The following is a 57,384-nucleotide window of genomic DNA, read 5'->3' as shown; positions in this document are numbered from 1 at the left end:
CCACTGGACCTCGGCCAAAACCTTCGCCGAGCGTTACCCGGCCATCAAGCTCAAGGCCGATACCCCTATCGTCGACGACGGCGACCTGATCACCACCGCCGGGTTGATGGCCTGGTCCGAGTTGGGATTGCGCCTGGTCGACCGCCTGCTCGGCCCGAGCATTGCCACCGGCACCGCGCGTTTTCTGGTGGTGGAACACAGCGACAGCGCGAGTGAGTGTGGCAGCAATTTTTCACCGATTCTCAGCCACGGCGATGCGGCGATTCTCAAGGTTCAGCACTGGCTGCAAAGCACCGGAGCCACCGATGTATCGCTGACGGCGATGGCCGAGCGGGCGGGGCTGGAAGAGCGCACGTTCCTGCGCCGTTTCCGCGCAGCGACCGGGTTGAAACCCACCGAGTACTGCCAGCATCTGCGGGTCGGCAAGGCTCGGGAAATGCTTGAATTCACCAACGGCACCATCGATCACATTGCGTGGACCGTGGGTTATCAAGACCCCAGTGCGTTTCGCGCGACCTTCAAGAAAATCACCGGGCTGGCGCCAAGTGATTACCGGGCGCGGTTTGGCGTGACGCCGGGTGCAGCTGTCGCGCGGTAGCCAGATCACCGCCAAGCCAAATGTGGGAGCGAGCCTGCTCGCGAAGGCGCAATGTCAGTGACTTAGATGCAGGCTGACCCACGCCGAATTCTCGAGCAGGCTCTCTCCCGCATTGGCTCAGTGCAAGGCTTGGTCGTGCAAAATGCAGGGGTAGAAAAACCCTTCGTGCAGAATAAAACAGGCTCAGTGCCATCACCTTCGCAGCAACTGCCTGATTAGAAACCCGTTTCTATCCAACCCTCAATGGCTTGATCTCTGCACCCCTTCAACTACATTCATCAAAAGCCGATTGAAGGGGGACGCATGACCCCAACAAACCGCAAGAAACTGGTAGTCGCCCACTCAGTCCGCCCCGAGGCGCCCCAGCACGAAGTCGACACCAATCACGCGCTGGCCCGTTGGCTGGCGCACATCCTGGGGCTCAAGTTCGGTGGCAGCTACGACCCCGGACTTCACAACGGTCGAGATCTTTATCTCTTGCCGACCCAGACCCTGGTCGGCGTCGCTGCCGCCCGGGCATTGGGCGTCACCGGGCCGGAGGATCTGTGGGGCGGTTATGTCGACCACGATTTCATCTGCACCAAAGCCATCAGCCACGGGTTGCGCAATAAACATGCGCACGCCCCGCAAGGCTGGTCTCCGTTGTTTTCTGAACGTGTGCGCAACGTCGTGCTCGATGGCCTCAGCGTGTTCTCGCTCGACGATGCGCGGCCGGCCGCAGAGCATTTGCTTTACACCGGCCCGATCCGCATCAAGCCGATTCATGCCTGCGCCGGACGTGGACAGGAAGTGATCAAAAGCCTCGACCAGTTCGACGAAGTTCTGGCTCGCCCTGATGCCAGGGCACTGTTCAGCGAAGGCGTGGTGCTTGAACAGGATCTCGACAACGTCGTCACCCACAGTGTTGGCCAGAGTTTTATCGGCGATAAGGTGCTGAGTTATTGCGGTGATCAATACTTGACCGAAGACGGTCAGGGCGAGCAGGTTTATGGAGGTTCCAATCTGCTGGTGGTGCAGGGGTATTACGAAGACCTGCTGAAACTGGACCTGCCTGACGATGTGCAACTGGCGATCCGGCAAGCGCAAGTGTTCGACAGCGCCGCGGACGAGGCCTATCCCGGTTTTTACGCCTCGCGCCGCAACTATGACATCGCCCAAGGCCTGGACAGCAGTGGCAAACAGCGCAGCGGCGTGCTCGAACAGTCCTGGCGCATGGGCGGTGCCAGCAGCGCCGAAGTGGCCGCGTTGCAGAGCTTCGTCAACAACCCGGGGATGCGCGCGATTCGCGTGTCTTCAGTCGAAACCTACATCGACCAACCGCTGCCGCCGGACGCCATTGAGGTGTATCGCGGGCCCGCGGAAAACAGTGACTTTCTTCTCAAGTACGTGACGGTCAAATCCTATGACGGCTAGAAGCGAAACCATTCAGATCGACATCGACGATGAACAGATGAGCGGGACCTTTCTGAGCCCCAAATCGAAAGTCCCCGGCGTGTTGTTTGTGCACGGTTGGGGCGGCAGCCAGGAGCGGGACCTGGAGCGGGCCAAAGGCATCGCCGGTCTGGGATGCGTGTGCCTGACGTTCGACTTGCGCGGGCACACCGGCGGCACCGGCATCCCGCTTACTCGCGTAACGCGCGAAGACAACCTGCGCGACCTGCTGGCGGCATACGACCGCTTGCTCGCCCACCCGGCGCTCGACACCTCCGCCATTGCGGTGGTCGGCACCAGTTATGGCGGTTATCTGGCCTCGATACTGACTTCATTGCGCCCGGTGCGCTGGCTGGCGCTGCGGGTGCCGGCGCTGTATCGCGACGATCAATGGCATACGCCCAAGCGTGAACTGGACAAGGCTGATTTGCGCGATTACCGCAACACGCTGGTACGCGCCGACGGCAATCGTGCGCTGCATGCGTGCTCGCAATTCACCGGGGATGTGCTGCTCGTGGAGTCCGAGACCGACGACTATGTGCCTCACGCGACGATCATGAGCTACCGCGCTGCGTGCCAGCAGACGCATTCGCTGACACACCGGATCATTGACGGCGCCGACCACGCGTTGAGCGAGCCGGTGTCGCAACAGGCCTACACCTCGATCCTGGTGGACTGGATTACCGAGATGGTCGTGGGTGAGCGGTTGAGCATTATTCAGTCGAAATGAGTGGTGGGTTTGCGGACGCTTTCGAAGGCTTGCCCGCGAAAGCGTCATCCGCCTCCCCAACAATCTCAGGAAGGTTTCTTGGCAATCCGCAGCGACTTCGCTTTGGCCTCCACCACCAGATACATCACCACCGTAATCAGCAACGGCAAGATGAAATAGATCGCCCGATAAGCCAGTAACCCCGCCACCAGGCTCCCCCGCGACGCTTCATGTTGCAGCAGTGCCACAAACACCGCCTCCAACACACCCAACCCGGCCGGAATGTGCGTGATCACCCCGGCAATCGCACTGATCAGCAACACGCCCAGCACCAATGGGTAATCCAGCTTGCTCGGCAGCAACGTGAAGATCACCGCCGCCATCAGCGACCAGTTCAGCGCTCCGAGGGCCAGTTGCAGCATCGCCATGCGCAAGGACGGCAGGTTGATTTCCACCCCGCGTATCGCCCATTCCCGACGTTTGGAGAACTGGCACGCCGCCAGATATCCCGCGCTCACCAGGAGTAACAACACGCCCACAACTTGCAAGGCACCGCTGCTCAACTTCCAGCCCGGCGGCATACTGACCAGTCCGCTGCTGAACACGGCGCCCGCAATCACCATGTAGCCGAACCAGTTGGTCGCCAGGCTCAGCCCGAGGATTTTCGCGATGTTGCTTTTGCTCACCCCTAGCCGCGAATACAGGCGATAACGCATGGCAACCCCGCCGACCCACGCGCTCAGGTTCAGGTTGAAGGCATAGCTGATGATCCCCACCGGCAGGATCTGCTTCCAGGTCAGATCCTGGCGGATGTAGGTGCGGCCGATCAGATCAAAACAGGCATACACCAGAAAACTCACCAGCGTCAGGCCGGACGCAATGATCAGCGTGCGCACCTTGAAATTGGCCAGGGTGTGGAATACTTCGTCCCATTCGATGCGCTGGGCAAGCATCGTCAACAGCACGATCAGCGCCAGGAAAAACAGCATCGTCAGCGGTTTTTTCCAGCGGCTCCAGCGCGTCTTCTTTTCCGGGACAGGTGTTGTGCTGCCGTCTTGAGGTGCCGAGTGCGCTTCAACGCGGTTCATGGTGGTCACTCCCGGCCGGATGGGTGAAGGGTTTCAGGCGTGGTTTATGCGCAGGCAGCCAACCGGCCCATGCCGGGAAGTGACGCAGGAAGTGAAACACCAGAAAGCCGACGGTCATGTGCCAGATCCTTCCGCGCGGCGACGTGTCCGCTGACATGGCTTTGCAGTGGTTATTGCTCAGCACCTCAAGCCGTTCGAACAGATCTTGGTTGAAGGCTCGGTCGCGGATCAACACGTTGGCTTCCAGGTTCATCGACAGGCTTAACGGGTCGAGATTGCTTGAGCCGACGGTGCTCCAGTCCTCATCCACCAGCGCGACTTTGCCGTGCAGCGGGCGTTCGCAATATTCGAAGATCTGCACGCCCGACTTGAGCAAATAGTCGTAGGTCATGCGCGCAGCCAGTTTGGCCACCATCATGTCCGGTTGCCCCTGCAGAATCAGGCGCACGTCGACGCCCCGGCGCGCAGCGTTGCGGATTTCGCGCAGCAAGCGATAGCCCGGAAAGAAATAGGCGTTGGCGATCACGACCCGGCGCTGGGCGCTTCGCAGCACCTGAAGGTAAACCTCTTCGATATCCGTCCGGTGGTCACCGTTGTCGCGGTACACCAGGCGAACCTGGCCGTCGTGGTCGCTGAAGGCCAGTTCCGAGCGTCGCTGCCGGCGGCGTTGCCACCAGTATTTGGCGCGGGCCGGGCGGCCACATTGCAGCAGCGCGAAGTGATGGATATCGGCCACCGCCGGGCCTTGCACTTCAACCGAGTAATCCTGCTTGGCCTCGGGGCCGAAATCGGCCAGATGGTCGGCGGAAAAGTTGATCCCGCCGATGAACGCGATCGTGCCGTCCACCACCACGATCTTGCGGTGCAGACGTCGGAACCAGTTGGTGCGGATCCCCAGAAGCTTGGGCGCCGGATCGAATATTTGCAGGCGAACGCCGGCCTCGCTCAACGTTGCGAGATAGCCGTTGCTCAACTCGCCACAGCCAAACCCGTCGAGGCTGACGGTGACCCGTACACCGCGTTGCGCGGCTTCGACCAGCACTTGCTGCAGCTCGTTGCCGACCTTGTCCTCGAACACAATGAAGGTTTCCAGGAGTATTTCAGTCTTGGCCTGGCGCATGGCCTCAAACACACGCGGGAAATAGGCTTCGCCGTTTTCCAGCATTTCCACGAGGTTGTTGCCCTGCCAGCCGTATTCGACGTCGACCACGCCGGGCTCACGCACCGGCGGGGTAGTCGGCACGTGTTCAACGGTGGCTTTTTCCATCGGGGCGCTGCTCATAGCTCGATCTCCACCGACAGCGGTGCGTGGTCGGAAAGGTGTGACCAGGGACGTGCCGCCAGCACTTGCGGACGGCTGGCCTTGAGGTTGCGCACATAGATGCGGTCCAGGCGTAGCGCTGGGAGTCGCGCTGGAAAACTGCGCGCCGGTTTACCGAGATGCTCGGCAAATACCTCGCGCAGGCCGCAGGGCTTGAGCAACGCATCGGCACGCTGGCGCCAATCGTTGAAGTCGCCGGCGACAATCACCGGGGCGTCGACCGGAAGGTCTTCGAGGCGTCGCGCCAGTAACTTCAGTTGTTCCGTGCGGTGGCTCTCACGCAGCCCCAGATGCACGCAGATGGCGTGCACTTCCCGGCCATCGCCCGGCAGGCGCAGCACGCAATGCAGGATACCGCGGTTCTCATGGCCGCTGATCGAGACGTCGAGGTTGTCATGGCGAATGATCTGGAACTTCGACAGCAGTGCATTACCGTGATCACCCGCCGGGTAGACCGCGTTGCGGCCATAGGCAAATTGTGGCCACAGGGTGTCGGCGAGGAATTCGTACTGCGGCATCGTCGGCCAGTTGTCGTACCGCTGCGGATGGTCCTCGTGGGTGCCGTGGACTTCCTGCAAAAACACCACATCGGCAGACACACTGCGCACCGCTTCGCGCAATTCCGGCAGGATGAAACGCCGATTGAGCGCGGTGAACCCCTTGTGGGTGTTGACCGTCAGTACGGTGAAACGGCGCACGGCGGTGATGACGGGTTGCTGTTCGTCGGTACTGCCGACCGGTTCGGAAATACTCATGACAGCACTCCTTCGGCGACCGGTTCACCGGGACGGGTGGCGAGGTCTTTGTCGAGGTGGAAGTGCTCAAGCAAACGCCGCGCATCGAAAGGCGCGCGGACTTTGATGTCGTTGTCGAAATAGCAGAACACTTCCCGGGACTTGCGTGCTTTCGGCTTTTGCCCAGGTGCAATCAGCTGCGGATCGGCCGGTTGCTGGCCATGGTTCCAGGCGTCGATCCGTTCGCCCCAGCGTTCCAGCGCCTCAGGGGTGTAGCCGCTGGCATAGAGTTCTTCGGCACCGTGCAGGCGCAGATAGACGAAATCACTGGTGACGTCTTCGCGGTACGGCCATTTCCCAGCGGTATCGGCGATAACCAAGGCCACGTTGTAGCGCTTGAGCAGGCGCACGAACGCTGGATCAATGAAACTCTCGTTCCTGATTTCAACGGCGTGGCGCAGGGGCTTTTTTTTGTACGCCTTCATGCTGGCGGGGCCGTGCAGGTGCGAATCGTGCTGGCGGGCAAGGGCGGCTGCTTGCTGGGTGTCGTGGGGTAATTGCTTAAGGAAGCTTTCGAACAACTCGACATCGAATTTGAAGTTGGGCGGAAACTGCCAGAGGATCGGGCCGAGTTTCTCTTTCAGCTCCAGGATCCCGGAGGCAAAGAAATTCGCCAGCGGTGTATGAATGTCCCGCAGACGCTTGATGTGGGTGATGAAACGTGGGGCTTTGACGCTGAACACGAAGTCCGCCGGGGTTTCGGCGTACCACTGGGCATAACGCTCAGGCCGTTGCAGGGCGTAAAACGATCCATTGATTTCGATGCTGTTGACCGCCCGGGACGCAAATTGCAATTCACGCTTCTGGGTCAGCCCCTTCGGGTAGAAACCTCCCCGCCAGGGTGTGTAGCGCCAGCCTGAAATGCCAATGTGAATCGCCGCCATATCGCCTCCCGTCTAATGGTCCTCGGTTGCCTCTGTCTTTTGATGACCGTGGGGCAACCGAGAAAGTTTCGACGGGGCTACGGACGGTGTGCGTTCCGGAAAACCATACCGACCTTTTGTGGGGTTAGTGTCCGGCGACGATGCGGGTCGTGCTTTCGGCGTAGACCGGGCCGAGTCGGTCAAGACGTCCACTCCACGCTGTCAGCGCCAAGGCCGCCAACACCACCAGCCCGCCAATCCAGGCGGTATGGATCAGGCCCATGTGAGCCACGATCAAGCCGCCACCCCACGCGCCACCGGCAATGCCAAGGTTGAAGGCCGCGATGTTCAGCCCCGACGCCACGTCCACCGCATGCGGGGTGTGATGTTCGGCTTGACGCACCACATAGACTTGCAGCCCCGGCACGTTACCGAACGCGACTGCGCCCCAGACCAGCACGGTAGCCAGCGCCAGCCATGGGTTGCCAGCGGTAAAGGTCAACACGAACAGCACCGCCGCGAGCAAGGCGAAGATGATTTTCAGGGCGCTGATCGGGCCTCGCTTGTCCGCCAGTTTGCCGCCCCAGATGTTGCCGACCGCCACCGAGATACCGTAGACCAGCAACACCAGGCTGACCGTGCTGGCGCTGAAGCCGGAGATGTCCTGGAGAATCGGCGCCAGGAAGGTAAAAGCGATGAACGAGCCGCCGTAACCGACCGCGGTCATGGCGTACACCAGCAGCAGACGTGGCTGCTTGAGCACCTGCAATTGCTGCAACAGCGAAGCCGGTTTGCTGTGGGCGATGTTTTTCGGCACGTAGAGCAGGCTGCCGATAAAGGCGATCACGCCCAAGGCGGACACGGCGAGGAAGGTTTCACGCCAGCCGAAATGCTGACCGATGAAGGTTCCCAGCGGTACGCCGGTGACCAGCGCCACGGTCAGGCCGGTGAACATGATAGCGATCGCACTGGCGGCTTTTTCCTTTGGCACCAGGCTGGTGGCGATGGTCGAGCCAATCGAGAAAAACACCCCGTGGGCGAGGCCGGTGACGATCCGCGCCAGGATCAGCGATTCGTAGCTGGGGGCTTTCCAGGCCAGCAGGTTGCCAAGGGTGAACAGCACCATCAGCGACAACAGCAGCAATTTGCGCGGGACTTTGCCGGTGAGGGCGGTCAGCACCGGGGCGCCAATGGCGACGCCCAGGGCGTAGAGACTGACCAGCAGGCCGGCGGACGGCAGGCTGACGCCGAGGTCGGCGCCGATGGTGGGTAACAGGCCAACGATGACGAACTCGGTCGTCCCGATGGCGAAGGCGCTGAGGGTCAGCGCGAGCAAGGCAATGGGCATGACTGCAACTCCGGTGGGTTTGATTGATGGAGCGCAGTGTCGGGGTTTGGGTTGTGCGGAAAAATAGAGGGGTGGGCATTTGATATTTGCGTGCAGGTCAAATATCTCGCGGGCAAATGAAACCCTGTGGCGAGGGAGCTTGCTCCCGCTCGGCTGCGCAGCAGTCGCAAATGCCATATCGCACGCTGTATCTGAGGAGCCAGGTTTGCAGGTTTTTGGGGGGCGCTTCGCACCCCAGCGGGAGCAAGCTCCCTCGCCACAGGGGAACTTGCTGGCTGTTATCTCGCGGGCAAAACCGAACTTGCCCGCCATTTCCCGATCGGTTCCTTACAGACCCTTCCCAAGGAGCTTCCCGTTTTGCTCAAGTTCAAGACCGCGATACTGCTGGGGGCGTTGCTGTTTCTGGGCAGCAACGAGTTGGAAGCCGTCACGCTGCCGGGTGTTCCCGCCGCCGCCGAGGAGCCTGCTACGCCTGAACCGTTGGTCCAGGGCGGCCTGCTCGGGGCCATCAGCTCCAGCATCGACGACGTTCAGGACAAGCTCGACCTCAACGAAGACCTGGTTGATGCCTGGCGCCTGCGGGCGGACCGGGCGGCGAATGAGGTGGATAAACTGGTCAATCGACCTTCTAACCGTTCCGGCTGGAGCGTGATTGGCGACTTCCTGATGTTGTCCGGCGTCTGGCTCGGCAGCTTTGCCTTGCTCACCGTGCTCGGCGGGATACTCGCCAAACGCTTGAGTCAGGGCCGCTTTCTGCGAACCCGCCAGCGCAGTCAGGACCTGCTCAATTATGTGTTGCCTTACACGCTACCGGCCCTGATCTGCCTGCCTTTGACCCTTTACGTCAGCCATTTCCTGCCTGCCTCGGTGGGCCGTGCGCTGGCGCTGTGTTTCGCCTACGCCACCAGCAGCGGCATTTTTTCGACCTCGATGCTGCTCTGCGTGATTGTCATGTTCAACACCGGCCACAAGCGCACGGCAGTGCAGATCATCCGCGATTTCTGCCCACGACCGCTGTTCCTGATCGGTTTCCTTGCCGCGCTCAGCGATGCGCTGACCAGCCCGCAGATCGCCCGGCAACTGGGCGGCAACATCACCAGCAGCGCTGCCGTGCTCACCGGTTTTTTCGTCTCGATCATCTTCGGCTTATTGGTGATTCGATTGAGGCGCCCGGTGGCGCATCTGATCCGTAACCGGCCCTTGGCCCAGCGCCTCAAACAGCCGTCGCTGCAAGAATCCCTGCGGATCTTTTCCGGGCTCTGGTACTGGCCGATCCTGCTGATGGTGATGGTCTCGGCGATCAACCTGCTCGGCGTCGGCGATGACAATCAGAAGGCGCTGCGCTGTGCGTTGTTCACCACTATCCTGCTGATCGCCACGGTGTTTCTCAGCACGATTTTCCAGCACATGTTCAAGTCGCGCCAGGTTGAAGCGATCCAGCGCAGCAGCGCTTACAAGGAGCGTTTTCTCAGTCTGCTGCATGCGCTGCTACGAATCATCATGGCCGTGGCTTTCATCGAAATCCTTGGGCGGATCTGGGGCGTGTCGCTGTTCGAATTCGCCGAGCAAAACAAGGTAGGGCGGGCGGTCAGTGATTCGCTGAGCAGCATGGGGCTGATCTTTCTGGTGACTTGGTTGCTGTGGGTGGTGCTCGATACGGCGATCCAGGAAGCGCTGAAACCGCCGGTCAACAAACGCACGACGCAGCCGAGTACGCGGGTCAAAACCATTCTGCCGCTGCTGCGCAACGCGATCAAAATCATCCTGGTGGTGATCTGCGCAATTACCACCATGGCCAACCTTGGGATCAACGTTGCGCCGTTGCTGGCGGGTGCCGGGGTGGTCGGCCTGGCCATCGGTTTTGGTTCGCAGCAATTGGTGCAGGACGTGATCACCGGGTTGTTCATCATCATCGAAGACACACTGTCGATCGGCGACTGGGTGGTGCTCGACTCCGGCCATGCCGGGACGGTCGAAGGCCTGACCATCCGCACCTTGCGCCTGCGGGACGGCAAGGGTTTCGTGCACTCGGTGCCGTTCGGGCAGATCAAGGCCGTGACCAACCAATCGCGGCAGTTTGCCTATGCGTTTTTCTCGGTGCAGTTCACCTACGACACCGATGTCGACAAAGCGATCGAACTGATCCGTGAGGCGGGGGATTCGATCCGAGAGGACGCGTTTCTCAAGTACAACCTGCAAGGGCCGCTGGATGTGTTTGGCGTCGACAAAATGGACCTCAACGGCGTGGTGCTGACCGCGCAGTTCCGCACGGTGTCGGGTGGGCAATATGCGGTGAGCCGGGCATTTAACCAACGGTTGAAGAAGCTTGTGGATAACAGCCCGTGCGTGCATTTCGCGCAGACTTATCCACAGCAGGTTTTGATGCCGAGGCAGGCGATGGCCGGGCAGGAAGACGACGGGCCGGCGCCGGAGAATTCGCCGGTGTTGTTACCGGATCAGCCGCGTACTCAATAACACCGCAAACCTTGTAGGAGTGAGGCTTGCCCGCGAAGGGCGTACCGCGGTGTATCAGTAGAACCGTGTCTTCGTTCTTCGCGGGCAAGCCTCGCTCCTACAGGGGATTGTGGCGGATCAGCTTGCTGTGTAATTCAGCAGCCGATTGCTGATCCAGCTCGACCCAGAAAACCTGCTTGCCAGCAATCTCGGCCGCCGCCGGCAACCCATCTCGATACACCAGCCGATTACTCGCCAACGCCGGCACCTTCGCTCCGGGCAGTAACGTCCCGGCAAGGTTCAGCGGATCAACCCCGCACACCGCGATCAAACTCCCGTCATGCGGCCGGCGCCGGACTTCGCGCAGCAATGGAATGGCCTCAGGCAACGCAAATTGCTCGCCAGCCAAACCGCTGACAAACCGCCCACCGCGAATCTCCCCCCTAGCCTCCAGCCGATGGAACGTGCGCAGCAATTCCCGCCAACTCGGCAACCAATCCGCTTCCCGTTCCAGCAAGCGCCAGAACACCACGCCGTAGCGTCTCAGCAACGTCATGGCGATGTGTTCCAGGGTGTCGCTCGGCGTCGGCGTCGGGCGTTTGTTATCCACCACCGGCACGGCGGGACCGCGTCGCAGCAAGGCCCAGCGCCCGGCATCGTCCATCCCGCCGACAAACGCTCCACGCCCACGTCGGCTGCTGCGGTTCTGTCGCTTGCTGGCCGGGGTGATCAGCGCTCGCAGGCCGGCGAAACTGTCGGCGTTCACCAGTCCGGCGCCGACCAGTTCCTGCAAGGCGATTTCCAGCTCGGTGCGCAGCAGGTGCGCCTCGTGAATCAGCTCATCGAAAAACAACGCGCCATGTTGGCTGAGTGCTTCGTAGACCTTTTGCGTCTTGGGCGACAGTTCGCTGACCGGGGTCTGCTCGGTCAGGCTGCTCCACAACCCGACCTGGCTGCGCGGTAGCAGCAGAATCGGTGTACTGCGCAACGCCGTACCGGCCGTCTTGTTGCGCGCGGTCAGGCGGGTCCAGACCAGCTTGCCGCTGCGGCACAGGTCGTCCAGCCAACTTGCCGAATAGCCTTTGATCCGCATCGGCAGAATGTCGCTGTCCCAGGCTGAAGCGGCAGCGGGATAGCCTTCGAACTGCGCGACGATGGCCGGCAGCACCGCGTTGCCCTGGCCTTGCGTCGCGGCGGACAAGTGCTGCCAGTCGAACAGAAAGCGCATGAAATCCTGCAACGCCACCGGCTCGATTTCCCGCCGCAGACGCTTGACCGTGTAGCGGTGAATCCGCGCCAGCAGGTGCCGCTCACACCATTCGTCCTCAGTGGCGCCAGGGGTGAATTGACCACGCAGCACATAACCTTCGCGCTCCAGTTGCGCCAGCGCTTGGGTGACTTCAATGGCCGGCAATCCCAAAGGTTCGGCAATCGCTTGCAACGGCAGTGGGCCAAACGCACTGAGCCGCGCGCGAATCACTTCCAGCACGGCTTCGTCCGTTTCCCAGGCCTCATCGAATCCCGGTAGCGCCTCCAGCGGAGGCAGCAAATCTGCCTGTGGATAAATCGCCCGCAGGCAGGTCAGACGCTCCAACGCCAACCACAGCGATTGCCCGGCATTGAGCTGCAAACGGCTGGTGCGACCGCTTGCAGCGAGGACGTTGAGCCAGTCGAGCCAATGCGCATTGGCCTGTGCCTCGGCATCGGTGATGCACGCCAGGCTCATCAAGGCTTCGTGCATTTCATCGACGCCCGTCGGGGCTGGCCAGGCTTCGTCGCGCACCGCTTGAATCGCTTCGGCATCCAGCGCACCGAGGTCGTCGGTGGACTGCGGGTCGGTCCAGCGCCGGTTGAGCACCGCTTGGGTGCGGCGTTCTTCCAGCGGCGCATCGTCGAGAAAGGTATAGGGGCGGGCGCTGAGGATTTCTGCTGCCAGCGGCGAGGGCGCCGGCAAATCGCGGCTGATCAGTCGGACGTCGCCGCTTTCCATACGCCGCAAGAGTGCCAGCCAGCCTTCGCTGTCCATGGCCTCGTGCAGGCAATCGTCGAGGGTTTGCTCCACCAGCGGATGCTCGGGCACTTCGCGTTCACCGGCGAGGTTTTCCACGCAGGCAATCTGATCGGGAAACACGCTGGCGATCAGGTCTTCGCTTTTCATGCGCTGGATCTGCGGCGCGACTTTGCGCCCTCCGGTGTAACGCGGCAACGCCAGGGCAACCCCGGCGTTCCAGCGCCAGCGCACGCCGAACAGCGGCGCATCGAGTATCGCCTGGATCAGCAGGTGCTCGGCGGTGTTGCTGTGAACGTAGCGCCAAACGTCGTCGAGTTCGAAGCTGTGGCTGGTGGACAGCGACAGCACGATTGCGTCTTCGCTGGCGGCGGCCTGCAATTCGAAGTTGAAGGTGCGGCAGAACCGCTTGCGCAAGGCCAGGCCCCAGGCGCGGTTGATGCGACTGCCGAACGGCGAGTGGATGATCAATTGTGTGCCGCCGGATTCGTCGAAAAACCGTTCCATCAGCAGCGTGTCTTGTGAGGGCAGGGCGCCCAATGTCAGGCGTGCGCGGGCCAGGTAATCCACCAGTTGCTCGGCGCTGGCGAGGTTCAGGCCGAGGGTGTCGGTCAGCCAGTCGATGGCCGGTTGCAAGTCGCCCGGTGTGGCGCCGAGCAGGTCATCGAGCTGCGCTTGCAGGCGCGCGACGGCGAATGACAATTCAGCGCTGCGTCCCGGTGCTTCCCCAAGCCAGAACGGAATGGTCGGCGGCTGGCCCTGAGCATCTTCGACCCGGACCTTGCCGGTTTCGACGCGCAGGATCCGGTACGACGTATTGCCCAACTGGAAGATATCCCCGGCGATGCTTTCCACGGCAAAGTCTTCGTTGACGCTGCCGATGTTCAGCCCCTGAGGCTCCAGCAGCACGCCGTAATCGGCGTTGTCCGGAATCGTTCCGCCGCTGGTCACCGCCGTCAGTTTGCTGCCCCGACGACCGCGCAACGTGCGGGTCACGGCGTCGCGGTGCAGGTAGGCGCTGCGAATCCCCTGGCGACCGTTGTAGCCCTCGGCGAGCATATTCAGCAGCGCCTGGTAATGCTTTTCGTCGAGGTCGGCGTAGGGCGAGGCTTTGCGGAACATCTCCAGTAAGGCCTGCTCCTGCCATTCCTGGCAGCTGACTTCGGCGATGATCTGCTGCGCCAAGACATCCAGCGGCGCCTTGGGAATCTGCAGGGTGTCGAGTTCGCCACGGCGCACGCAGTCGAGCAGGGCGGCGCATTCGATCAAGTCATCGCGGGTGGTGGCGAACAAACGGCCCTTGGGCGTGCCGCCGACCTGGTGCCCGGAGCGGCCGACCCGTTGCAGAAAACCGGCAATCGAGCGCGGCGAGGCGATCTGGCACACCAGGTCGACGTCGCCTATGTCGATCCCCAGTTCCAGCGAGGCCGTGGCGATCAGCACTTGCAGCTCGCCGCGCTTGAGCCGCTGTTCCGCGTCGAGGCGAAACTCCTTGGCCAGGCTGCCATGGTGCGCGGCGACGGCCTCCTTGCCGAGGCGTTCGCTCAAGTGCCGGCTCAGGCGCTCGGCCAGGCGTCGGGTGTTGACGAAAATCAGCGTGGTGCGGTGTTCGCGGGCAAGGGCGGCGAGGCGGTCGTAGACCCGTTCCCAGACATCGTTGGCCATCACTGCCGAGAGCGGCACTGGCGGCACTTCGATGTCCAGATCCCGTGGGCGGGCGTGGCCGATGTCGATGATTTCGCACTCGCGGTCACGGCCCACAAGGAAGCGCGAGACCGCTTCGATGGGTTTTTGCGTGGCAGACAGGCCTATCCGCATCAGCGGGACCGCGCACAGCGCCTGCAGTCGTTCGAGGCTCAAGGCCAGATGGCTGCCGCGTTTGCTGGCGGCGATGGCGTGGATTTCGTCGACGATCACCGTGCGCGTGGTGCCGAGCATCTGCCGGCCGGAATCGGAACCAAGCAGCACGTAGAGGGACTCCGGGGTGGTCACCAGAATGTGCGGTGCCGTTCGGCGCATGGCCGAGCGGTCTTTTTGCGGCGTATCGCCGGTGCGCACGGCGGTGTTGATCTGCAATTCGGGCAGACCCATGACGCGCAATTGCTCGGTGATGCCGGCCAGCGGGTTTTGCAGGTTGATCTGGATGTCGTTGGACAGGGCTTTGAGCGGTGAGACGTAGACCACCAGGGTTTCGTCGGGCAACCCGCCTTCATTTTCCAGGCCGCGATGGACCAGGTCGTCGATGACCGCGAGGAAGGCCGTGAGGGTTTTGCCGGACCCGGTGGGCGCGGCGATCAGGGTCGAGCGGTGCTGGCGGATCAACGGCCACGCCCGGGCCTGGGCGGCGGTGACCGTCGGGAAGGTATTGCTGAACCAGGCGCTGACGGCGGGGTGGAAGCCTGCCAGGGCCGCGTCCGTGGGGATGGGCAGATTCATTGGGTAATTTATGCGGGTGGGGGACTGAAGATGCAAGTACCGCTCAAGACCTTCATTGTTTCCAATGGCCTCATCGCGAGCAGGCTCGCTCCCACATTGGATTTGTGTGCGCCGCAGCCCCCTGTGGGAGCGAGCCTGCTCGCGATGGGGTCGGGACAGGCACCACAAATCCCGGGGATCTACACTTTACGGATGACGGTTGCGCACTAAACCCGCAAAATGCAACGATTCCGGCAACTATCAACGACATCGCCCACGGGCGCTGTCGATAAAGCCATCGTTCCAATCAGACTGGGCCTGCTGACTCTATGCGAATGCGCCTTATGTTACTGGGCGGCGGAAATGCCCTTGGGCAGGCGCTGATTCGCCTCGGTGCGGAGGAAGACATCGGTTTCCTCGCCCCCCGCCCACCGCAAGACGGCTGGGATGCCGCGAGCCTGACGCAACTGCTCGACGACACCCGCCCGGACGCGTTGATCAATCTCGCCTACTACTTCGACTGGTTTCAGGCGGAGACGGTTAGCGAACAGCGCCTGGCTGGGCAGGAGCGGGCGATCGAGCGTCTGGCCGAACTGTGCCAGCACCACAACATCGTGCTGCTGCAACCGTCGAGCTATCGCGTGTTCGATGGCTCCCGGGCGACCGCCTACAGCGAAAAAGACGAACCGGTGCCATTGGGCTTGCGCGGTCAGGCCTTGTGGCGGATCGAACAAAGCGTGCGCGCTACCTGCCCGCAACACGTGCTGTTGCGTTTCGGCTGGCTGCTCGATGACAGCCCCGACGGCACTCTCGGGCGCTTCCTCGGTCGCGCCGAACAGCCTGAAGAATTGCTGATGGCCGACGACCGCCGGGGCAACCCGACTCCGGTCGACGACGCGGCGCGGGTGATCATTTCGGTACTCAAGCAGCTCGATTGTGCAGCGCCGCTGTGGGGCACCTATCATTACGCCGGGCATGAGGCGACCACGCCGCTGGCGCTGGGGCAGGCGATCCTGACCGAAGCCCGCAGCCTGCATCCGCTGGCCATCGAAGCGCCGACCGCCCAGGCTCACGCCGCGCGCCCGGACGCCGCCGAAGAGCCGCAACACGCGGTGCTGGCCTGCAAGAAAATACTGCACACTTTCGGAATCAAGCCCCGCGCCTGGCGCGCGGCACTCCCGGGCTTACTGGATAGGTTCTATCGCCATGGCTGACGGCCCTGTTTTAATCACCGGCGGCGCCGGTTTCATCGGCTCGCACCTGACCGATGCCTTGCTTGCCAAAGGCCATTCGGTGCGAATTCTTGATGACTTGTCCACCGGCAAACGCAGCAACCTGCCGCTGGACAATCCCAAGGTCGAACTCGTTGTGGGTGACGTCGCCGATGCTGCGCTGGTGGCCCAGGCCATGCTCGGTTGCAGCGCCGTGGCGCATCTGGCCGCGGTGGCGTCAGTGCAGGCCTCGGTGGACGATCCGGTGAAGACTCACCGCAGCAATTTCATCGGCTCGCTGAATGTCTGCGAAGCCATGCGTCAGGCTGGCGTCAAGCGAGTGCTGTACGCCTCCAGCGCGGCGGTCTACGGCAACAATGGCGAAGGCGAGTCGATCGATGAAGACACGCCCAAGGCGCCATTGACACCGTATGCGTCGGACAAACTGGCCAGCGAGTATTACTTCGATTTCTACCGTCGCCAGCATGGTCTGGAGCCGGTGATTTTCCGCTTCTTCAACATTTTCGGCCCGCGTCAGGATCCATCCTCGCCGTATTCCGGCGTGATCAGTATTTTCAGCGAGCGCGCGCAGAAAGGCCTGCCGATCACCGTGTTTGGCGATGGCGAGCAGACACGCGATTTCGTCTACGTTGAAGATTTGGTGGATTTGTTGGTGCAAGCCATCGAGCAACCGCAGGTCGAAGTCGGCGCGGTCAATGTTGGCTGGAACCAGGCAACTTCTCTCAAGCAAATGCTTGAGGCGCTGGAGGTGGTGGTCGGTCAATTGCCCCCGGTGAGTTACGGCCCGGCACGTTCCGGTGACATCCGCCACTCGCGAGCGAACAATCGGCGGTTGCTGGAGCGGTTTACCTACCCTGAGCAGACGCCGATGAATGTTGGCTTGGCGCGGTTGTTGGGACGATAGATCGTTCCCATCACGGAGCGTGGGAACGATCATGAAAAAGGCGCCTTTCGAGGCGCCTTTTTTGTGTGTGTGGGTTTAGAACTTATAACCCAGGCCAACCATGTAAATGAACGGGTCGACGTCCACATCGACCTTGGCACGAGTACCCGGCGCCACGGCGTTGTTTTCCACGGTCGCCGTGGTGTCGATGTCGATGTAGCGCACCTGGGCGTTGAGCATGATGTTGTCGGTGATCATGTAGTCAGCACCAACCTGAAACGCCATGCCCCAAGAGTTATCCGCCTTGAAATTGCTGAAGCCGTTGGCTTGTGCTTCGCTGCCGACGTGCTCGTCGTAGATCCAGGTGTAGTTGATGCCGGCGCCGACATATGGCTGGAATACAGACTTCGCGTCCAGCGGGTAGTACACAACGCTCAGGGTTGGCGGCAGGTGTTTCAGGGTGCCGAGTTTGCCGTTGGCTGCGCCCAGGGCGGTGCCTTTGATCTTCACGTCATGCTCGAATGGCGAGGCGGCGAGCAGTTCGATCCCCCAGTGGCTGTCGATCATGTAAGCGAAGTTCAGACCCAGTTGCGTGTCGCTGCTCATGGTCGCCTTGCCACCCAGGTCGGCGCCGGCCAGAGGGCCTTGATCGACCTTGACGCTGGAGCTGTCTGCTTTCGGGTTGACGGTGATTGCACCGGCACGAACCAGGATGTCACCGGCTTCGTGGGCGTAAGCGAGCGGGGCTGCGAGCGCGACGGCAAACAGCGAAGCGCTGAGCAAGGACTTGTGCATAGGAGCTCCAAAGGACGTTAAAAATATTCGATGTCCAATGGTACGGAGGCGTCTGATACGGTCTTTTGACTCAGCTCAATGAAACAGTGATGGCCTTGTTTTTGTGGTGCGGCAGATGGCCTCATCGCGAGCAGGCTCGCTCCCACAGAGATTTGGTGATCCCCTGTGGTAGCAAGCCTGCTCGCGATAGCTATCGATCAAGCAATACAGAATCGCCGGATTCACTCCGGCAATTCATACACGTAAATCTTGTCCGCCTCCATCTGATACCCCGCGTCCGCCAACTCGCTGGTTGACGCTTTGACCTGCAACGCGCCCTCGATCCAGTACGGCTGATACAGCTCATCCAGCTTCACGCCCACTTCGCTTTTCACGTGCACGATCTGGTTCGACGGCGGTGGCGGCACATGGATGCAGGCGCCGAAATACGGCACCAGCAAAAACTCCGTGGTGCGACCCTCCTCGCTCACTTCCAGCGGCACGATGTAACCCGGCAAGCGAATGTTCTGCCCGTCGAGGTTTTTCACCACAGGTGCATTGGGCATGTCTTGTCTGGCGGCGGGCGCCGATTCCAGCGCGCTGCTCATCTGCGACAGGTCGTGCAGCGGTGTCATGTTCGGCACTTCCGGTGCGGCGTCCGGCGGGATCATTTCCGACCAGGTCAGCTCTTTCGGCTCGGCCGCCCACAGCGGCAGGGCGACCAGCATCAACAGCGCAAGCAGAGCGCGGGGCATCATTAACGTCCTCATAGTCGGATCGACAGGCCATCGGCCAGGGATTGGCGATACGCGCGCCACGCCGGCACGCTGCCCATCAGCAACGCGGCGATCAGGATGCCACCGAGCAGCGTCCATTCATACTCGCTGGGCCAGGCGAGTGGCAGGTACAAACCGTAATTGGCTTGCACATAGCCTTGGGCGAGGGCGATGCCCACATACAAAAGACCCAGCCCGGCCATTACGCCGGCCAGCGCCAAGGCAAACGCCTCCAGCACCAGCAACGTCGCAATGTGCCAGGGCCGGGCGCCGACCGAGCGCAGAATCGCCATCTCGCGCCGTCGTTCGTTGAGGCTGGTGAGAATCGCTGTGAGCATGCCGATCAAACCGGTCAGCACCACAAACAGCGACACCACGAACAAGGCTTTTTCCGCCGTACTCATCAAACTCCACAGCTCTTGCAGCGCCACACCGGGCAGGATCGCCAACATCGGCTCGCCACGGAATTCGTTGATCTCGCGCTGCACGGCGAACGTCGAAATCTTGCTGTTGAGGCCGAGCATGAAGGCGGTGATCGCTTGTGGCGTCAGGTCCATGTTGCGTGCCTGATCGGCGCTGATCCGGCCTTTGCCCTGGGCCGGCACGCCGTTGTGCCAGTCGACGTGAATCGCTTCCATGCCGCCGAGGCTGATGTGCAGCGTGCGGTCCACCGGGGTGCCGGTGCGTTTGAGAATGCCGACTACGGTGAACGGTTTGTCGTCGTGCTTGACCAGGCTGATCACTGCCACGCCGTGGGCCAGAACCAGTTTGTCGCCGAGTTTGTAATGCAGCGCATCGGCCACTTCGGCGCCGAGCACCACTTCGAACGGATCGCTGGCGAAGGCGCGGCCATCGGCCACTTCGAGGTGCTGTTGATGGCCGTATTGGTAGTGCTCGAAGTACGCCTCGGTGGTGCCCATCACGCGATAACCGCGATGGGAATCGCCGAGGGACATCGGGATCGCCCACTTCACTTTCGGGTTGTTGGCGAAGTGTTCGAAGCTGTCCCAACGAATGTTGTTGGTGGCGTTGCCGATGCGGAACACCGAGTACAGCAACAGGTTCACCGAACCGGAACGCGCGCCGACGATCAGGTCGGTGCCGCTGATGGTGCTGGCGAAACTGGCCTTGGCTTCGGTGCGCACCCGTTCCACGGCCAACAGCAGGCAGACCGACAGGGCAATGGCGAACGCGGTGAGGATCGCGGTAAAGCGGCGGTTAGCCAGGCTGGCCAGGGCTAGACGAAACAAATACATCTCAGACCTCGAACGGGGTGGCGGCGCGATTGAGTTCGGCCAGCGACAGATGGCGATCGAACAGCGGCGCGAGGCTTTGATCGTGGCTGACAAACAACAGGCTCGAGCCGGCTTCACGGCATTCGGCGAACAGCAGGCGAATGAAGTTTTCGCGAGCGTCGTAATCCAGGGCCGAGGTCGGTTCGTCGGCGATCACCAGCTCCGGCTGACCAATCAACGCGCGCGCGGCAGCGACCCGTTGCTGCTGGCCGATGGACAGCGAATCGGCGCGGCGGCTGAGGAGGCTTTCATCCTTCAGGCCCAAGTGAGCCAGCAAAGTGGCGGCGGCCTGGTCGACGCTGCCGTGGCGCTGTTTCGCCCGCTCGGCGCGCAGTTTGGAAAAGTGGCAGGGCAACTCGACGTTCTCGCGCACCGAGAGAAACGGCAGCAGGTTGAACTGCTGGAAGATATAGCCGGTGTGATCGACGCGAAAGCGGTCACGCGCGCCGGCGCCGAGTTCGGTCAGCTCCTGGCCCAGCAGGCGGATGCTGCCGCGATCGGGTTTCTGAACGCCCCCAAGCAGGCCAAGCAGGGTGGTCTTGCCACTACCGCTGGGGCCTTTGAGGAACAGGGTTTCGCCGGGCTCCAGGCGAAACGCCGGGATGTCCAGCAGCGGCGGGTGACCGGGCCAGCTGAAGCCCAGGTCGGACAGTTCGATGAGTGCTTGGGTCATAGCGCCGATTTCATGGGTTTTGGGTACTTGTCTCAATGTCACATCCAACACCGATCCCTGTAGGCGCGAGGCTTGCCCGCGAAGAGGCCATCTCATTCAACAGAGATGTTGACTATTAGGATGCCTTCGCGGGCAAGCCTCGCTCCTACAGGGGCGGTGGTGAATTCAGAACTTGAGAGCGGCAGCCTTGGCCGTCACTTCAACCCCTTGCTGCCCGCTCGGGCTGATCAGCTGTACCTGAATCTTCTGAGTGGCTGGGAAAGTGTTGAAGATACTGGCCAGGTCCAGGGTTTTCAGCGCGCCCGGGGCTGAGCAGGTGAATTGGTAATGGGCGTGGATTTCGCTGTGGTCGTGATGATGTTCGTCTTTGGCATCGTGATCGTCATCAGCATCCGGCTTGTCACCGAACAACGGGCTTTCCAGTTCCTGGGTCGCCACTACGCAACCGGCGGCTTTCGGCAGGTTGAACAGTGCCAACGGTTTCTCAAGCTGCGCATGAGCGGCGGCCACTTTGGCCTTGTCGGCGTCAGTGGTGGCAGCGTGTTCGAAGCCCACCAGGTTCATCGCCGGGCTTTCCAGCTCCAGCTCCAGGGTCTGACCGTCCAGCGCTGCATTCAGGCGAGCGACGCCATGTTCGTGGGCGCTGAGGCTGCCGTGTTCATGGTCATGATCATGTTCTTCAGCCGCGTGGGCGACGGTCAGTGGCAACAGGGCGAACGGCAGAGCGAGCAGCAGACGGCGCATGGCGGGTCTCCGAAAGTAAAATGAAGAGTTTGTTATGTAATCTTATAACGAAAGTGCGGGGAGTTTGACCGTCTGCTTGGCGTTGCGCAAGTCACATGGGAGCATGCTCGTCAGAAATGTGCAGGAGCAGACTTATGTTGCGTATACGCGGAAGCATCGGCGACTGGCCGGTGGATTTGACGCTGGAGATGGACGACGGCGATTGGGCGCGGCTTGGTGCGCAGTTGCAGGTGGTCAAGCCTGAGGCCAGTGACGCCCCGGCCAAGCCGGTGAATCAGGATGATGCGCTGTGGCAAATCGCCAAGGATTTGCTGCGCAAGGCCGGGCAATTGAGCGGGCCGGATCTGTTGGATCAGTTGGAAGGACTGACCGGCAGCGCGGCGTCGGGCAAGCGCTTGCTGGTGCGTTTGCGTCATTGCACGGATGTGAAGGTGTCGAGCGGCGGGGATACGCCGCTCTATAGCTGGATCAACGCAGGTTAATAAAGCGCAGCAAACAACTTGCGGCGGTAGGTGGTCACCAACGGGTGATCATTGCCCAGCAATTCGAACACCTGCAGCAAGGTCTTGTGCGGCAAGCCTTCGCTGTAGCTGCGATTGCGGACGAACAGCTTCAGCAGCGCATCCAGCGCGGCGTCGTACTGCTGGCGGGCCAGTTGCTGGATTGCCAGTTGATACACCGCTTCATCGTCCTGCGGGTTTTTCGCCAGGCGCGCTTTCAGGTCTGCGGCATCCGGCAAATCCTTGGCTTGGCCAAGGAACTGGATTTGCGCCTTGGCGCCGGCCAGTGCCGCTTTGTGCTCGTCGCTTTTCACTGCGTCGAGCACGGTTTGCGCTTCGCCCAGTTCGCCCCGTTCCGTCAGGCAACGGGCATAGAGGATCAAGGCGGCAGCGTTGGTGTTGTCTTCGCCCAGCAGCACTTTGAGCGCGGCTTCGGCATCGGCGAAACGGCTGTCGTCGAACAGGGCCTGGGCGTGTTCGAATGGATCGGCCGCTGCGGGTGGCGGCATTTGCACATGAGGCTCAAGCATCGCCCGCACGGCGGACTCAGGCTGCGCACCGGCAAAACCGTCCACTGGCTGACCGTCCTTGAACAACACCACGGTCGGCAGGCTGCGAATGCCGAAGCGGGCGACGATGTCCTGTTCGAGATCGCAGTTGACCTTGGCCAGCAGCAATTCGCCCTGGTAGCTCTCGGCGATGGTTTGCAGCAGCGGCATCAGCGATTTGCACGGCGCACACCATTCGGCCCAGAAATCCACCAGCACCGGTTTGTGGAAAGAGTTCTCGATCACCGACTGGTCGAAATCGGCGGTCGTGGCGTCGAAGATGTACGGCGTTTCCTGACTCATGGGGGATCTCGTAAAAGCGTGAATGGGGCAACTATAAGGCTTGGCAGGGTATCGCTGAAAGTGTGGGCGGTCTGACAGGGCGCTTTCGCGGGCAAGTCGGATCGTCGCACCGCTCGTTCCTGCAGGCCCACGCCGATTTGAAGACCGACGCCGAACCTGTAGGAGCGAAGCTTGCTCGCGAAGCTTTTAGCCGCGCCGCGCGTGGTACAGGCTCACATGCCGAAACTCTTCAGGCTCGGCCAGATCCGGCAGGGTCATCGCTTCCAGCATTTCGATACGTTGATAGAGCGGATGCCTGAAATCCCTTACCCGCGAATCCGCCACCAACGCTTCCTGGCCCCGGCTCAAAAACTCATCAAGCAACGGCAGGTTCGCCCGGTCATACAAAACGTCGGCCACCAGAATCAGATCAAACCGATCCGCTTCGGCGAAAAAATCCGTCGAGTAGTTGAGGTGTACGCCATTGAGTTCGGCATTCGCCTGACACGCGGCAATCGCCAGCGGGTCGAGGTCACAGGCCACCACTTCCAGCGCGCCGGCCTTTACTGCCGCAATCCCCGCCACCCCGGAGCCAGCACCGAAATCCAGCACCCGCTTGCCTTCGACCCATTCAGGGAATGCGGCGAGATAGCGGGCAACCGCCAGGCCGCTGGCCCAGCAGAAACTCCAGTAGGGCGGTTCATGCAGAATCCGCCGGGTTTCTTCCGGGCTGAACGCGCGGTCCATGTTATCGCCGTCGATCAGCCAGAGTTTCAGCTCGGTATCGGGCAACGCAACAGGCACAAGCTGCGCATCACCGAGCAATTCACCCAACGCCCGTTGCAGGTCGAGCGGTGCAATCATGGGGCTTTGACGAATTGCAGCTGACCCAAGGCCTGTGTCGTCGGCTGGGTAATGACCTGCGAAGGCAGGTGCAAAATCAACTGGCCGGACTGGCTGGCGCGACCGCGCAATTCAACGCGAACGCCGGCAGGGAACGATTCCGGGTTGAAGCGCAGGTGAAACGGCAGAAGCTGATTGGTGCCGATCAGACTCGAACTGGCGAGCAATTGTTGCGGGCGGTCCTGGGCATCGATCACCAGCAGCGCCAGTTCAACTTCGGCGCCGGCCGGTATGCCTTGCAGGGTGCCGCTCAGTTCACGCTGATAGGCGGGCAACGGGCCGAGGTTGGCGGACTCCTTGGCTTTTTTCTGCGCGGCCTGTGGGGCGGGCCCTGGTGTTGGCGGCTGGGGCTTGGGCGCATCGCTGCTGCAGGCCACCAGCAGGCTGAAAACACTGAGCAATACGAGTGGTCTTAGGGACATTTGCGGCTCCAGCAAGGTGAAATCCATGGATCAAGCTCTATAGGCAGTCTGTATACCGTAAACCCTATGTCTTGTCTTGCCACGGGGATGCGCTACCATGGCCCTCCCTTTTTTTGTTGCCTGCCACCATGCACTGTCCCTTCTGCGGTGCCAACGACACCAAGGTCATCGACTCGCGTCTGGTCGCCGAGGGCGAACAGGTGCGCCGCCGGCGTGAATGCCTGGCCTGCGGCGAGCGTTTCACGACGTTCGAGACCGCCGAACTGGTGTTGCCGCGCCTGATCAAAACCGACGGTAGCCGTCAGCCCTTCGATGAAGAAAAACTTCGCGCGGGCATGCAGCGTGCGCTGGAGAAGCGCCCGGTGAGTGTCGAGCGCCTCGAATCGTCGCTGGTGCATATCAAACACAAACTGCGCGCCACCGGCGAGCGCGAGGTCAAATCCCTCGTGGTCGGTGAACTGGTGATGGCCGAGCTGCAAAAGCTCGACGAAGTCGCCTACATTCGTTTCGCCTCCGTGTATCGGCGCTTCCAGGACCTCAACGAGTTCCGGGAAGAGATCGATCGCCTGGCCCGTGAGCCGGTGAAAGAATGACCACGTCCCCCGAACAAGCCATCCTCGACGCCCATTACATGGCCCGCGCCCTGGAACTGGCGCGCAAAGGCCATTACACGACACACCCCAACCCTCGCGTTGGTTGCGTGATCGTGCGTGACGGGCAGATTGTCGGCGAAGGCTGGCATGTGCGCACTGGCGAGCCCCACGCTGAAGTCCACGCCCTGCGTGCCGCAGGCGACAAGGCCCGAGGTGCCACCGCTTACGTGACCCTCGAACCGTGCAGCCACCACGGCCATACGCCGCCTTGCGCCGATGCGCTGGTGAATGCCGGCCTTGCGCGGGTCGTCGCAGCGATGCAGGACCCGAACCCGTCGGTGGCCGGTCGCGGCCTGCAGCGCCTGGCCCAGGCCGGCATCGCCATCGAAAGTGGCGTGCTGGAAGGCGAGGCGCGCAAGCTTAATCAAGGCTTCCTCAAACGCATGGAACACGGCTTGCCGTTCGTGCGGGTCAAGTTGGCCATGAGCCTGGACGGTCGCACGGCAATGGAAAGCGGCGAGAGCCAATGGATCACCGGCCCGGCCGCACGTTCGGCGGTGCAACGCCTGCGGGCGCAGGCCAGCGTGGTGCTGACCGGCGCCGACACGGTGCTGGCGGACAACGCCCGCTTGACCGTGCGTGCCGATGAGCTGGGCCTGGACGCCGAACAAACGGCCCAGGCCATGAGCCGTCCGCCGCTGCGCGTGCTGATCGACGGCCGTCTGCGAGTGCCGCTGGATGCACCGTTTTTCAAGGCCGGGCCGGCATTGGTCGCCACCTGTATGGCGATTGAAGAGCAGTACGCGAACGGCCCGGAATGCCTGATCGTGGCGGGCGACGATGGTTTGGTCGACCTGCGAAAGTTGCTGGTCGAACTCGCTGCACGCGGGGTCAACGAAGTGTTGGTTGAGGCAGGCCCGCGTCTGGCCGGGGCTTTTGCCCAGCAAGGTCTGGTGGACGAATTCCAGATTTTCATCGCCGGCAAGTTCCTCGGCTCCTCGGCTCGGCCGCTGCTGGACTGGCCGATCGCGCAAATGAAGGATGCGCCTGAGCTCAAAATCACCGAAATTCGCGCGGTTGGCGATGACTGGCGAGTCATCGCCATTCCTGCGCCAGCGGCGAGCGTATAATTCCCGGCCTGCGCCACGCGACGGCCCTGTTCTCGAGGAGAACTCCATGTTTACCGGCATCATCGAATCCATCGGCAGTATTCGTGCATTGACCCCAAAAGGCGGTGATGTGCGGGTCCACGTAGAAACCGGCAAGCTCGATTTGAGCGACGTCAAACTGGGCGACAGCATCGCGGTCAACGGCGTGTGCCTGACGGCGGTTGAGCTGCCGGGTAACGGCTTTGCGGCGGACGTCAGTCGCGAAACCCTCGACTGCACCGCCATGAACGACCTGAAAAGCGGCAGCCCGGTGAACCTGGAAAAGGCCCTGACCCCGACCACTCGCCTCGGCGGGCACTTGGTCAGCGGACACGTCGATGGCGTGGGTGAAGTGGTTTCCCGTACCGAGAATGCGCGCGCCGTGGAATTCCGCATCCGTGCGCCGAAGGACCTGGCCAAGTACATTGCCCATAAAGGTTCGATCACCGTCGACGGCACCAGCCTGACCGTGAACGCGGTCGATGGCGCCGAGTTCATGCTGACTATCATTCCGCACACCCTGAGCGAAACCATCATGGCGTCATACCAGCCAGGTCGCCGGGTAAACCTTGAAGTTGACTTGCTGGCACGTTATCTGGAGCGCCTGTTGCTGGGCGACAAGGCCGCAGAGCCAACCTCCGGAAACATCACCGAAAGCTTTCTGGCCGCCAACGGCTACCTCAAATCCTGACTCAAGGGGGTGCCTTGTGGCGCTCAATAGCATCGAAGAACTGGTTGAAGACATCCGCCAAGGCAAGATGGTCATCCTCATGGATGACGAAGACCGCGAGAACGAAGGCGACCTGATCATGGCCGCCGAGTGCTGCAAGGCCGAACACATCAACTTCATGGCCAAGCACGCCCGTGGCCTGATCTGCATGCCGATGAGCCGCGAGCGTTGCGAGCTGCTCAAGCTGCCCTTGATGGCGCCGCGCAACGGTTCCGGCTTCGGCACCAAGTTCACCGTGTCCATCGAAGCGGCCGAAGGCGTGACCACCGGTATTTCCGCTGCCGACCGCGCACGCACCGTGCAAGCGGCTGCGGCGAAAGACGCCAAGGCTGAAGACATCGTCAGCCCCGGCCACATTTTCCCGCTGATGGCCCAGGCCGGCGGTACCCTGGCCCGCGCTGGCCACACCGAAGCGGCGTGCGACCTGGCGCGCATGGCCGGTTTCGAGCCAAGCGGCGTGATCTGCGAAGTGATGAACGACGACGGCACCATGTCCCGTCGCACCGAGCTCGAAGCCTTCGCGGCCGAACACAACATCAAGATCGGCACCATTGCCGACCTGATTCACTACCGGATGATCCACGAACGTACCGTTCAGCGGATTGCCGAGCAGCCTTTGGACAGCGAACTGGGCCAGTTCAACCTGGTGACCTATCGTGATTCCGTGGAAGGTGACGTGCACATGGCCCTGACCCTGGGCACCGTGTGCGCCGAAGAACCGACCTTGGTTCGCGTGCACAACATGGACCCGCTGCGCGACCTGTTGATGGTCAAGCAACCGGGCCGCTGGAGCCTGCGCGCCGCCATGGCCGCGGTGGCCGAGGCCGGCAGCGGCGTGGTGCTGTTGCTCGGTCACCCGCTCGATGGTGACGTATTGCTGGCGCACATCCGTGAAACTGCGGATCAGGCCATCGTGAAAAAACCGACCACCTACAGCATCGTCGGTGCCGGTTCGCAGATCCTCCGGGACCTGGGCGTGCGCAAAATGCGCTTGATGTCTGCGCCAATGAAATTTAATGCGATATCCGGTTTCGATCTGGAAGTTGTAGAATACGTGCCCTCCGAATAATGACCGGTTGTTTCCAGTCCTTGATTCGCGGCTAACACATCACCGAGGGATGCGTAGAAAACGCGTCCCGGCTCTTTAAGAGATCTAACGAATGACCCTGAAGACCATCGAAGGTACCTTCATCGCCCCTAAAGGCCGCTACGCTCTGGTAGTGGGCCGCTTCAACAGCTTCGTCGTTGAAAGCCTGGTCAGCGGTGCAGTTGATGCCCTGGTTCGCCACGGCGTGAGCGAAAGCGACATCACCATCATCCGCGCGCCTGGCGCCTTCGAAATCCCGCTGGTTGCGCAGAAAGTCGCTCAGAAGGGCGAGTACGCGGCAATCATCGCCCTGGGCGCGGTCATTCGTGGCGGTACTCCGCACTTCGAATACGTGGCTGGCGAATGCACCAAGGGCCTGGCCCAGGTGTCCATGGAGTTCGGCGTTCCGGTCGCATTTGGCGTGCTGACCGTTGATTCCATCGAGCAAGCCATCGAACGTTCCGGCACCAAGGCCGGTAACAAAGGCGCCGAAGCTGCCCTGTCCGCTCTGGAAATGGTCAGCCTGCTGGCGCAGTTGGAGGCCAAGTGATTAGCGACGACAGCGATCAGTTCAACCCGCGCGATCCAAAGCCTGCGGATGCCGGCAAGCCATCGAAAAGCGTCAAGCGTCGCGAAGCCCGTCAGCTCGCGACCCAAGCGCTGTACCAATGGCACATGGCCAAGCAGTCGCTGAACGAGATCGAAGCGCAGTTTCGGGTCGATAACGATTTCAGCGATGTCGATGCCGCATACTTCCACGACATCCTGCACGGCGTTCCGGCCAACAAGCCTGAAATCGACGCTGCACTGACGCCGTGCCTGGACATCACCATCGAAGAGCTGGACCCGGTTGAACTGGCTGTTCTGCGCCTGTCGACCTGGGAACTGCTCAAGCGCGTCGACGTGCCGTACCGCGTTGTGATCAACGAAGGTATCGAGCTGGCGAAAGTCTTCGGTTCCACCGATGGCCACAAATTCGTCAACGGCGTACTCGACAAGCTGGCCCCGCGTCTGCGTGAAGCTGAAGTGAAGGCGTTCAAGCGCTAATCGGCGCTTGATAGCTGCCACATGGGCGAGTTTGAGCTGATCCGCAATTTCTTCGCCGCCGCGCCTTGTGCGCAAGGCGGCGAAGGCGTTGCCCTCGGGATCGGTGATGACTGCGCCTTGCTCGCTTTTCCCCCCGGGGAGCAGTTGGCCATTTCCACCGACACGCTGGTTACCGGCGTGCATTTCGCAGAGCCTTGCGACCCTTTTCTGCTCGGTCAGCGTTCGCTGGCTGTGGCCGTCAGTGATCTGGCCGCCATGGGCGCCACCCCCGTTGCCTTTACCCTTGCCCTGACCTTGCCGACGGTGACCGCCGATTGGCTGGACGCCTACGCCCGTGGTTTGAACGTCATGGCGCAGCACTGTGGCGTGGCGCTGGTGGGCGGTGATACCACGCGCGGGCCGCTGAGCCTGACCATGACCGTGTTTGGTCGTGTGCCGGCCGGCAAGGCGTTGACCCGCAGCGGTGCGCAGCCCGGCGATTTGCTCTGCGTGGGCGGTGAGTTGGGCAATGCAGCGGGTGCCTTGCCGCTGGTGCTGGGGCAGCGGACGGCTGACGCCGCCATCGCTGATCCATTGCTGGCCCATTACTGGTCGCCGCGGCCGCAGCTGGCGTTGGGCCAGGCACTACGCGGCAAAGCCACGTCGGCGCTGGATATCTCCGACGGCCTGCTCGCTGACTGCGGGCATATTGCCCTGGCGTCGAAGGTCGGCATTCAAGTTGAACGGGACCGATTGCCGCTGTCGAACGCTTTAGTGGCCTTCCTCGGCCAATCGGGCGCCCAAGCGGCAGCGTTGAGCGGCGGGGACGATTACGTGCTGGCCTTCACCCTACCGTCCGTCGAGTTGCCCGCGTTGCTGGCCGCCGGCTGGCCGATCCATGTGATCGGCAGGGTAGAGGCCGGGCAGGGCGTGGTACTGCTGGACGCCGATGGACAGGACATCACCCCGCAAACCCGGGGCTATCAACATTTTCGGGAGACACCGTGACAGATCATCCCAAACAGGTCCCGGCGGAATTCGTACCGCCTTCGGTCTGGCGCAATCCCTGGCATTTCCTGGCGTTCGGCTTCGGCTCGGGCACCTTGCCAAAGGCACCGGGCACCTGGGGTTCGTTAGTTGCGCTACCCTTTATCCCGTTGTGGCAGATGCTGCCCGACTGGGGTTACTGGCTGATGCTCGGCATCACCATGCTGTTCGGCTTCTGGCTGTGCGGCAAGGTCGCCGACGATTTGCGGGTACACGATCACGAAGGCATCGTCTGGGACGAAATGGTCGGGATGTGGATCACCCTGTGGCTGGTACCGGAAGGCTGGTACTGGTTGCTGGCGGGGTTCCTGGTGTTCCGCTTCTTCGACATTCTCAAGCCCTGGCCGATTCACTGGATCGACCGGCATGTGCACGGTGGCGTCGGGATCATGCTCGATGACGTATTGGCAGGCGTGTTTGCGTGGTTGGCCATGCAAGGGCTGGTGTGGATTTTCGCCTGACGGGCGAGACAGGGGACTAGGGATGGCTCGGCGCTGGTGGGTTGTGATGGTGTTCGCCATGTTTTGCTCGATCGTCCGAGCGGGCGATGCCACGACGACGCCGTCCGTGATTCATCTGGCCAGCGAAGACTGGGAAGACTACACCGCCGCTGACGGTCATGGCCTGGGTTGGGACGTGCTGCGGGAAGTGTTCGAGCCGGCCGGTGTCAAACTGGACATCCGCACCGAGCCTTACACCCGCTCCGTAGGCCTGGCCCAACTCCGCGAAGTGGATGCCTGTGTCGGCTCCTACCGCGACGAAAACAGCGATCTGCTTTATCCGCGCTGGAACTTCGATACCGATCACATCTACGCCCTGGGCCTGGCGAGCAATCCGGCACCGACCCTGGAGACGCTGGGCAACTATCGACTGGCCTGGGTCCGCGGCTACGACTACCAGGATTACCTGCCCAACGTGCAGCGCTATAACGAAGTCATCCGGCGCACCGGGATTCTGTCGATGCTGACCCACAACCGCGCCGACTACTACATCGATGCGCTGACCGAAGTCGACTATGTCCTCAAGTGGGCCAAGGATCCTTCGCAGTTTCGTCGCACCCACATCGCGGAATTGCCGCTGTACCTGTGCTTCGCCGATACGCCCAAAGCTCGGACGTTGATGGCGCTGTTCGATGAGCGCATGGAGTTGCTGGTGAAAAGCGGCCGGTTGAAACCGATCTTCGAACGCTGGAAACAACCCTATCCGTTCGATTCGAAATGAACACAAGTCCCTGTGGCACTGATGATTTCCTGTGGGCGTGAGCCTGCTCGCGATGGCGACTATCTGTTAAAGATCGGTGTTCCGACACACTGCTATCGCGAGCAGACTCACTCCCACAGGGTGCTTGGGCGGACCTGAGATCTAACTTTTTGATCGTTATGCCCCATAATTCAGCCTAAGCGTCTGTAGGAACCTGCTGTTACAATGCCGCCTCTGCGAAACTCCAGTACTCATTGATCAGGAGCACACCGGTGCCTGTCGTTTTTGTCGCCGCTTCCAAGCTGCCAACGCCTTTTGCGCAATTCACCATGCACGGCTTTCTCGATGAAGAGAACGGACGCGAGCACGTGGTGCTGAGCCTGGGTGAGTTCGCCGACGGTGCCCCGGTACTGGGTCGGTTGCACTCCGAATGCCTGACCGGCGACGCCTTGTTCAGCCAGCGTTGCGACTGCGGCTCGCAGCTTGAGGCCGCCTTGCAGGCCATCGCCCGTGAAGGTCGTGGCGTGTTGCTTTACCTGCGCCAGGAAGGCCGTGGCATCGGCTTGCTGAACAAGATCCGCGCCTATGAGTTGCAGGATGGCGGTGCCGACACCGTTGAAGCCAACGAGCGTCTGGGCTTCGCCGCCGACCAGCGTGACTACGCCATGTGCCTGCCGATGCTGGAACACCTGGGCGTGAAATCCCTGCGCTTGATGACCAACAATCCGCGCAAGGTCAAAGCCTTGACCGACATGGGCATCGTGGTCGCCGAGCGTGTGCCGCTGCACACCGGTCACAACCCGCACAACAAACTCTACCTGGCCACCAAGGCCAGCAAGCTCGACCACATGATGGGCAACGAGCATCAGGGCGAGGCAGACCGGGCGTGACGCGCGGTCAAGTACGGCGGCGATTGTCCTTCAACTGGTGGCAATACCTGGCTCTGGCCCTGCTGCCCCTGTTCGTGATCAATGGTGTGTTCGGCCAGGGCGAGGCGCTCCTGCCGGTGCTGGCGATGCCGTTTTTCATCGCTGGTGTCGCCTCGATGTTTGTCAGCCTGAAGTTTTTTGGTGGCTACAAGCACGCATTGATCGCCACCCAGAAAGCCCTCGACACCCCGGAAGAACCCGCCGCCTGGATTACCCTGGCCGCCAAGCGCCGCACGGCGTTGCTGGTTGCGAGCCTGCCGGCCTGGATCGGCGCGTTGGCGGTGTTCGTCGGCCTTGAAGCGGTGCCGTTGGTGCTGCTGGCGCTGTCGACCACCGTGCTGTTCTACCTCTACCGTATCCCGCGTCAACTCGGCTGATGTATCGCTTCTGGCTGGCGCTGATGCTGCTGGCCGGCAGCGGCATGGCCTGCGCTGTTGAGCGCGTTGTCAGCCTCGCGCCGTCTCTGTCTGAAATCGTTGTCGAACTGGGCTCCGCGGACCTTCTGGTCGGCGTGCTGGATGCCGGTGAACGTCCTGCCGAACTCAACGGGCTTCCATCGGTTGGCCGCTATGGCCAGTTGGATATGGAGCAGTTGCTCAGCCTGAAACCCGATTTACTTCTGCTCTGGCCCGGCAGCGTTGGCCCGGCCCAGCGTGAACAACTCAAGCGCCTGAACATCCCTACGTATGTCGCCGAACCCCACAACCTCGAACAACTGACTGCGCAGATCGAAGCGATTGCCACGCAACTCGGTCGGCCTGAGCGTGGCGTTTCATTGGCCGCGCAATTACGCCAGCGCCTGGATCTGCTGCGCCAGCGATATCGCCGGGATCAACCGTTGCGGGTGTTTTATCAGGTGTGGGATCGGCCGCTGTACACCGTTGGCGGCGGGCAGATCATCAGTGATGCGCTGGAGGTGTGCGGGGCGCGCAATGTATTCGCCGACCTGACATTGCCGGCGCCGCAGGTCAGCGTCGAGGCGGTGTTGCAGCGTAATCCCGACGTGATTCTGGCCAGTGATCAGGCGCAGCTGGAGGCGTGGAAAGCCTGGCCGCAGGTGGCGGCGGTGGCGCAGGGGCGGTTGCTGTTGGTGACGGACAAGGGGCTGGAGCGGCCGAGTGGGCAGATGATCGAGGCGACGTCCAAACTTTGCCAGGTCATCGCGCCCGACCGCTAAGACCAAGGTGCGTCCTTCGCGGGCAAGCCTCGCTCCTACAGGTCCGGGGTGATCCTTGTAGGAGCGAGGCTTGCCCGCGAAGAGGCCCGCCCGAACACCGCACATTCAGAGTCCAGGCGTCCAGGTCACCCCAAACATCCACGCCCGACCTTCCTCGCGATACCCATACTGACTGCCATCATGGGTGTACAGCGCCCGGCTATAGCCCTTGTCCAGCAGGTTATCGACTTTCAGCTCAAGCTTGACCTCGCGATTCAATTCCCAGCTGCTGCGCAACCCCAGCAGGGCATAGCCACCCAACGGCTGTTGATTGTTCAAGTCGTCATAGCTGCTGCTCACCGCTTGCCAGCTGGCGCCGAGGCCGAACCGGTCGAACTGACGATCCAGGTCCAGGCTCAAGGTGCGCCGCGCACGACGGGCCAGGGTATGGCCGCTGTCGCGATCCCTTGGGTCGATGATCGCCACGCCGAGGTTGCTCTGCCAGCCGAACAGTTCTTGTTTCAGAGCCGCTTCGAACCCGTTGATCCGAGCCGAAGCCACGTTCTGTGGCCGTGAGTTGCTGCCAAAAATAATCGCGTCTTCAAGGTCCGTGCGATAAAGCGAAGTTTCGAGACGACTGGTCTCGGTCAACTGACTGCGCCATTGCAGCTCGTAGCTTTTCGAGGTTTCAGGCTTGAGGTCCGGGTTGCTGAAGTCCGGGTAGTACAAGTCATTGAAGGTCGGTGCGCGGAAACCTTCGCTGTAGGTCAGCAATACGTCGTTGTCCGGGTTCAGCGGCAGGGTGAAGGTGCCGCTCCAGCTGTTCTGGCCGCCAAACTGCTGGTTCTGGTCCCGGCGCAGACCCAGTTCCGTGGAGAAACTGTCCGCCTGGTAGCGATGCTGGATAAACGCTGCGCGGTTCCAACGGCTGTCCTCGTCGAACGGGGTGCTGCTGTTGATCCGGTCTTCGTACCAGTCGCCGCCGAGAATCAGGCTGTTGCGCTCATTGAGCGTCAGGTCGTTCTGCCAGTTCACCGAATCACGGTACGTGTTGAACACGCTGCGTTCATCGCTGAGTTTGTCGAGGGTCTTCTCGCGGTTTTCGCTGTGACCGAATTCGACGCGGGTTTTCCAGATGTCGTTGACCCTGGCATCGACATAACTGCTGATACTGCTCACGGCAAAGTCGCTGTAAGGCTGCTGCTGGAGCGATTCGAAGGTCGTCGTGTCAAAGCGCCCGAATGGATTGTCGAACTCGCTTTTGCCGCGGTTATCCAGCAGGTTGGCGCCGATTTCGATGTCGTCGGTGAGGGCATGGCTCAGGCTCAGACTGACCGATTTGTTGCGGTATTCGTCATGATCGCCGTCGCTGGGATAGGACTCGTGGGTGCGGTTGATCCCGGTGGTTTCATCGAGGCTGGCGCCGAGGTTGAAGCGGGTTTTCTCATCGCCACCGGATAATCCGAGGCTGCGCTCCCAGGTCTGATGGCTGCCAAACCCCACGTGCATACGTGGTTGCAAGCCTTTTTCGCCACCACGCCGAGTGAAAATCTGGATCACGCCGCCAATCGCATCACTGCCATAAATCACCGAACGGGAGCCGCGCAGCACTTCCACGCGCTCGACCTGGTCGATGTTGATGTGTTGCAGGTTGCTGTCGCCGGAGGTTGAGTTGCCGATGCGTTGGCCGTCCACCAGCACCAGGCTCTGCGCTGACTGGGTGCCGCGAATGTAGATCCCCGGCAGACTGCCGCGCCCGCCGGTTTGCACGACTTGCACGCCGGGTACACGACTCAGCAAGTCCGTGACGCTGCCCGGTTGCAGGCGGTCGATGTCGTCGCGGGTGAAAACGGTGTTGGCGGCGCTGCTGTCGTTACGCGCTTCGACCTGACGGTTGGCGCTGATCAGCACTTCGGGGAGTTTCAGGGCTTGATCGCGTTCGAAGGTGTCGGCCAGAAGTTGGCCGGCCGGCAGCAGGGTCAGTGTCAGGGCGAGGGGGGAGAGTTTCATCGGTAATCCGTTGGCGCTTTAAAGCGAACACAAATTTTGAAAGGCCCAGAAAACCAATGTGGGAGCGAGCCTGCTCGCGATGAGGGTATGTCAGTCAAAGAAGAGGTGACTGGCAGACCGCTATCGCGAGCAGGCTCGCTCCCACAAGGGGTTTTGCATTTGTTCAGATGTTGAGTAGTTGCAGGCGCTGGCGAACCGAAGCCTCGATCCCGGCCTCATCCAGCCCGCACTCGGCCAGCATCTGCGCAGGCTTCGCGTGCTCGACGTAACTGTCCGGCAAGCCCAGATGCAGCATCGACTTGAGGATGTTTTCACGCGCCAGGAACTCGCTGACCGCGCCACCGGCGCCGCCCATGATCGCGTTCTCTTCGATCGTCACCAGTAACTCATGGCTGCCGGCAATGTCGCGAACCAGGTCTTCATCCAGCGGTTTGACGAAACGCATGTCGACCACGGTTGCATCCAGCGTCTCGGCGACTTTCAGCGCCTCGGCCAGTTGCACGCCGAACACCAGCAGGGCGACTTTGCTGCCCTGGCGACGAACCACGCCTTTGCCGATTTCAATCGGTTGCAAGTCTTTCTCGATCGTTGCATTCGGGCCGGTGCCGCGCGGATAACGCACCGCCGCCGGGCCGTTGAACAGGTGACCGGTGGTGAGCATTTTGCGCAATTCGTTTTCGTCGCTCGGGGTCATCACCAGCATGCCGGGGATGCAACGCAGGAACGACAGGTCGAAGCTGCCCGCATGGGTCGGGCCGTCTTCACCCACCAGCCCTGCGCGGTCGATGGCGAACAGCACGTCGAGGTTTTGTACCGCGACGTCATGGATCAGTTGATCGTAACCGCGTTGCAGGAAGGTCGAATAAATCGCCACAACAGGTTTCGCGCCTTCGCACGCCATGCCGGCGGCGAGGGTCACGGCGTGTTGCTCGGCAATCGCCACGTCGAAGTAGCGCAGCGGGAAACGCTCGCTGAACGCCACCAGGTCGGAGCCTTCTTTCATCGCCGGGGTGATGCCCACCAAACGCGGATCAGAGGCGGCCATGTCGCATAGCCATTCGCCGAACACACCGGAATACTTCGGCCCACCGGATTTCTTCGGTGCAGCGGCCGGCGCATCAACGGGCTCAAGCTTGGTGATGGCGTGGTAACCGATCGGGTCGATTTCCGCCGGGGCGAAGCCTTTGCCTTTCTTGGTGACGACGTGCAGAAACTGCGGGCCTTTCAGATCGCGCATGTTACGCAGGGTGGCGATCAGGGTCGGCAGGTCGTGGCCATCGATCGGGCCGATGTAGTTCCAGCCCAGCTCTTCGAACAGCGTGCCGGGAACCAGCATGCCTTTGGCATATTCTTCGGTGCGACGGGCGATTTCCCAAGCGCCGGGCAGGCGCGACAGGACCTTTTTGCTGCCTTCACGCATGCTCGCGTAAGTGCGGCTGGAAAGGATCTTCGCCAGGTAGTTCGACAGCCCGCCGACGTTGCGCGAGATCGACATGTCGTTGTCGTTGAGGATCACCAGCATGTTGGCGTTCACTTCCGGCGCATGGTTCAGCGCCTCGAAGGCCATGCCCGCGGTCAGTGCGCCGTCGCCGATCACGGCAATGGCCTTGCGATCACTGTTCTGCAGGCGGGCGGCAATCGCCATGCCCAGCGCTGCGCTGATCGATGTGCTGGAGTGGCCTACGCCAAAGGTGTCGTACTCGCTCTCGGAACGACGCGGGAAGGCGGCGACGCCGTCCTTTTGGCGCAGGGTGCCCATGCGCTCGCGACGGCCGGTGAGGATTTTGTGCGGATAGGCCTGATGACCCACGTCCCACACCAGCCGGTCGTCCGGGGTGTCGAAGACGTAATGCAACGCGATGGTCAGCTCGATGACGCCCAGGCCGGCACCGAAATGCCCGCCGGTCTGACCGACCGTGTAGAGCAATTCCAGGCGCAACTCATCGGCCAGGGTTTCCAGCTCGGCTTCGCCTAACCGGCGCAGGCCGTCCGGCGTGTTGGCACGGTCGAGCAGGGGCGTGGTCGGGCGCTTGCGGGGAATCTCATGAAACGTCGTGGGCATCAGGCGAATCGTTATAGGTATAAAAGATGCGGCAGTTTACCTGATGCATCGCCCCCTGCCCACGCGTTGCTTTTAACTTGGCGGATACGCCGTCAGCTGCGCCGCTCGACGATGTAGCGGGCCAGATCGCGCAACGGCTCGGCTGCCGCGTCAAACGGTCGCAGTGCGTGCAGGGCCTGATCGCGCAGTTCCAGGGCGTAGGCCTTGGCCGCGTCGAGGCCGAGCAGGGCCGGGTAGGTCGGTTTGTCGCGCGCGATGTCGGCACCCTGGCGTTTGCCGAGGGTTTCGGTATCGCTTTCGACGTCGAGAATGTCGTCCTGCACCTGGAACGCCAGGCCGATGGCCTGTGCATAAGTCTGCAAGGACTTCAGTTCGTCCTTCTCGGCACGGCCGCTGGCCAGGGCGCCGAGTTTGACGCTGACCTCGATCAGCGCGCCGGTCTTGTGCCGGTGCATGGTTTCGAGGGCTTTTTGGTCAAGTTTCAGACCGACCGAACCAAGGTCGATGGCCTGACCGCCGACCATGCCGGCCGGGCCTGCCGCCAATGCCAGGGCGCTGACCATCTGCAGGCGGAGGTGGTCGGAGGTGAGAGCAGCGTCCGACGTGCTCAGGCGCGGGTCGAGCAGGGCGCTGAACGCCAGGCTCTGCAAGCCGTCACCGGCAAGGATCGCGCAGGCTTCATCGAATTTTTTGTGAGTGGTCGGCTGGCCGCGACGCAGATCGTCGTCGTCCATGGCTGGCAGGTCGTCGTGTACCAGGGAATACGCGTGAATCAGCTCCACCGCGCAGGCCGCGCCGTTGGCTTGCTCAGCCTTGCCACCGAGCGCTTCGCACGCGGCGTAGGCCAGGAGCGGGCGAACCCGTTTGCCACCATTCATCACGCTGTAGCGCATGGCTTCGTACAACCGCGCGAGCTCAGGGCTCGGCGCGTTGAACAGGGTTTCCAGTGCAGCGTTGACGCGGGCCTGGCTGGTCGCCGAATACGCAGCAATCATTCCGGCTGATCCGCGTCGAAGGGTTCCTCGGCCAGCTCGCCATCACGCTCGAGCAGCACTTGAACCTTTTGCTCGGCCTGGGCCAGCGCCGCCTGGCAATCGCGGGTCAGACCGATGCCTTGCTCGAAAGCCGTCAGCGAGTCTTCCAGCGACAATTCGCCGTTCTCCAGTCGCTCCACCAGCGTTTGCAGGTCAGCGAGGGATTGTTCGAAATCCAGTGCAGCTTTTTTGCGGGCCATGGCGGCTATTTCCGGTTGACGTTAAACCGGCGCGACACTAGCAGACATGGGGGGTATGGGCAAATGAGGGCGGGTTTTTGAGCCTTGATCGCAAGTTGAAAACACCCCTTGTGGCGAGGGAGCTTGCTCCCGCTGGGTCGCGCAGCAGCCCCAAAACCATTTACCCAGGGTTTTCAGGAATACCGCATTCAGCCATTTACGACTGCTGCGCAGCCGAGCGGGAGCAAGCTCCCTCGCCACAAAGGAATGTCGCTTCCGTGAGTGATGGGGATTATTCGGCTCATTTCGTGAGCCGAATAAACGCGCTATTCGGCTCACGGCCCCAAATGAGCGTGATTCCTACCGCAAATATAGATGTATCCGATTGTTAAAAAACCGCCAAATGGCTAACCTTCGCGCCTTCTACGACCCAATAGTCACGGGTCTTTCTGACGAAACGCAGTTTTAGGATCTGTAACGCGCCGAGGATCGGGTGCAAGGTTTCGTTATGCATGGCAGGAGGCGTCACATGCGTTCATTTCTTCTGGTGCTGATGGCGTTGGTCTGCGCGACCGCTGCTTGGGCCGAGCCGACGGCTGAGTTGTCGGAGCCGGTCGGCGGCTGGCGCTTCAACGGCCTGCTGGACCGCAGCGAATATCCTCAAGTCGCCTATCCGACGCCGCCCATCGACCGGGGCGTGCAGCGCAATCGCACGATGATCCAGGGCCAGCTTAAGGCCATCGGCACGCAACGCGGGCCTCATACGCTGGCCGTCAACGGCAATCCCCTGAATCTGTACACCGACGACCAGGGGCGATTCGCCCGGCCGTATGCGTTCGGCGCCGGTTCCAATAGCGTCGAAGTGCGCAGCTCTGAAGGCAAATCGCTCAAGCGCGTTCAATTCTATGAAGCCAACAACCTGCGCACCCCGGCGCGGATTCGCGTGGTGCTGGGTTGGGATGACCCGAAAGCCGAACTCGATCTGCACATCATTACCCCCGACGGCCAACACGCGTTCTGGGCTCGCCCGGCGATGAGCAATGGCGGCGGGTTGGATCCGGACGGCGTCGATGGCCCCGGCCCGGAAATGTTCACCATGACCGCGCCGATGCATGGCACCTATCTGGTTTACGTGAACTATTGGGGCAACTTCGGCAGCGGCGGCTATAACTTCGAGGAGACCAGCAACCAGAACGAGGTGATCACCTCGCAGATCAACCTGGTGCTCAACGAAAATACCGTCGACGAAAAACGCGAGACCTTCATCGTGCCCCTGCGGGCCATCGGTGACCTGCTGCTGGTCAAGACTTTCAACTATTAAGCATCCCGCTCCACGGATGACATCGGGTTTTGTGAACATGAGCGATAACACTGTTTCTCCGGCCGCCGAAACGCCTGCAGCCAAAACTCCTCGCCGCTGGACGGCCGTTGTGATCGGGCTGTGTCTGGTCGCCGGCGTCGCGGCCGGCTTGGGCTGGTTCATGCACAAACCCAAGGCGCCACCGGCCGAACTGGCCAGCGACAAGCTGGGCATGAGCCGCCCGGACGGTCTGCTCGAAACCCATTCCCTGAGCCAATTGCCCAAAGACTTGCTGGCGGTGCCGTTCCTCAAGGAAACCCTGACCGAGGATTTCGTCTTCTATTACGAAGCGCATGCGGATCGCCTCGGCCTGATCGGCAGTCTGCGGCGGATCATTTACGAACATGACCTGAAGTTGCAGGACAGTTTGATCGAGCAGCTCTTCGATCAACCGGCGGATGTGGCGTTGTGGCGTGGGGCGGACGGCCGGCTGAAAGACTTTTTGTTGGTGATGGATCGCGGTGGGCTGGCCAAGGTGCTGGAGCCGCTGGCGAAAGTGGCGCTGGATGATTCGCAGCTGACCACCGTCGCCACAGTGAAAGTCGGCACCGACGATGTGACGCTTTATCAACTCACTTACAACGCCAGCAAGGCGCTGCTGTTCGCCTCCCATGGCGACAAACTGGTGGTGCTGTCCAACCCGACCAAACTCTACGATTCAGAAGGCGGAGCTTCGGAAGAACCGGGCAGCGTCTCGACCCAGTCCATCGCCGCGTTGCTCAACGGTGACAAACTGTTCCCCGAAGCCTTCGGCCTGCCACCGCGCGCGCCCGAGGTGAAACAACGCCTGTCGGTCAACGCGAGCGTCCTGGCCATGGGTTACCAGCGTTTCATCCCGAATTTCGCCGGCCTGCGCTTCGACATGGACGACAAGGGCTGGCACAGCTTCCTCGCCATGGACGAACTGGACAACCAGCCGGACTTCGATTTCAAACCGATCTGGCAAGCCATGCCAATGGGCGCCAGCGCTTGCGTGGCCCTGCCGCTCGCCGCCGAACAGCAGAAACCGCTGCTGGTGAAACTCGGCGCCGAAGAATCCGTCGCCCAGGCGCTGACCGAACACATGGCCGGGGCCGCCGGGCTGTGCTGGTACGCCGATTCGCGGTTGTACACGCCGTTGCTGGTGGCCAGCCTGAATGACGACGACAGCGCCAAACTCGACGGTGACTTGGGCAACCTGTTCGGCTCGATGGTTGGCGCCTATGAAGGCAACGTCGAAGAACACGCGTTCCCGGTGGTCGAGAAACAGGAAGGCCAAAGCCATCAGTGGCAGCGCCAGGTCAGCTCCAACTTCGGTCCCTACAAAGCCAAGGACGCCGAGAACCCTGACGCGATCACCGGCAAGGCGTTCATGAAAGTCAGCCTGGCGCGTCACGGTTCGACGTTGCTGTTCTCCCTCGATGACAAGCTCGTGGACAAGGCCCTCGGCACCCTCGACAAACGTTTCCCGCCGATGGCTGATGTGGTGCCGAAAGACCTGCTGATGCCGGTCTACTTCGGCCCGGAATCCATGGCGCAACTGATGCAGCAGGAAACCCTCGACAGCCTGCCGCAGGACATGGAGCCGGTGTTCTACAACGCCGCGCAAACCTACTTGATCCCGAAACTGCGCAAGCTTGGCGGCTATGGCAAGTACGCCCTGACTTTGCCCGAAGGCAGCGAGCCTGACGGCCATTGGCAGTGGCTGCCGCTGGAGTGGAAAGCGCTGTGACCGCACTTATCCGAGGCCTCGGCCTGCTGGCGATGTTGCTGGGCAGTCGCGCGTTTGCTGGAGAAGCCGCAGCGCTGGATCCGCAGCAGTCCCAGGTGTTTCGCGCTTGGTTCGTGCGCATCGCCCAGGAGCAGCTGACCCAAGGCCCCAGCCCGCGCTGGTATCAGCAGGACTGCGCCGGACTGGTGCGCTTCGCCGCCAACGAAGCGCTGAAAGTCCATGACGACAAATGGCTGCGCAGCAATGGCCTGAGCAACCGCTACCTGCCGCCGGAGCTGCAATTGAGCGAGGCCCAACGCAGCCTCGCCCAGCAGTGGCAGCAGGGCGGCGGCAAGGTCGGGCCGTACGTCAACGCGATCAAGTTGATTCAGTTCAACAGCCATCTGGTCGGTCGCGATCTGGCGCAAGCCCGACCCGGCGACCTGATGTTTTTCGATCAGGGCGACGACCAGCACCTGATGATCTGGATGGGCCGCTTCATTGCCTATCACACCGGCACCACCACCCCCACTGACAACGGCATGCGTTCCGCGAGCCTGCAGCAACTCATGACATGGAAGGACACCCGATGGATACCCGACGCAGCCAACCCCAACTTCATCGGCGTCTATCGACTGAACTTTCTCTCCCAATGATCGGTGCCCGCATGTTGCGTTTCCTGCCTCTGCTGTTGGTTTTGGTGCTGCCGTTTTCGGCGGTCAACGCCGAAGACACCGTCGAGCCGAGCGGCTACACGCCGGTGGCCGGTGAAAGCTTTTTCCTGCTGGCGGACAGCAGTTTCGCCAGTGACGAACAGGCGATGGTGCGTCTCGAAGCGCCGGGTCGCGATTACCGTCGTTTCCGCATGGAGCCCTATGGCGGCGCCGACATTCGCGTGTACCGCATCGACAAACCGCTGGATTTCCTCAAGCGCCAGAAGAACCTGCACCGCGTGGTCAGCGACGGTCAGTTCAAGGGTGAAGGCCTGTCGAATACGCTCGCGTACCTGTGGGACAACTGGTATCGAAAATCCCGTCGGGTGATGCAGCGGGCGTTTTCCTACGAGTCACGCAAACAAGTCACCGAGGAAGTGCCGGAGCTGAAGATGGGCAGCGCGATTGCCGCGCCCACGCCTTACGACGCTCAGCCGCAATTCGCGCTGATTCCGGGTTTGCCGGTGGTCAGCCAGTTCCGTTATCCGCTGTGGCAAGCCAAACCGATCCAGCCGCCAACCGGTGTGAATCTGGCCGGTTCTTCCAGTGAGTTCGTCAGCGTCGCGCCGGGCAACGTTTACATTCCGCTGGGCAATTTGAAACCCGGTCTGTACCTGGTGGAAGCGCTGATCGGCAAGTACCGTGCGACCACCATGGTGTTCGTTTCCAACACTGTGGCCGTGAGCAAGATTGCCGGTGATGAACTGGTGGTCTGGGCTGCGCGCAAGCACGAAGGCAGTTCGGTGCCGAAGGTCAATGTGCTGTGGACCGATGGCCTCGGCGTGATGAGCAGCGGCGCCACCGATGCCGATGGTTTGCTGCGCCTGAAACACGTCAGCCCCGAGCGTTCGTTCGTGATTGGCGAGGACGAAGAGGGTGGGGTGTTTGTCTCCGAGAACTTCTACTACGACAGCGAAATCTACGACACCAAACTCTATGCCTTCACCGACCGGCCGCTGTATCGGCCGGGGGATTGGGTGTCGCTGAAAATCGTCGGTCGCGAGTTCAAGAACGCCCGGGATTCCGTGGCACCGACCGCTGCCGACGTCAACGTGACCGTACTCGATGCCACCGGCACGGCGCTGCAATCGCTGGCGCTGAAGCTTGACTCCAAGGCTGGCACCCAAGGCCGATTCCAGTTGCCGGATAACGCCGTGGCCGGCGGTTATGAACTGCGTTTCAGCTACAAGGACCAGGCCTACAGCAGCGCTTTCCGCGTAGCCGAATACATCAAGCCGCACTTCGAAATCTCGCTGAACCTGGCCAAGCAGGATTACCGCACCGGCGAACCGGTCAAGGGCAGCCTGGTGCTGCTGTACCCGGACGGCAAACCGGTGGCGAACGCAAAATTGAGCCTGAGCCTGCGCGCCCAGCAACTGTCGATGGTCGACAACGAACTGCAATACCTCGGGCAATTCCCGGTGGAGCTGACCAGCACCGAACTGACCACCGACAGCAAAGGCAACGCGACCCTCGACCTGCCGGCCGCCGAGAAACCGAGCCGTTACATGCTCACCGTGTTTGCCAGCGATGGCGCGGCGTACCGGGTCAAGACCACCAAGGAAATCCTCATCGACCGTGGCGCCGCGAGTTTCCGCTTGAGTGCACCGCAGCGCTTCAGCGCAGTGGGTGACAAGGTTGCGTTCAGCTATTTGAATGAGGGTGGCAGCGAGCAGGCCAAAGCCGTCATGCCGGGCAGCTACAGTTGGGTGCGCCTTGAAGACCAGAGCACTGGCGAAGGCAAACTCGCCGCGACGGATAAAAGCTTCACCTTGGCCTTCGACCGTCCAGGCACCTACAACCTGACGTTGAAGGATGACCATGGCCGGGTCGTCGGCGCCACCGGCCATTCGGTGACCGGCGATGGCGTCAAAGCGGTGCCCGGCACCGTGGAAATCGTTCTCGACAAACCCGAGTACAAGGCGGGCGACGAAGCCTTGGCGCTGATCACTTTCCCTGAGCCCGTCAGCGATGCATTGCTGTCGCTGGAGCGTGACAAGGTCGAGTCCACGGCGTTGCTGTCCAAGGGCGGCGACTGGCTGAAGATGGAAAAACTCAGCGACACCCAATACCGCGCGCGCATCCCGGTGAAGGACACCTTCGCGCCGAACCTGACCTTCTCGGTGCTGTACACCAAGGGTGGTCAGTACAGCTTCCAGAACGCCGGCATCAAGGTGATCGCGCCGCAGATCGACGTCGCCATTGCCACTGATAAAGAGGCATATCAGCCGGGCGATACCGTGTCGGTGGACCTGACTACCCAGTTCGCCGGCAAGCCGATTCCGGCACATCTGACGGTCAGCGTGGTCGATGAAATGGTCTACGCGCTGCAACCGGAAGTCGCGCCGACCATCGACCAATTCTTCTACCACCCACGCCGCAACAACGTGCGTACCAGCGCCAGCTTATCGTTCATCAGCTACGACGTTGCGTTGCCGGGCAGCCCTGGCGCACCGGGTAAAGCCAACCGCAGCGAGCGCGGGGTGAAAGTGCTGGAGCGGCCGCGTCGTGAAGACGTCGACACCGCCGCGTGGGAACCTGAGTTGATCACCGACGCCAACGGCAAAACCCGCTTCACCTTCAAGATGCCGGACTCGCTGACCCGCTGGCGCATCACTGCCCGAGCCATCGCCGATGACGGGCAGGTCGGGCAGAAGAAGCAATTCCTGCGCTCGGAGAAACCGCTGTACCTGAAATGGAGCGGCCCGACCCAATTCCGCAATGGCGACAAACCGGATCTCGGTGTGTTCGCCTTCAGTCAGGCGGAAAAACCGGTCAAGGCCGAGTTGGTGATCCATTACGGCTGCGCCGAACAGCGCGTGCCGGTGACCCTGAACAATGGCATCAACTACATCGCACTGCCGGCGTTCGCGTTGACCTCCGGCGAGTGGACCGCCGAACTGGTGCAGGACGGCAAAACCGCCGACGCCCTCGCCGTGCGCCTGACCGCGACCGGCGAAGGCTGGCAGGTCACGCAAAGCCAAAGCCTGGACGTGGCCAGCGGTGATACGCCGCTGACCTTGCCGGCGGACGCGACGGATATTCGTCTGCGTCTGGATGACAGTCCGCAAGCGCTGTTCCGTTCGGCGCTCGATGATTTGCTGAGCTATCCGTACGGTGGCGTCGAACAAACCGCGAGTCGTTTGCTGCCATTGAGCATTGCGTACCCGGCGTTGTCGTCGAACCCGCAGGTCCGCGATCGCTTGCGCCTGATCATGCAAAACAGCCGTCTGCGCCTGGTGCAAATGGCCGGGCCGTCGGCGAGTTTCACCTGGTGGGGCATGGCCGGCGAGCCGGATGCGTTCCTCACTGCCTACGCCTATTACGCCGACTGGCACGCCAGCAAAGCGCTGGAACTGAGCCTGCCGCCGGAGCATTGGCAGCGGGTGCTGGAGGTGTATTCCAAGCAGGCGAAAAACACGCCGTTGCTGCAGCGGGCGCTGATTCTTTCGTTCGCCAAGCAGATGCAATTGCCGGTCAACACCTTGCTCAGTGGGTTGATGGATGACCTGGCGAAAGCAGGCGAGGGCAGCGCGGCGAATCTGATGGAAGATGGCGAGGACAGCCTTGTCATGAGCGATCCTGATTCGGCGCTTGGCTTGGCGGCTGCTCGTGCGCTGACTGCCTCGTTGGCGAAGCAATCGAAGGTGACTCTGCCGGACGCATTCAATCGTCAACTGCCGGATGCCCAGCAGCGTTTGGCGGTCAGTTCTCAGCCATTTGCCGAAGCCTTGAACCTGTCGCTACAACCCTTCGATCAGGCTCGTGCGCAAGCGTTGTTGCAGCGTTTGCTGCCGCAGCAATCGACCCTGGAACGAGCTCTGGCGCTGACCTGGTTGCAACGCAGCATCGAGCAGGCATCGCCCACCATCGCACTGGCGCCGGGTGAAGGCTGGAAAAAACAACACGGTGCTACCGGTGAAATGTACTGGACGTGGCAGGGCGCTTCACCCGTACCGGCGGTGTTGTCGCTGACCGGGACGCAAGAACGGCCGTTGCGTGCCGCATTGAGCTTCCAGACCAAACAACCACCGGTCGATCCGATGGCCGTGACCATCACCCGTCGCCTGTCGCGCCTGGTGCCGGGTGACGAAGCCTTCACCTTCAAACTGGAAACCGTCGGCACCCAGCCGTTGTCCAGCGACAGCCTGTACCTGGACGAAGTGATCATCACCAGCAAAGCCGCGAAACCGCTGCGCTACGGCATGCTGGAAGTGCCGCTGCCACCGGGCGCCGATGTCGAGCGCACGACGTGGGGCATCAAGCTCATGGGCAAGGCCGGCACCGAGCCGACCGCGCTGGAGAAAGCGCGTTTCGAGCCGGGCCAGATGGCTTATGCGATTCCAGTCGATGCCTTGAGCGGCGAGCTGCGCCTGCGTCATCTGGTGCGCTTCTCGCAGAAAGGCCAATTCAACCTGCCGCCGGTGCGTTTCACTCAGGTCTACGCGCCGCAGCATCAAGCCCAGGAACAGAAACCGGCCCTCGGCCAGGTCACGGTCAACTGACATGACCCGACCGCTGGTCTGGTGGCTGCTGTGTTTGATCCCTGCGCTGGCGACAGCGCAGGAGGAGCCGCTGCGTCTGGGCTTCAAGGGCGAGTTGATTTCGTTAAGCCAGACTCAAGTGATTTCACGTGAGCCATTGCCTGCTGATGTGCAGGCACCGCTCGGCAGTTTGTGGAAGTTGTTTGTGTACGGCTGGCTGGTGGACACCGGCGCTCGTGAGCCCGCTTACGAGTGTCGCGGGCAGTCGAAAGAGGAAGTGTATTGCTGCTCTGCGGGCGGCAGAATTGAGCGCGATCAGGCGTTGGTGAAGTCATGTGGCTTGTACTTTGAGCCTGCGCGGTTGGGTATTTCTGAGGCTGGCTGGCGGGAATATTGGCAAGCACGGCAGGCGCCGGAATGGTTGCTGAACCTGCCTTCGTTGCAGCCTTCTACGCGAGTTTCCGTGGCTGAATTGCTGAAAGTGCTGGCCGTGATGCCGGCGCAGGATCAGGCGCGGCGGGTGTTGCTCGATGTGGTGCTAAGCGCCGCTGACGGCAATGTCGTGGGCGAACTCGGTGGCCGGTTGCGGGTGAAAACCTGGAGCTGGTTGGGCGATCAGGACCCTGCGTCGCGTCAGGGCGGGTTTGCCGGATGGACGGCGGACGGTACGCCGATCTGGGCGGGCGGCCGGGGGACCAGTCAAATGGTCTTGCGTCACTACGGTGGGGTGTTGGCTTCTGTGTTGCCGGTTGAGTGGCCTTTGGATGCGGGACGTTGCGTCGAAGTCGGTCTGTTTTCCCGTTATCCGATCGGGCGTGTTCTTGCGGGGGATCGGGTTGTTTCTTCCGGGCCTCTGCAGGGCGACTATCGCGTCGAATTCGCCAATGGCAATCAACTGGATATCCACAGCGACGGCGAACTGTTTTTGCTGAAGGGCAAACTCGTCGCTCGACTCGACCGTGAAGAATACGTCGCCCGCGTCCTGCAAAGGGAAGCCAAACCCGAACCCATTGAAGCCGCCAAAGCCCTGGCTGTCGCGATCAGAACCTACCTGCTGCAAAACGCCACCCGCCACGGCGACTGCCTGAGCATCGACGACAGCAGCAACCGCCAACGCGTCGCCCCACGCCCGGCCACCGCCGAGTCACGCCACATCGCCGCCTGGACCAGCGACCTCGTCCTCGCCGGCAGCACCGTCACTTACCACTCCGACCAACCCGGCCCGGACAAACTCTCCTGGCAGCACGCCATCGAACAAGCCAACGCCGGCCAGCGCTACGACGCCATCCTGCTGCACGCCTACCCACGCGCCAGCCTCAGCCGCTGGGACAACCCCGTCGCCTCCTGCGAAGCTCTGCCCGCCGCGCAAGACTGGCTACTAAAGCAACGCCGCGGCTGGCGTGCGCAGTTGGAAAGCGAGGTCGGCTACAACGACGTCAGCACTTTCGCCGTCTGCCGCCTGGCCTTCGGCCGCCCCTACGTCGACCGCGAACGCCAGCGCATCTACGTGCGCGGCGTGCTGTCACTGCAAGACCGTCTCGACCTGACCCACGAATACCTGCACCTGGCCTTCGAAGCACACCCCAACGGCCAGGATGAAACCTACATCGAAGGGCTCGCCCGCCACCTCTTGCTGGAATAGGCCATGAAACTCCGTTATCCACAGGTCTTCCTGTTCCTTTGTTCTTTTTGTGTATTGCCCGCAGTTTTTGCGGCTGAGAGTGGTGTGAAACTCAATACGCCCGTTGGTGGCTGGCGCACTGGCGCGTCCGAAGGTGAAGGTGAAAACTTTCGTCAAACCGTTAACTATCCAGCCTCTTCGGTGAACACGCCGGTCGGCCAAGCCAATACCGCCCGTATCACCGGGCAGATCAACGCCACGCCAAAGTCCAGAGAACCTGGGCGGTTGATCGTCAACGGCGTCAGCATGCCGCTGAAGATTGATCCGTCTGGGCGTTTTGATCGACCGTTCTCGTTTCCCAATGGCAGCAACAGCGTTGAAGTTCGCAGCCCTGATGGGCAGCAACGGGCTCGGACGCAATTTCTTAATGTCAGTGGTGGGGCTACGCCGGCCAAGTTGCGCGTGCTGCTGGCGTGGGACAGCGATGGGACGGATCTGGACCTGCACCTCATCACGCCTGATGGCGCCCACATCTGGTACGGCGACCGCGCTGTTCCCAATGGCGCTGCGCTCGATGTCGACGTGACGACGGGATACGGCCCGGAAATCTTCGCCATGCCGGCGCCAATCAAAGGCCAATACCTCGTCTATGTGAATTACTTCGGGGGTGGGTATCGGAGTGATGAACAGGGGCAGGAGGATGCGGTTCAGCCGTTGACGACGGCGCAGGTGACGGTGATTACGGAGGAAGGGACGCCGAATGAGAAGATGGAGACTTTTCTGGTGCCGATGCGGGCGGTGGGGGAGTTGACGTTGGTTAAGGGGTTTAGTTATCCGTGAGGAATAGTGCAGCAGCTTGCTGCACTATTTACTTTTTCCGGGCATTAAAAAGCCGGCTTGTGGCCGGCTTCTCGGGGACTGGCTTGGTTCATTTTTGGTAAACCTCACCAGCCTTCAAAACGTACACCCGGATCTTGCGTCCGGCTGTGGGACTCGGCGAGAAAGTCATCTGCCTTGTCGGTGCGATCAGAGCCGCGGGGCGGGGTGATGCGCAAATGTGGGGCGCAGCATACTGATTTTTTTGGGGAATTCCCAGTGTGGTGTGCGCCTTAGAGCTATTGGAGTTCGGGATTAAGTGACCCGCCCGGAATTTTAGCGTGAATGTTCCGCCCTCACCGCGAGCAGGCTCGCTCCCACATGGATTGCGCAGTGCCTGTGGGAGCGCTCGCGATGAATACGGCGCGGTGCTACAAAAACGGCACCGCCGGCCGCCGTTTGTTCAGGGTCGACCACCAGAACACCCACCCCAACACCCTGATGTTCTGCTTATCAATCTGCTCGGCATTGAAGATTTCATCCGGGTGTTCAGCTTTGTTGTAGCTGCGCAGCCGCAGGGCGTTGCCCGGCATCCGGTGCAGGTATTTGATTCGCAGCATCCCGTCGTGCTCGATGGCATAGATTTCCCCGTCAATCACTTTGGTCAGTCCACGGTCGATGGCGAGTGTCGAGCCGTCCTCAATGCGCTCGCCCATGCCGTTGCCGATCATGTGGACGCAGAAGACATCCGTGTATTTGATTTCCAGGGAGTCGAGGTGAGTTTTGGGCAGGCGGATGAATTGGCCGGGGTCTTCGGCGACGTGGGTTTTACAGGACCCCGGGGCGATGGGGATTTCCTTGAAGAGGGGCAGTTTGACGTCGGAGGGCTCGACCACCGTGTAGATGCCGCGAATGGCCTGGGCGTCGAAGGTGTTGCCGGCCTCGTCGAGAAGGCGCAGGTGTTTGGAGTCTTGTGGGCCTTCACCTGTTTTGAGCCAGTCACTGTTTACCGAGAGTAATCTGGAGACCTCTTCCATGCGGTAGGCGGGCACACCGCGGGTGTACCAGTTATGGATATTTTGCGGCTCCGTGTCGAAGAAAGCGGCAAAACCTGTCGTCGTTATTTTCGCTTTTTCGAGGAGCGCTTTAAACCGTGGGCCGCTAGTGTTCTTTTTCATAAACACGAGTCTACGGCTGCTGCGCCGGGCTTTGAATAAACGAGCCGTTCAAATTTCGAGGGAAATTTACGACCGGATGTAAGACGTATTTGGAACAAATTAAACAAGAAAAAACGTAGCGTTCTGAAATTAAACGTAGCGTTTAAAAGGCCCTTAATAGGCGCCCACAAAAAACCCCGGATCAACCGGGGTTTTTTCAAGTCGTCACAGGCGCGAGGCCAGCAGCGTCTCAGCCTTTGTAGGCTGCAACCGACTTGGTGATGGCGTCGCGAGCGGCATCTGCACCGGCCCAGCCTTCGATTTTCACCCATTTGCCTTTTTCGAGATCTTTGTAGTTCGCGAAGAAGTGCTCGATCTGCTGAATCAGCAGGGGTGGCAGGTCGGTGTATTCCTTCACGTCGACGTACAGCTGGGACAGCTTGTCGTGTGGGACTGCGATGACTTTGGCATCGCCGCCGCCGTCGTCGGTCATGTTCAGGATGCCGACCGGACGAGCGCGGATCACCGAGCCTGGCGCTACCGGGTAAGGGGTAACGACCAGCACGTCGAGGGGGTCACCGTCGTCGGCAAGTGTGTTCGGGATGTAACCGTAGTTGGCCGGGTAGAACATCGGGGTGGCCATGAAACGGTCAACGAACAGGCAATCGCTGTCTTTGTCGATTTCGTACTTGATCGGCGCGTGGTTGGCCGGGATCTCGATCGCGACGTAGATGTCGTTCGGCAGGTCTTTGCCAGCCGGAATCTTGCTGTAGCTCATTGGGCGGTGCCCCCGTTAGTTGACCAAAAACACTTGGCCGGATTGACCAAAAAGTGGCGGCGATTATAGGCATATTCCGCCACCGTTGCTATGTGCCAGAGGTCGTGTAGACCCGAGTGCCCAGCCTCACCGATACTGTTGCTTTTTGACGGCGTCCGTTGCGGTCATGCTGCGTTGCCGCTCCTCGCCATAGCCAGCTATGACTCGTCGCGGCGCCTTGCCTGACCACAACGACCACTCGTCAAAAGAGCAACGTATCGGTGAGGCTGGGCACTAGTCGTGTGCCTGATAGACCGGGTTCTCGGCCAGAAGTTGCCGTAGCCGGGCCAGTGGGTCCTGGCGGTAAAACAGCTTCAGTTGCTCATAGACCTGAGAATACGCCTCGTGCAGCAAATCCGGAGCGCTGAAAAAGTATTCGCTGGTGACGGCGAAGAATTCGGCGGGGTTTTCCGCCGCATAGGGATCGATGGCCGTATCGGCGTCCGGATTGCGGTCAAGGTGCCGATTGAGGTCGTCGTAGGCGTGTTGCATGACCTTGGCCCACTCGCTGACCCGCATGTCGGGGTGCAGCGGCGGCAAGCCGTTGGCGTCGCCGTTGAGCATGTCGAGTTTGTGCGCGAGCTCGTGGATCACCAGGTTGTAGCCTTCCCAGCCGCCGCTGGCCATCACGCCGGGCCAGGCAAGGATGATCGGGCCTTGCTGCCAGGCTTCGCCGCTGTGTTCGCCGTCCCACTCGTGTTCGACACCGCTGGCATCGCGATGCCGTTGGGGGCTGAGGAAGTCGTCGGGGTAGAGGACGATTTCGTGGAAACCCTGATACCAGTTCAGATCGCCCAGGTGCAGCAGTGGCAGTTGCGCTTGAGCGGCGAGCAACAGGCGTTGTTCCTGATGGAGTTCGACGCCGGGCAGGGCGGTCAGGTGTTTATCTTCCAGGAACAGCACGCAGGCTTCACGCAGCCATTGGTCTTCGGCGGCGCTGATGCCGTCAAGAAAACTCAAGTGATGGCGCACCCGCTGCCACACGTCGTCGGCAATCGGGTGTCTGGCCAGGATGCGCCGGCGACGCCAGGCGCTCAGGGACCACATCGCGAGTCAGCGCGATTGGGTTTTGGACGCGGCGTTGCCGAAACGGCTGCGGACCACGCCGATGATCATCGGTACCAGCGACAGCAGGATGATGGCCACCACCAGCAGCGAAAGGTTTTTCTTGATGAACGGCACGTTGCCGAAGAAGTAACCCAGGGTCACCAGACCGCCGACCCACAGAATGGTGCCGAGCACACTGAAGGCAAAGAAACGCGGGTAAGGCATTTTGGCGACGCCGGCGACGAACGGTGCAAAGGTGCGGATGATCGGCAGGAAGCGCGCCAGGGTCACGGTCTTGCCACCGTGCTTGTCATAGAAATCGTGGGTCTGTTGCAGGTAGTCGCGACGGAAGATTTTCGAGTTCGGGTTGCTGAACAGGCGTTCGCCCGCTGTTCGGCCGATGACATAGTTGGTGCTGTCACCGAGGATCGCTGCGAGCATCAGCAAACCGCCCAGCAACACCGGGTCCATGCCGCCGCCAGCCGCAACGGCGCCCGCGATGAACAGCAGGGAATCGCCCGGCAGGAAGGGCATCACCACCAGACCGGTTTCGCAGAAGATCACCAGAAACAGGATGGCGTAGATCCATGGCCCGTAGTTGTTCACCAGCAAATCGAGGTAAACATCGAGATGCAGGATAAGGTCGATCGGGTTGAAATCCATGGAGGGGCACCTGTGGTGACGGCCGGACTCAGCAGGCCTGTGCGGATGACTTCGCGAAAGCCTACAGACGAGTGTAGTTTTTCTTACAAGCCGAAAAGGCCGGCATTATACGGGCTGAGTGGTGAAACGCGCGTCGAGATTGTAGCGGGGGATGTCTATGGCGCGGCCGGAAGTCTGGTGACAATAAATAACCCTTTCTGTGATGAACGAGCGCGCTCCCTCATCACAGAAGTCAGGATCAGAGCTCGTCGCTGATCGGCAATACGTAGTTCTTGAACTCGGTGTCTTCCTTGAACCCGATGGATTCGTAGGTTTTCTGCGCCACTTCGTTGTTGCTGCTGGTGGAAACGCGCATGCGCACGGCATTGGTTTCCTTGGCCATTTTCTTCGCGGTGCGAATCAGGTTGTCGGCCACCAACTGACGGCGGGCGTCTTCGGCGACATAGATGTCGTTGAGGATCCACACGCGCTTGAGCGAAAGGGATGAAAAGCTCGGGTACAACTGACAGAAACCCATCAGCTTGTCTTTGTCATCGGCCAGCGCCAGATAGATCACCGATTCCTTGCGGCGCAGACGTTTTTCAAGGAATGCCCGGGAGGAGTCTGGATAAGCCAAGGAGCCATAAAACTCGCGATATTTGACGAACAACGGGGTCAGCAGGTCCAGGTGTTCGAGGGTCGCTTGAATAATCCGCATCGATAGGTCTCGTCTTCAAGTGGCTGTCTTCACGTGCTCTGACGGCGAACGGTTCTTCACTCGGGCAGCCGTGCATCGATCCTGCCTGAAACCGGAACAGAAACGCAATGCGGAAACGGTTCAGGCATTCGGCGGGCTCAGTAGGAAATTACCTTTCATGTCCGCACCTGCGTCCGACTCCAGCGTCTGAACCTGGGCTTCATCCTTCAGATTGACCCCCGACAGCTGGCGGCGGCAAGCCTCGCGCATCAGGTACAGCAAGCGGTGTGCGGCCATTGCGTAGCTCAGGCCCTCGAGCCGGACATTGGAGATGCAATTGCGGTAGGCGTCCGTCAGCCCGACCTTTGGATTGTAGGTGAAATATAAACCCAGGCTGTCCGGCGAACTGAGACCCGGGCGTTCACCGATCAGGATCACCACCATTTTTGCGCCGAGCAGTTCGCCAATCTCGTCGGCCACCGCGACCCGCCCTTGCTCCACCAGCACCACCGGTGAAACGGACCAGCCTTCAGCCTCGATTTGCTCCTGCATCCGCGCCAGAAACGGCAAGGTATGGCGATGAACGGCCAGCGCCGACAAGCCATCGGCGACCACGATCACCAGATCCACGCCACCCGGGTTCGCCTGCGCGTATTCACGCAGGGTCTGCGCCGATTCATCGCTCAACTTTCGCCCCAGATCAGGGCGCTGCAAGTAAGTGTCCCGGTTCGTGGCGGCGCTGTGCAGCAGCAAACTCTCGCGCCCGACCTCGGCCAGTTGCGAGCTGAGCCCGGCATGATCGAACGGCAAGTGCACCGCGTCCCGGGCTTGTGCGTGGGCGTACTGGAAATCCAGTTGCGCGCTGGTCGGCATGCTGGTGCCGGTGCGGCCCAGGGCAATCCGCGCCGGGGTCAGGCGACGCAGTTCCAGCAACGGATTCTCTGGGTCAACAGGTGGTTTATCCATTTCAACGCTCATCCCAATTGCGCCATGGCTTGACGGAAGGCCGGCGGCAGGCTGTCGCCGAAGTGAATCTTGCCATCCGCCTGGGTCAGGATGCCCATTCTCGCCAGCCATTGTTCGAACTCCGGCGCCGGTTTCAGGCCCAGGGTCTGGCGGGCGTAAAGGGCGTCGTGGAACGAGGTGGTCTGGTAGTTGAGCATGATGTCATCGGAGCCGGGGATGCCCATGATGAAGTTGATCCCGGCGACGCCCAGCAGGGTCAGCAACGTGTCCATGTCGTCCTGATCGGCTTCGGCGTGGTTGGTGTAGCAGATGTCGCAGCCCATCGGTACGCCGAGCAGCTTGCCGCAGAAGTGATCTTCAAGGCCGGCGCGGATGATCTGTTTACCGTTGTAGAGGTATTCCGGGCCGATGAATCCTACGACGGTGTTGACCAAAAACGGCTTGAAATGACGCGCCACAGCGTAGGCACGGGTCTCGCAGGTCTGTTGATCGATGCCGTGGTGGGCGTTGGCTGACAGGGCACTGCCCTGGCCGGTCTCGAAATACATCAGGTTCTGGCCCAGGGTGCCGCGATTCAAGCTCAGTCCGGCGTCGTAACCTTCCTGCAGGACATTCAGGTTGATGCCGAAACTGGCGTTGGCCGCTTCGGTGCCGGCGATCGACTGGAACACCAGGTCCAGCGGAACCCCGCGATTGATCGCCTCGATGGAGGTGGTGACGTGGGTCAGCACACAGGCCTGGGTCGGGATTTCGTAGCGCTGAATGATTGCGTCGAGCATTTCCAGCATGGCGCAGATCGACGCGATGCTGTCGGTGGCCGGATTGATGCCGATCATCGCGTCCCCGTTTCCATACAGCAGGCCGTCGAGAATGCTCGCCGCAATGCCGGCCGGTTCGTCGGTGGGGTGGTTGGGTTGCAGGCGCGTGGATAAACGCCCGCGCAAGCCCATCGTGCCGCGGAATTTCGTGACCACGCGAATCTTTTGCGCCACCAGCACCAGATCCTGCACACGCATGATCTTCGAGACAGCGGCGACCATCTCCGGGGTCAGCCCGGGCGCCAAGGCGCGCAGGCTCTGTTCGTCGGCCGCGTCGCTCAGCAGCCAGTCGCGGAAGCCGCCGACGGTGAGGTGGCTGACGGCCATGAACGCATGTTTGTCGTGAGTGTCGATGATCAGTCGGGTGACCTCATCAGCCTCATAGGGAATCAGTACTTCCTGCAGGAAGTGAGTCAGCGGAATGTCAGCCAGGGCCATTTGCGCCGCTACGCGCTCGCCATCGTTGAGGGCGGCGACGCCGGCCAGAAAATCCCCGGAGCGCGCCGGACTGGCCTTAGCCATGACGTCCTTGAGGCTATCGAAACGGAAGGTCAGGGCGCCGACCGAGTGAGCAAAACTTGCCATACAGATTCTCCGTGACGGCGCAGACAGGGCCTGCGCCGTAATTTCTGGCCGTTAGTGCAGGGCTTTTTCAGCGTTCTGAATGGCCGCGAATTCTTCTTCGGGCGTGCCTGCTACCAAGTGATGCCGACTGTAGAAAGCAAAGTAAGCAATTAACACTCCATAGATGATCGCAGCGCCAATCACCACGCGTGGGTCTACCAGAAAACCCGCTACTACGGCGATGCAAGCCAGCACCAACGCTACACCGGAGGTGAAAATACCGCCGGGCGTGCGATAGGGCCGATCCATTTTGGGGCGTCGAATGCGCAGTGTGATGTGCGCCGCCATCATCAGGACGTAGGAAATGGTCGCACCGAACACCGCTACCAGAATCAGCAAGTCACCCTGACCGGTCAGTGACAAGCCGAATCCGATGATGCCGGGGATAATCAGAGCCAGTACGGGCGCCTTGCTCTTGTTGGTTTCTGACAGTTTGCGCGGCAGGTAGCCGGCGCGGGACAGCGCGAAGATCTGTCGCGAATAGGCGTAGATGATCGAGAAGAAACTGGCAATCAGCCCGGCCAGGCCCACCAGATTGACGAAGTGGCCCATCCAGGTCGAGCCGCCATAGGCCTTGCTCAATGCTTCGACCAACGGATTGCCCGAGGTCAGCAGTGCATTGGCGCCCGCACCGCCCGGGCCTATGACCAGAATCAGCAGGGCAAAGCTCACCAGCACCAGCATGGCGCCGATCAAGCCGCGGGGCAGGTCGCGTTTCGGGTTTTTGGTTTCTTCTGCTGCCAACGGCACGCCTTCGACAGCGAGGAAGAACCAGATCGCGTAAGGAATTGCCGCCCACACGCCGACGTAGCCGAAAGGCAGGAAGCTGCTGGCGCCCTTGGCGTCAGTCACCGGGATGTCGAGGAGATTGGCGACGTCGAAGTGCGGCACCATCGACACCAGGAACACGCCCAATGCCAGCGCGGCGATGGCGGTGATAACGAACATCAGTTTCAGGGCTTCGCCGACCCCGAAAATGTGAATGGCGATAAAGATGATGTAGAACGCCAGGTAAATCATCCAGCCACCAATGCCGAACAGTGACTCGCAATAGGCGCCGATAAACACCGCGATCGCCGCCGGAGCGATGGCGTATTCGATCAGGATCGCGGTGCCGGTCAGAAAACCGCCCCACGGTCCGAATGCGCTACGGGCAAAACCATAGCCGCCACCCGCGGTAGGGATCATCGACGACAGTTCCGCCAAGGAGAAGCACATGCACAGGTACATGGTCGCCATCAGTAACGTGGCGAGAAACATGCCGCCCCAGCCACCCTGGGCCAGGCCGAAGTTCCAACCCGCGTAATCGCCGGAGATGACGTAGGCCACGCCCAGACCCACCAGCAGGACCCAGCCTGCTGCACCTTTTTTCAGTTCCCGTTGTTGGAAATAGTCGGAGCCGACTTTTTCAAAGTCGACCGAGGAGGTAGCCGGCTGCACGCTGGCTTGATCGCTAGGCATAGGTTTCACCTGTTCTTATTGTTTTTGACCGGCGTGGTTGCCGGGTGGGAGCGAAGGCCCAATGTGCAGGCAAGCCCACTCCCACAAGGAGAGTGGCTTACCTGCGACAGTCGGTTTAGAAGAAGCCCAACGGATTGATGTCGTAGCTCACCAGCAGGTTTTTGGTCTGCTGATAGTGATCGAGCATCATCTTGTGGGTTTCACGGCCG

General features: G+C 61.3%; 52 protein-coding genes (1 of these 52 only partly in view). 25 read left to right on the top strand and 27 right to left on the bottom strand.

The genetic code is table 11. From position 1 onward, the window contains the following. From FBY01_RS25560 to FBY01_RS25550, 3 genes are all read left to right on the top strand, one after another. Window positions 1-598, top strand: the 3' portion of a protein-coding gene (locus FBY01_RS25560) for a GlxA family transcriptional regulator (RefSeq protein WP_145310022.1). Its footprint begins 398 nt before the window's first position; 598 of the gene's 996 nt are visible here — the last part of the coding sequence; its start codon lies beyond the left edge, outside the window; its stop codon occupies window positions 596-598. Between the two features lie 303 nt (window positions 599-901). Then, complete coding sequence (locus tag FBY01_RS25555; protein ID WP_010467300.1) at window positions 902-2,011, top strand: DUF3182 family protein; 1,110 nt, start codon at window positions 902-904, stop codon at window positions 2,009-2,011. Beyond that, window positions 2,001-2,759, top strand: a complete 759-nt coding sequence (locus FBY01_RS25550; RefSeq protein WP_145310020.1) for a S9 family peptidase — start codon at window positions 2,001-2,003, stop codon at window positions 2,757-2,759. Before FBY01_RS25555 ends, FBY01_RS25550 begins: the two co-directional genes overlap by 11 nt. Window positions 2,760-2,824: 65 nt before the next feature. Here FBY01_RS25550 and FBY01_RS25545 read toward each other — a convergent pair whose 3' ends face one another. From FBY01_RS25545 to FBY01_RS25525, 5 genes are all read right to left on the bottom strand, one after another. Then, window positions 2,825-3,826, bottom strand: a complete 1,002-nt coding sequence (locus FBY01_RS25545) for a lysylphosphatidylglycerol synthase domain-containing protein (RefSeq protein ID WP_145310018.1) — start codon at window positions 3,824-3,826, stop codon at window positions 2,825-2,827. Continuing rightward, on the bottom strand, window positions 3,813-5,108 hold the full coding sequence (clsB, locus tag FBY01_RS25540; protein WP_083375656.1) for a cardiolipin synthase ClsB: 1,296 nt from the start codon (window positions 5,106-5,108) through the stop codon (window positions 3,813-3,815). The genes FBY01_RS25545 and clsB overlap by 14 nt, the downstream gene beginning before the upstream one ends. After that, on the bottom strand, window positions 5,105-5,902 hold the full coding sequence (locus FBY01_RS25535) for an endonuclease/exonuclease/phosphatase family protein (RefSeq protein ID WP_145310016.1): 798 nt from the start codon (window positions 5,900-5,902) through the stop codon (window positions 5,105-5,107). Before FBY01_RS25535 ends, clsB begins: the two co-directional genes overlap by 4 nt. Further along, window positions 5,899-6,825, bottom strand: coding sequence for a DUF72 domain-containing protein (locus FBY01_RS25530; RefSeq protein ID WP_010467306.1), 927 nt, complete (start codon window positions 6,823-6,825; stop codon window positions 5,899-5,901). The genes FBY01_RS25535 and FBY01_RS25530 overlap by 4 nt, the downstream gene beginning before the upstream one ends. A 124-nt stretch (window positions 6,826-6,949) precedes the next feature. Further along, complete coding sequence (locus FBY01_RS25525; protein WP_145310013.1) at window positions 6,950-8,152, bottom strand: MFS transporter; 1,203 nt, start codon at window positions 8,150-8,152, stop codon at window positions 6,950-6,952. A gap of 357 nt (window positions 8,153-8,509) precedes the next feature. On the opposite strand from FBY01_RS25525, the gene FBY01_RS25520 reads away from it, so the two are divergent. Then, window positions 8,510-10,627, top strand: coding sequence for a mechanosensitive ion channel domain-containing protein (locus FBY01_RS25520; RefSeq protein ID WP_145310011.1), 2,118 nt, complete (start codon window positions 8,510-8,512; stop codon window positions 10,625-10,627). A gap of 97 nt (window positions 10,628-10,724) precedes the next feature. Here the strand turns inward: FBY01_RS25520 and FBY01_RS25515 are convergent, their stop codons facing one another. Then, a complete protein-coding gene (locus tag FBY01_RS25515; protein WP_145310009.1) occupies window positions 10,725-15,050 on the bottom strand; it encodes a DEAD/DEAH box helicase in 4,326 nt (1,441 codons plus the stop codon). Between the two features lie 308 nt (window positions 15,051-15,358). Between FBY01_RS25515 and FBY01_RS25510 the strand changes: the two genes are divergently transcribed. Next, window positions 15,359-16,243 (top strand): sugar nucleotide-binding protein, encoded by an 885-nt coding sequence (locus FBY01_RS25510; RefSeq protein ID WP_010467310.1) that lies wholly within the window; start codon window positions 15,359-15,361, stop codon window positions 16,241-16,243. Continuing rightward, entirely contained in the window at window positions 16,236-17,165 is a 930-nt protein-coding gene (locus FBY01_RS25505; protein WP_010467311.1) for an NAD-dependent epimerase/dehydratase family protein, read from the top strand. The genes FBY01_RS25510 and FBY01_RS25505 overlap by 8 nt, the downstream gene beginning before the upstream one ends. A gap of 75 nt (window positions 17,166-17,240) precedes the next feature. Here FBY01_RS25505 and FBY01_RS25500 read toward each other — a convergent pair whose 3' ends face one another. From FBY01_RS25500 to FBY01_RS25480, 5 genes are all read right to left on the bottom strand, one after another. After that, complete coding sequence (locus tag FBY01_RS25500) at window positions 17,241-17,939, bottom strand: OmpW family protein (protein WP_010467312.1); 699 nt, start codon at window positions 17,937-17,939, stop codon at window positions 17,241-17,243. A gap of 221 nt (window positions 17,940-18,160) precedes the next feature. Further along, the gene (locus FBY01_RS25495) at window positions 18,161-18,673 is read right to left on the bottom strand and encodes a DUF3299 domain-containing protein (protein ID WP_042932995.1); all 513 of its coding nucleotides are present in this window, start codon (window positions 18,671-18,673) and stop codon (window positions 18,161-18,163) included. A gap of 11 nt (window positions 18,674-18,684) precedes the next feature. Then, window positions 18,685-19,950 carry an ABC transporter permease gene (locus FBY01_RS25490; protein WP_102593808.1) on the bottom strand — a complete coding sequence of 422 codons (1,266 nt, stop codon included), beginning with the start codon at window positions 19,948-19,950 and terminating at the stop codon, window positions 18,685-18,687. A 1-nt stretch (window position 19,951) separates the two neighbouring features. Further along, window positions 19,952-20,662 carry an ABC transporter ATP-binding protein gene (locus FBY01_RS25485; RefSeq protein ID WP_010467315.1) on the bottom strand — a complete coding sequence of 237 codons (711 nt, stop codon included), beginning with the start codon at window positions 20,660-20,662 and terminating at the stop codon, window positions 19,952-19,954. 165 nt (window positions 20,663-20,827) lie between these two features. Next, a complete protein-coding gene (locus tag FBY01_RS25480; RefSeq protein ID WP_145310007.1) occupies window positions 20,828-21,406 on the bottom strand; it encodes a DUF2796 domain-containing protein in 579 nt (192 codons plus the stop codon). A 134-nt stretch (window positions 21,407-21,540) separates the two neighbouring features. Between FBY01_RS25480 and FBY01_RS25475 the strand changes: the two genes are divergently transcribed. Then, a complete protein-coding gene (locus FBY01_RS25475; protein ID WP_102593809.1) occupies window positions 21,541-21,888 on the top strand; it encodes a hypothetical protein in 348 nt (115 codons plus the stop codon). On the opposite strand, the gene trxA is transcribed toward FBY01_RS25475, so the two are convergent. From trxA to FBY01_RS25460, 3 genes are all read right to left on the bottom strand, one after another. Continuing rightward, window positions 21,885-22,757 carry a thioredoxin gene (gene trxA, locus FBY01_RS25470; protein WP_077749238.1) on the bottom strand — a complete coding sequence of 291 codons (873 nt, stop codon included), beginning with the start codon at window positions 22,755-22,757 and terminating at the stop codon, window positions 21,885-21,887. The genes FBY01_RS25475 and trxA overlap by 4 nt on opposite strands. Before the next feature lie 186 nt (window positions 22,758-22,943). Beyond that, a complete protein-coding gene (locus FBY01_RS25465) occupies window positions 22,944-23,600 on the bottom strand; it encodes a methyltransferase (RefSeq protein WP_145310005.1) in 657 nt (218 codons plus the stop codon). Beyond that, on the bottom strand, window positions 23,597-24,061 hold the full coding sequence (locus FBY01_RS25460; protein ID WP_042932997.1) for a YbaY family lipoprotein: 465 nt from the start codon (window positions 24,059-24,061) through the stop codon (window positions 23,597-23,599). Before FBY01_RS25460 ends, FBY01_RS25465 begins: the two co-directional genes overlap by 4 nt. A 128-nt stretch (window positions 24,062-24,189) precedes the next feature. Between FBY01_RS25460 and nrdR the strand changes: the two genes are divergently transcribed. The 12 genes from nrdR to FBY01_RS25400 all read left to right on the top strand — a co-directional run bounded on the left by nrdR (window position 24,190) and on the right by FBY01_RS25400 (window position 32,998). After that, a complete protein-coding gene (gene nrdR / locus FBY01_RS25455) occupies window positions 24,190-24,654 on the top strand; it encodes a transcriptional regulator NrdR (RefSeq protein WP_003228656.1) in 465 nt (154 codons plus the stop codon). Further along, a complete protein-coding gene (gene ribD, locus FBY01_RS25450) occupies window positions 24,651-25,784 on the top strand; it encodes a bifunctional diaminohydroxyphosphoribosylaminopyrimidine deaminase/5-amino-6-(5-phosphoribosylamino)uracil reductase RibD (RefSeq protein ID WP_077749236.1) in 1,134 nt (377 codons plus the stop codon). The genes nrdR and ribD overlap by 4 nt, the downstream gene beginning before the upstream one ends. 46 nt (window positions 25,785-25,830) lie before the next feature. After that, on the top strand, window positions 25,831-26,493 hold the full coding sequence (locus tag FBY01_RS25445; RefSeq protein WP_010467322.1) for a riboflavin synthase: 663 nt from the start codon (window positions 25,831-25,833) through the stop codon (window positions 26,491-26,493). 16 nt (window positions 26,494-26,509) lie between these two features. After that, window positions 26,510-27,601 (top strand): bifunctional 3,4-dihydroxy-2-butanone-4-phosphate synthase/GTP cyclohydrolase II, encoded by a 1,092-nt coding sequence (ribBA, locus tag FBY01_RS25440; protein WP_010467323.1) that lies wholly within the window; start codon window positions 26,510-26,512, stop codon window positions 27,599-27,601. Between the two features lie 91 nt (window positions 27,602-27,692). Continuing rightward, the gene (gene ribE, locus FBY01_RS25435; protein WP_003185938.1) at window positions 27,693-28,169 is read left to right on the top strand and encodes a 6,7-dimethyl-8-ribityllumazine synthase; all 477 of its coding nucleotides are present in this window, start codon (window positions 27,693-27,695) and stop codon (window positions 28,167-28,169) included. After that, the gene (gene nusB, locus FBY01_RS25430) at window positions 28,166-28,666 is read left to right on the top strand and encodes a transcription antitermination factor NusB (protein ID WP_145310003.1); all 501 of its coding nucleotides are present in this window, start codon (window positions 28,166-28,168) and stop codon (window positions 28,664-28,666) included. Before ribE ends, nusB begins: the two co-directional genes overlap by 4 nt. Before the next feature lie 21 nt (window positions 28,667-28,687). After that, a complete protein-coding gene (gene thiL, locus FBY01_RS25425) occupies window positions 28,688-29,653 on the top strand; it encodes a thiamine-phosphate kinase (RefSeq protein ID WP_145310001.1) in 966 nt (321 codons plus the stop codon). Then, the gene (locus tag FBY01_RS25420) at window positions 29,650-30,153 is read left to right on the top strand and encodes a phosphatidylglycerophosphatase A (RefSeq protein WP_008033735.1); all 504 of its coding nucleotides are present in this window, start codon (window positions 29,650-29,652) and stop codon (window positions 30,151-30,153) included. Before thiL ends, FBY01_RS25420 begins: the two co-directional genes overlap by 4 nt. Window positions 30,154-30,175: 22 nt before the next feature. Beyond that, window positions 30,176-30,913, top strand: a complete 738-nt coding sequence (locus FBY01_RS25415) for an ABC transporter substrate-binding protein (RefSeq protein WP_010467326.1) — start codon at window positions 30,176-30,178, stop codon at window positions 30,911-30,913. 251 nt (window positions 30,914-31,164) lie between these two features. After that, window positions 31,165-31,782: a GTP cyclohydrolase II gene (gene ribA / locus FBY01_RS25410; protein ID WP_027924335.1), complete on the top strand. Its 618-nt coding sequence runs from the start codon at window positions 31,165-31,167 to the stop codon at window positions 31,780-31,782. Beyond that, window positions 31,779-32,198 carry an MFS transporter gene (locus FBY01_RS25405; protein ID WP_077749232.1) on the top strand — a complete coding sequence of 140 codons (420 nt, stop codon included), beginning with the start codon at window positions 31,779-31,781 and terminating at the stop codon, window positions 32,196-32,198. The genes ribA and FBY01_RS25405 overlap by 4 nt, the downstream gene beginning before the upstream one ends. Further along, window positions 32,198-32,998 carry a cobalamin-binding protein gene (locus tag FBY01_RS25400; RefSeq protein ID WP_145309999.1) on the top strand — a complete coding sequence of 267 codons (801 nt, stop codon included), beginning with the start codon at window positions 32,198-32,200 and terminating at the stop codon, window positions 32,996-32,998. Before FBY01_RS25405 ends, FBY01_RS25400 begins: the two co-directional genes overlap by 1 nt. Before the next feature lie 105 nt (window positions 32,999-33,103). On the opposite strand, the gene FBY01_RS25395 is transcribed toward FBY01_RS25400, so the two are convergent. From FBY01_RS25395 to FBY01_RS25380, 4 genes are all read right to left on the bottom strand, one after another. Further along, window positions 33,104-34,987 (bottom strand): TonB-dependent receptor domain-containing protein, encoded by a 1,884-nt coding sequence (locus FBY01_RS25395; RefSeq protein ID WP_145309998.1) that lies wholly within the window; start codon window positions 34,985-34,987, stop codon window positions 33,104-33,106. A gap of 163 nt (window positions 34,988-35,150) precedes the next feature. Next, window positions 35,151-37,049: a 1-deoxy-D-xylulose-5-phosphate synthase gene (dxs, locus tag FBY01_RS25390; protein ID WP_010467331.1), complete on the bottom strand. Its 1,899-nt coding sequence runs from the start codon at window positions 37,047-37,049 to the stop codon at window positions 35,151-35,153. Between the two features lie 92 nt (window positions 37,050-37,141). Continuing rightward, a complete protein-coding gene (locus tag FBY01_RS25385) occupies window positions 37,142-38,044 on the bottom strand; it encodes a polyprenyl synthetase family protein (RefSeq protein ID WP_010467332.1) in 903 nt (300 codons plus the stop codon). Next, window positions 38,041-38,283: an exodeoxyribonuclease VII small subunit gene (locus FBY01_RS25380; RefSeq protein WP_007894317.1), complete on the bottom strand. Its 243-nt coding sequence runs from the start codon at window positions 38,281-38,283 to the stop codon at window positions 38,041-38,043. Before FBY01_RS25380 ends, FBY01_RS25385 begins: the two co-directional genes overlap by 4 nt. Before the next feature lie 508 nt (window positions 38,284-38,791). Here FBY01_RS25380 and FBY01_RS25375 point away from each other — a divergent pair. Genes FBY01_RS25375 through FBY01_RS25350 form a run of 6 tightly spaced genes read left to right on the top strand, consistent with a single transcriptional unit; the run spans window position 38,792 to window position 48,970 of the window. After that, window positions 38,792-39,583: a YfaP family protein gene (locus FBY01_RS25375; RefSeq protein ID WP_077749229.1), complete on the top strand. Its 792-nt coding sequence runs from the start codon at window positions 38,792-38,794 to the stop codon at window positions 39,581-39,583. A gap of 37 nt (window positions 39,584-39,620) precedes the next feature. Next, a complete protein-coding gene (locus tag FBY01_RS25370; protein WP_178113296.1) occupies window positions 39,621-41,333 on the top strand; it encodes a DUF2138 domain-containing protein in 1,713 nt (570 codons plus the stop codon). Window positions 41,334-41,365: 32 nt separating this feature from the next. Next, window positions 41,366-41,968, top strand: a complete 603-nt coding sequence (locus FBY01_RS25365) for a DUF1175 domain-containing protein (RefSeq protein ID WP_186353740.1) — start codon at window positions 41,366-41,368, stop codon at window positions 41,966-41,968. Next, window positions 41,965-46,530 carry an alpha-2-macroglobulin gene (locus tag FBY01_RS25360; RefSeq protein WP_145309994.1) on the top strand — a complete coding sequence of 1,522 codons (4,566 nt, stop codon included), beginning with the start codon at window positions 41,965-41,967 and terminating at the stop codon, window positions 46,528-46,530. Before FBY01_RS25365 ends, FBY01_RS25360 begins: the two co-directional genes overlap by 4 nt. Window position 46,531: 1 nt before the next feature. Then, the gene (locus FBY01_RS25355) at window positions 46,532-48,151 is read left to right on the top strand and encodes a DUF2300 domain-containing protein (protein ID WP_145309992.1); all 1,620 of its coding nucleotides are present in this window, start codon (window positions 46,532-46,534) and stop codon (window positions 48,149-48,151) included. Between the two features lie 3 nt (window positions 48,152-48,154). Continuing rightward, window positions 48,155-48,970 carry a YfaP family protein gene (locus FBY01_RS25350; RefSeq protein ID WP_145309990.1) on the top strand — a complete coding sequence of 272 codons (816 nt, stop codon included), beginning with the start codon at window positions 48,155-48,157 and terminating at the stop codon, window positions 48,968-48,970. 407 nt (window positions 48,971-49,377) lie between these two features. Here the strand turns inward: FBY01_RS25350 and FBY01_RS25345 are convergent, their stop codons facing one another. The 9 genes from FBY01_RS25345 to FBY01_RS31970 form a co-directional block, all read right to left on the bottom strand. Then, window positions 49,378-50,124, bottom strand: a complete 747-nt coding sequence (locus tag FBY01_RS25345; RefSeq protein ID WP_145310048.1) for a S24 family peptidase — start codon at window positions 50,122-50,124, stop codon at window positions 49,378-49,380. Between the two features lie 229 nt (window positions 50,125-50,353). After that, a complete protein-coding gene (gene ppa, locus FBY01_RS25340) occupies window positions 50,354-50,881 on the bottom strand; it encodes an inorganic diphosphatase (RefSeq protein ID WP_008052339.1) in 528 nt (175 codons plus the stop codon). A 273-nt stretch (window positions 50,882-51,154) separates the two neighbouring features. Continuing rightward, entirely contained in the window at window positions 51,155-51,967 is an 813-nt protein-coding gene (locus FBY01_RS25330; RefSeq protein WP_145309988.1) for a zinc-dependent peptidase, read from the bottom strand. 6 nt (window positions 51,968-51,973) lie between these two features. Next, window positions 51,974-52,630, bottom strand: coding sequence for a DedA family protein (locus tag FBY01_RS25325; protein WP_010467341.1), 657 nt, complete (start codon window positions 52,628-52,630; stop codon window positions 51,974-51,976). Window positions 52,631-52,868: 238 nt separating this feature from the next. Further along, window positions 52,869-53,327: an N-acetyltransferase gene (locus FBY01_RS25320; RefSeq protein WP_010467342.1), complete on the bottom strand. Its 459-nt coding sequence runs from the start codon at window positions 53,325-53,327 to the stop codon at window positions 52,869-52,871. A gap of 120 nt (window positions 53,328-53,447) precedes the next feature. Next, window positions 53,448-54,272 (bottom strand): ethanolamine ammonia-lyase subunit EutC, encoded by an 825-nt coding sequence (eutC, locus tag FBY01_RS25315; protein WP_178113294.1) that lies wholly within the window; start codon window positions 54,270-54,272, stop codon window positions 53,448-53,450. A gap of 8 nt (window positions 54,273-54,280) precedes the next feature. Beyond that, a complete protein-coding gene (locus FBY01_RS25310; protein ID WP_010467344.1) occupies window positions 54,281-55,675 on the bottom strand; it encodes an ethanolamine ammonia-lyase subunit EutB in 1,395 nt (464 codons plus the stop codon). A 51-nt stretch (window positions 55,676-55,726) separates the two neighbouring features. Continuing rightward, on the bottom strand, window positions 55,727-57,175 hold the full coding sequence (gene eat / locus FBY01_RS25305) for an ethanolamine permease (RefSeq protein WP_077749222.1): 1,449 nt from the start codon (window positions 57,173-57,175) through the stop codon (window positions 55,727-55,729). A 115-nt stretch (window positions 57,176-57,290) separates the two neighbouring features. Continuing rightward, window positions 57,291-57,384, bottom strand: a 94-nt coding sequence (locus FBY01_RS31970; protein WP_230393244.1) for a hypothetical protein, incomplete at its 5' end; no start/stop codon positions are given.

This window comes from Pseudomonas sp. SJZ077, from assembly GCF_007993905.1.
In the GTDB taxonomy this organism is placed as follows: Bacteria; Pseudomonadota; Gammaproteobacteria; order Pseudomonadales; family Pseudomonadaceae; genus Aquipseudomonas; species Aquipseudomonas mandelii.
Note: the sequence above shows the minus strand (reverse complement) of the source record. Positions and strands in the feature narration are given on the sequence as shown.

Coding starts and splice junctions, on each gene's coding strand:
- FBY01_RS25350 (WP_145309990.1), top strand. CDS start 48,155: ATGAAACTCCGTTATCCACAGGTCTTCCTGTTCCTTTGTTCTTTTTGT.
- FBY01_RS25330 (WP_145309988.1), bottom strand. CDS start 51,967: ATGTGGTCCCTGAGCGCCTGGCGTCGCCGGCGCATCCTGGCCAGACAC.
- FBY01_RS25345 (WP_145310048.1), bottom strand. CDS start 50,124: ATGAAAAAGAACACTAGCGGCCCACGGTTTAAAGCGCTCCTCGAAAAA.
- FBY01_RS25395 (WP_145309998.1), bottom strand. CDS start 34,987: ATGAAACTCTCCCCCCTCGCCCTGACACTGACCCTGCTGCCGGCCGGC.
- FBY01_RS25505 (WP_010467311.1), top strand. CDS start 16,236: ATGGCTGACGGCCCTGTTTTAATCACCGGCGGCGCCGGTTTCATCGGC.
- FBY01_RS25365 (WP_186353740.1), top strand. CDS start 41,366: ATGTTGCTGGGCAGTCGCGCGTTTGCTGGAGAAGCCGCAGCGCTGGAT.
- thiL (WP_145310001.1), top strand. CDS start 28,688: ATGGGCGAGTTTGAGCTGATCCGCAATTTCTTCGCCGCCGCGCCTTGT.
- FBY01_RS25380 (WP_007894317.1), bottom strand. CDS start 38,283: ATGGCCCGCAAAAAAGCTGCACTGGATTTCGAACAATCCCTCGCTGAC.
- FBY01_RS25500 (WP_010467312.1), bottom strand. CDS start 17,939: ATGCACAAGTCCTTGCTCAGCGCTTCGCTGTTTGCCGTCGCGCTCGCA.
- FBY01_RS25370 (WP_178113296.1), top strand. CDS start 39,621: ATGAGCGATAACACTGTTTCTCCGGCCGCCGAAACGCCTGCAGCCAAA.
- FBY01_RS25360 (WP_145309994.1), top strand. CDS start 41,965: ATGATCGGTGCCCGCATGTTGCGTTTCCTGCCTCTGCTGTTGGTTTTG.
- FBY01_RS25555 (WP_010467300.1), top strand. CDS start 902: ATGACCCCAACAAACCGCAAGAAACTGGTAGTCGCCCACTCAGTCCGC.
- trxA (WP_077749238.1), bottom strand. CDS start 22,757: ATGAGTCAGGAAACGCCGTACATCTTCGACGCCACGACCGCCGATTTC.
- FBY01_RS25310 (WP_010467344.1), bottom strand. CDS start 55,675: ATGGCAAGTTTTGCTCACTCGGTCGGCGCCCTGACCTTCCGTTTCGAT.
- ribE (WP_003185938.1), top strand. CDS start 27,693: ATGACCCTGAAGACCATCGAAGGTACCTTCATCGCCCCTAAAGGCCGC.
- FBY01_RS25475 (WP_102593809.1), top strand. CDS start 21,541: ATGTTGCGTATACGCGGAAGCATCGGCGACTGGCCGGTGGATTTGACG.
- FBY01_RS25460 (WP_042932997.1), bottom strand. CDS start 24,061: ATGTCCCTAAGACCACTCGTATTGCTCAGTGTTTTCAGCCTGCTGGTG.
- FBY01_RS25465 (WP_145310005.1), bottom strand. CDS start 23,600: ATGATTGCACCGCTCGACCTGCAACGGGCGTTGGGTGAATTGCTCGGT.
- FBY01_RS25400 (WP_145309999.1), top strand. CDS start 32,198: ATGTATCGCTTCTGGCTGGCGCTGATGCTGCTGGCCGGCAGCGGCATG.
- clsB (WP_083375656.1), bottom strand. CDS start 5,108: ATGAGCAGCGCCCCGATGGAAAAAGCCACCGTTGAACACGTGCCGACT.
- eat (WP_077749222.1), bottom strand. CDS start 57,175: ATGCCTAGCGATCAAGCCAGCGTGCAGCCGGCTACCTCCTCGGTCGAC.
- FBY01_RS25320 (WP_010467342.1), bottom strand. CDS start 53,327: ATGCGGATTATTCAAGCGACCCTCGAACACCTGGACCTGCTGACCCCG.
- FBY01_RS25510 (WP_010467310.1), top strand. CDS start 15,359: ATGCGAATGCGCCTTATGTTACTGGGCGGCGGAAATGCCCTTGGGCAG.
- FBY01_RS25415 (WP_010467326.1), top strand. CDS start 30,176: ATGGCTCGGCGCTGGTGGGTTGTGATGGTGTTCGCCATGTTTTGCTCG.
- FBY01_RS25325 (WP_010467341.1), bottom strand. CDS start 52,630: ATGGATTTCAACCCGATCGACCTTATCCTGCATCTCGATGTTTACCTC.
- FBY01_RS25490 (WP_102593808.1), bottom strand. CDS start 19,950: ATGTATTTGTTTCGTCTAGCCCTGGCCAGCCTGGCTAACCGCCGCTTT.
- ribD (WP_077749236.1), top strand. CDS start 24,651: ATGACCACGTCCCCCGAACAAGCCATCCTCGACGCCCATTACATGGCC.
- FBY01_RS25495 (WP_042932995.1), bottom strand. CDS start 18,673: ATGCCCCGCGCTCTGCTTGCGCTGTTGATGCTGGTCGCCCTGCCGCTG.
- nrdR (WP_003228656.1), top strand. CDS start 24,190: ATGCACTGTCCCTTCTGCGGTGCCAACGACACCAAGGTCATCGACTCG.
- FBY01_RS25485 (WP_010467315.1), bottom strand. CDS start 20,662: ATGACCCAAGCACTCATCGAACTGTCCGACCTGGGCTTCAGCTGGCCC.
- FBY01_RS25515 (WP_145310009.1), bottom strand. CDS start 15,050: ATGAATCTGCCCATCCCCACGGACGCGGCCCTGGCAGGCTTCCACCCC.
- FBY01_RS25385 (WP_010467332.1), bottom strand. CDS start 38,044: ATGATTGCTGCGTATTCGGCGACCAGCCAGGCCCGCGTCAACGCTGCA.
- FBY01_RS25550 (WP_145310020.1), top strand. CDS start 2,001: ATGACGGCTAGAAGCGAAACCATTCAGATCGACATCGACGATGAACAG.
- FBY01_RS25480 (WP_145310007.1), bottom strand. CDS start 21,406: ATGCGCCGTCTGCTGCTCGCTCTGCCGTTCGCCCTGTTGCCACTGACC.
- FBY01_RS25375 (WP_077749229.1), top strand. CDS start 38,792: ATGCGTTCATTTCTTCTGGTGCTGATGGCGTTGGTCTGCGCGACCGCT.
- FBY01_RS25445 (WP_010467322.1), top strand. CDS start 25,831: ATGTTTACCGGCATCATCGAATCCATCGGCAGTATTCGTGCATTGACC.
- FBY01_RS25545 (WP_145310018.1), bottom strand. CDS start 3,826: ATGAACCGCGTTGAAGCGCACTCGGCACCTCAAGACGGCAGCACAACA.
- FBY01_RS25530 (WP_010467306.1), bottom strand. CDS start 6,825: ATGGCGGCGATTCACATTGGCATTTCAGGCTGGCGCTACACACCCTGG.
- FBY01_RS25355 (WP_145309992.1), top strand. CDS start 46,532: ATGACCCGACCGCTGGTCTGGTGGCTGCTGTGTTTGATCCCTGCGCTG.
- FBY01_RS25525 (WP_145310013.1), bottom strand. CDS start 8,152: ATGCCCATTGCCTTGCTCGCGCTGACCCTCAGCGCCTTCGCCATCGGG.
- eutC (WP_178113294.1), bottom strand. CDS start 54,272: ATGGATAAACCACCTGTTGACCCAGAGAATCCGTTGCTGGAACTGCGT.
- FBY01_RS25535 (WP_145310016.1), bottom strand. CDS start 5,902: ATGAGTATTTCCGAACCGGTCGGCAGTACCGACGAACAGCAACCCGTC.
- dxs (WP_010467331.1), bottom strand. CDS start 37,049: ATGCCCACGACGTTTCATGAGATTCCCCGCAAGCGCCCGACCACGCCC.
- ppa (WP_008052339.1), bottom strand. CDS start 50,881: ATGAGCTACAGCAAGATTCCGGCTGGCAAAGACCTGCCGAACGACATC.